We start from the raw sequence: 57,671 nt of genomic DNA, 5'->3' as shown, positions 1-57,671 counted from the left end.
GGTCGGGAAGGCCAGGTGACGGAGTCGGAGTTCCAGGGCTTCCGGGGTCATGGGCTGTCCGGCCCGGCGGCCGGGGAAGAGCCATCGGGAGTCCGGATTAGGCCGTGTATCGAAAGTGGATCTTGGGCTGTGGATGATCACGGTCATGAGTCGGGGAGATCTCACGGACGAGCAGTGGGCGGTGCTGGAGCCGTTGATGCCGAAGGGCGCGAAGGCGGGGCGGCCGCCCGTCTGGCCTCGGCGGCAGCTGATCGACGGCATACGGTTCCGGGTCCGGACCGGTGTTCCGTGGCGGGACGTGCCCGTCGAGTACGGACCATGGAACCGGGTCTACGACCTGTTTCGCCGATGGCAGCGCAACGGCACCTGGCACCGCGTCCTCATCCGTCTCCAGTCTCAGGCCGATGCGAAAGGCACGATCGTCTGGGACCTGAACGTCGACTCCACGGTCTACCGCGCCCACCAGCACGCGGCCGGAGCCCGAAGGGAGGGTGACCTGCAGAAAGAACCACCAGGCGGTGTCCACGAAGAGCCCGGAGATCACGGACTGGGACGGTCGCGCGGCGGATTCACCACCAAGCTGTACCTGGCCGTCGAGCAGGGCCAGAAGCCCATGGCGATTGTGGTGACGGCAGGACAGCGTGGAGACTCACCGCAGTTCGAACCGGTGCTGGAGAAAGTTCGCGTACCCCGCCTCGGGCCGGGCCGGCCACGCGTCCGCCCCGATCGAGTGCGGGCGGACAAGGCGTACGCCTCCCGCAGGAACCGTGCCTACCTGCGCCGCCACGGGATCCGCTGCACCATCCCCGACAAGGCCGACCAGGCGCGCAACCGCCGGAAGCTCGGCTCCCGCGGTGGCAGGCCGCCACGTTTTGACGCAGTCGACTACCGCGAGCGTCATGCTGTCGAGTGCGGGATCAACCGCCTAAAGAGACACCGTGCCGTCGCCACCCGGTACGACAAGCTCGCCGTCCGCTACGAGGCGACCGTGCTGGTCGCAGTCCTTAACGAGTGGCTGTGACGGGGGCCCTGCTGGGACCATGCGCCGGTGGACTCAGAACTCCCCGCCGGATGGACGATTGAGCGCGTGCGCGCTCTTTCCGGAGACCCAAGCGCCGCCCCGCTCTCCTTCGATCGGCTCGTAGTCGTCGAGGTGGCCGGCCAGGACGACTACGAGCCGCTTCGGCCCGATGTGATTCTTGCGTTCCACGAGTTGTGCCTCGTGAGGGACGACGGTGAGTGGTTCATGGGGCAACTCGACGATGACGGCTCGGTGATCTGCTGGGCCTCCTACGGATCCGACCTGGCCGAGGCCATCCGCAGTCTCTGAACGACACCCCGCACCTTCAGCCACTTTCGCAACAGGCCCTAGTCGCGGTCATGGTGTTCGGCCGCTGCCCCAGGTAGTCCAGCAGCAGCCCGGCGAACGGGGCCGGGACGGGCGACGGCGGGTCGCCGAGCCGGACCAGGACCTCGCCGCCCTGGTGCCGGATGTCGTCGGTGCCAAGCCGGGTGATCCGGGTGAGCGGCTAGGCGTAGAGAAGGACGAGCACGGCGGCGACGCAGTCCTGGAGCGGCACGTCGTCGCGGTTCACGAGTTGTCGAAGCAGCGCGAGCCGTTGGTGCTGGGCGAGCGGGGCGGGATTGCTTGTGGAGCGGCGCGAAACGACGACCTTCGGCATGTGCTTGGACCGCATCGCCCACCGCAGGGAGGCATGGGTGAGGCACCAGCGCCGGGCGCGAGTAGCCCCGCCCAAAGGGGCGCCGGGGCCGCGCGAGCGGCCACGGCGCGGCGCGGCGCGGGCGGTATAGCCGGCGGCGTTCCAGGCATCGACATCGGCCTGCGTGCAGTTGGCGAGGGATCGTCCACGATCGGCGAGGCGATCGAGGAAGGCAGTCACGAGGCGGATCTCGTCGCGGGCCTGCTGGACCTGCTTGCCGGTGAGCGGGCCGCGGCCGGCCAGGGTGTGCAGGCTGCCTCTGCCTGCGGCGTGGAGTTGTTCGCGGGTCGGGTGGGGCGGGTGTTTGGATTGGAGGTAGCGGTCGAGGTCGTCGGTGGTGAGGCGATCAGGCGGACCACCAATGACCATCTCCAGCCCACGCCGCGCTGCCTCACCCCCATAGAGCGGGAAGGGCGTCCGTCAGATGTGGGAGTCCTCTGGGACTTCTCTGGGACTTCCGGCCCCATCAAGCGGCACGAGCGTGAAACAGCCGAAAGGTCATTCGCGCAGGTCAGCGCCCCACAGGAGGTCGTCGCGGCAGGTCACGGGGCTGGCTGGTCTCTTCCGCGACATCTGATCACCGCACACCCGTCGCCCCCTTTCCGGCCAGGCAAAGGCATTTCGGCCACTCTTCGGCCCAGCCGTGAACTCCCTCGAATTCATGATCCACTCAGGGCGGGAACGGGGGCGGCGGCAGGGGCTGGTGTGCACGGTGATGTCAAGGCGCTCACCGCACTTCACCGAACACGTGAGCTAATTCCAAATCTCCAGCACGAATTTCACACATACTCTCTTCATACCAACAGACGATGGTCTAGATTGACCGTGCTTCATCCGTCCGGGCCTGAGGCGCACCTCAACGATCTTCAGGACCGGGCCGAGGAAAGCCAGACGTCGTGCCCTCGGCGGCAGCCTTGGGGTGGTCGATTCACGGATCCCGGGAGGGGGCCTTCGGTGCGCTGACACGAGGTTTCGCGTTTCCGCGGCCCTCGGGAGCCAGGCAGGGCAAGGACACAGGAGTCCGCTGCGGCCGGGGTGGGTTGCCCAGATGAACCCGGCGCTGGGTCGCAACGTCGTGCGCGGAGACGGCATGGCCGTCTGCCGTGGAGCAGGACAGTGGGGCGGGACGACAGGGGCCTCCCCTTGTGGAGGAACGGTGTTGGGCGAGCACGTCGAACCTGGGGGGTTCTGTGCGGCAAGCGGGATTAGTCAGCCCGTCTCCGTCGGCGCACGGGCGTCTGGCGAGCGGGACGATCAACCGGCCCACGGTTGACTGGGAGCAGCGCTACCGGCGCTACGTGATCGCCGGGGACACGATGGCCACCGCCTGCGTGGTGGCGGCGATCGGTAACTTCTTCGGGGCCCGGGACGCGGCCGACTGGCACGAGAAATGGGGCATTCTCGCATTCGCCACCGAACTGCTGGTGCTGGGAACCCTGGCGGTGAGCCGAGCGTGGGCTCCGGCCGTACTCGGCCAGGGTGCGGAGGAATTCCGCAGGCTCGGACGCGCGCTGTTCACGGCGACCGTCGTGCTGGCCCTCGCGGGAATCGCCCTGACCTCGCGCAACATCAAACTCTGGATCTTCGTCGCGATCCCCGCGATCGCGCTCGTCACCATGACGGCCCGCTATCTGCTGCGGCTCTGGCTGCACAAACAGCGCAACGAAGGCCGTTGTCTGCGGCCGGTACTCGCCGCCGGGAGCCCGGTCACCCTGCGCGAACTGATCACCCGGACCAGCAAGTTCCCGCACCTCGGCTGGCGGGTCGACGCGGTGTGCACCCCGGAGGGTCTGGGGCCGGACGGCGACCATCTGGACGGCGTGCCGGTCGTGGGCCGGCTGGCGGAGGTGGCCGACCACGTCCGCCGCGACGGCTACCGGGTGGTCGCCGTCACCCCCGACCCGCACTGGTCACCGGACCGGCTACAGCGGCTGGCGTGGAACATCGAGGGCAGCGACGCCGAGATGATCGTGGCTCCCGTCCTGATGGAGGTGGCCGGACCACGGCTGCACATCGACGCGGTGCTCGGAATTCCCCTGCTGCGGGTCAGCATGCCGGCCTTCACCGGGGGGCGCCGGGTGATCAAGGGCATCGTCGACCGGGTGGGCGCGACGGTCCTGCTGCTGCTGTTCGCCCCGCTGATGCTGGGCGTCGCGCTGCTCGTGCTGCTGGACAGCCGGGGCGGGGCGTTGTACCGCCAGCGCAGGGTCGGCAAGGACGGCCGCGAGTTCACCATGCTCAAGTTCCGCACCATGGTCGCCGGGGCCGACCGGGCACGGGCCGAGCTGGCCGACCGCAACGAGGGCGCCGGCCTGCTGTTCAAGCTCCGCCGGGACCCACGGGTGACGCGAGTGGGAGCGGCGTTGCGCCGGTACTCGGTGGACGAGCTGCCGCAGCTCTTCAACGTGCTCACCGGGTCGATGTCACTCGTCGGCCCGCGGCCTCCGCTGCCGGAGGAGTCCGCCGCCTACGGCCCGGACATCCGGCGGCGGCTGCTGGTCAAGCCGGGGCTCACCGGCCTGTGGCAGATCAGCGGACGCAGCGATCTGTCCTGGGAGGAGACGGTCCGGCTGGACCTGAGGTACGTGGAGGACTGGTCGCTCGCCCTGGACACGGTGATCTTGTGGAAGACGCTGCGTGCGGTGCTCCGCGGGCAGGGGGCCTACTGATGCGCGCGGACGCGCGGAACGCGGCCCGGGAGGGCCTGCCTGTGGAAAGGAACCGAGCATGAGGGTCAGCGTTTTCGGGCTCGGCTACGTGGGCTGCGTGTCAGCCGCGTGCCTGGCCAGGATGGGGCACGAGGTCATCGGGGTGGACGTGAACCAGGTCAAGGTCGACCTGGTCAACGACGGCAGGGCTCCCGTCGTCGAGGAGAGTATCGGCGAACTGACGGCCGAGGCTGTGCGGACCGGGGCGTTACGTGCGACCGGCGACGTCCGTGCGGCGGTCCGGGACAGCGAGGTGTCGCTGGTCTGCGTGGGCACTCCGTCCGAGCCCAACGGGAGCCTGTGCACGACCTACCTGGAGCGGGTCACGGAGCAGATCGGCAGCGCGCTCGCCGAGCGGGGTGCGCGGCACACCGTCGTGTTCCGCAGCACGATGCTCCCGGGCACCTGCCTGAACCTGCTGGTGCCGATCCTGGAGAAGGCCGCGGGCGGTACGGCCGGGGTGGACTTCGGAGTCGCGGTCAACCCGGAGTTCCTGCGCGAGGGCACGAGTGTGCGGGACTTCCACGATCCGCCCAAGACGGTCATCGGCGAGCTCGACCCGGCGAGCGGCGAGGTCGTCAGGGCACTGTACGAGGGCCTGCCCGGCGAGGTCTTCCGGGTGCCGATCCCGACGGCGGAGGCCATCAAGTACGCGGACAACGCGTTCCACGGCCTCAAGATCGGCTTCGCCAACGAGCTGGGAGCGGTGTTCCAGGCCCTCGGGGTGGACTCCCAGCAGGTGATGGACGTGTTCCTGGCCGACCGCAAGCTGAACATCAGCCCCGCCTACCTGCGGCCCGGCTTCGCCTTCGGTGGCTCGTGCCTGCCCAAGGACCTGCGCAGCCTGGTCCACACCGCGCGCCGCGCCGACGTCTCGGTGCCCATCCTCTCCCACGTACTGCCCTCCAACGCCGACCATCTGCAGCGTGCGGTGGAGCTGGTCGAGCGCACCGGCAAACGCCGGGCCGGGCTGTTCGGGCTGTCCTTCAAACCGGGCACCGACGACTTGCGCGAGAGCCCGCTCGTCGAGCTGGCCGAGCGGCTCTACGGCAAGGGGTACGACCTGCGGATCTACGACGCCAACGTGAGCTTGTCCCGGCTGCTCGGGGCCAACCGTGAGTACATCGAGACCAGGCTTCCCCACCTCGCGCAACTGCTCGCCGACTCCGTCGAGGAGGTGCTCGAGCACGCCGAGGTGTGCCTGGTCGGGACCCGGGACCCGGCCGTCGTCTCGGCGCTGCCGCACGGCCACGGCCCCGTGATCGTCGACCTCGTCCACCTTCCCGACGCGGACACGCGCAAGACAGAACCGGAGTACCTGGGCCTTGCTTGGTGACACGGCCGGCGGCGACCGGTCCGGCCGGCGCGCGCTGATCCTGGTGGAGAACCTGTCCGTGCCGTTCGACCGGCGGGTGTGGCAGGAGTGCACGACCCTGCGCGACGCCGGCTGGACGGTGCACGTCATCTGCCCCCGGGGGAACAGACGCGACACGGAGGCGGAGGCGGAGATCGACGGGGTGCGGATCCACCGCTACCCCCTGCGGGCGGCCACGGGCGGACCGGCCGGCTACCCGCGGGAGTACGGGTCGGCGTTGTGGCACACCCTCCGGCTGGCCCGGAAGGTCGGCCCGGTCGACGTCGTCCACGCCTGCAACCCGCCGGACCTGCTGTTCCTCCCCGCCCTGTGGCTGAAGCGGCGCGGGGCGCGGTTCGTCTTCGACCAGCACGACCTCGTACCCGAGCTGTACCTCTCCCGGTTCGGCCGCGGGAAGGACCTGCTCTACCGCGCCGTGTGCGGGCTGGAGCGGCTGACCTACCGGACCGCGGACGTCGTGCTCGCCACGAACGAGAGTTACCGGGACGTCGCGGTACGCCGGGGCGGACGGCGCGCGGAGGACGTCTTCGTGGTGCGCAGCGCGCCCGACGTCGCACGCTTCCACCCCGTACCGGCCGAGCCCGGCCTCATGCGCGGCAAGCCTCATCTGCTGTGCTACCTCGGCGTCATGGGCCCGCAGGACGGCGTCGACTACGCCCTGCGTGCCCTCGCGAAGCTGCGTGACGAGCTTGGACGGACCGACTGGCACGCGGTGTTCGTCGGCGCCGGTGACACCTTCGACGCGATGGTGGAGCTGTCCCGGCGGCTCGGGCTCGCCGACCACGTCGAGTTCACCGGGCGCGTCCCGGACGCCGACCTCGTGCGCTACCTGTCCACCGCGGACGTGTGCCTCTCCCCCGACCCGCACAACCCGCTCAACGACGTGTCGACCATGAACAAGGTCCTGGAGTACATGGTGATGGGGCGGCCGATCGTCTCGTTCGACCTCCGGGAGGCGCGGGTCTCCGCCGGTGACGCCGCCGTCTACGCGGCCGGCAACGACGAGGCCGCCTTCGCCGGGCTCGTCGCGGAGCTGCTGGACGATCCGGAGCGGCGGGCGAGGATGGGCGCGATCGGCCGGGAGCGGATCAACGGGCCGCTCGCGTGGCGCAACTCGCAGACGGCGCTGCTCGCCGCCTACGCGGCGGCCTGCCGTGGCCTGACCCCGGTGTCGTCCAGCGCCGCGCTCCGGACCGGGAAGAGGCCGCGTCGTTGAGCGATGAGACGATACGCCTGGCCACGATCGGGCGGATGATCCACCGCCGTTGGCGGCTTCTCGCCCTCCTCACCGTGGTGGGCGCGCTCGTCGGCTACGGCACCTCCGTGCTGTTCCCGCCGCGCTACACGACGTCGGCGTCCGTGGTGCTGCCCGGGGCCTGGGGAGAGCGTGAGCTGCTCACCCAGGCGGCGATCGCCGACAGTTCGGTGGTCGCCGACCGCGCGGCCGCCACGCTCGACTGGCCCGGGGTGAGCGGCGGTGAGCTGCGGGAGGATGTCAGCGCCACGGCCGCCGACGGGAACATCATCGAGATCTCGGGCACGGCCGACACCCCGGAGCGGGCCCAGCAGCTCGCCGACCAGATGGCCCGGCAGTTCGTCGCCTTCGCCGCCGGGCTGACGGGCGAGGGCCCCGCGTCCGAGGCGGCGGAGGGGTCCGAGTCGCTGCGGCAGCTCGTGATGCGGACCAGCCGCCGCATCACCGAGCTGGCCGAGGCGGCCGATCCCGGACGGACCGTGGAGAGCGTGCAGACCCGCACCGAGCTCACGAAACTGCGCACCGCGCTGCAAAAGGCCGGTGACGCGCTCGACGCCGCCGACCCGGCCGCCGGGCAGGCCAGCATGGTCGTCATGGGCCCGGCCGCCCGGCCGGACGGCGAGGCGCCGCCGACGAGGGCGCAGCTCATCATGGGCGGAGCGCTGCTGGCCCTGCTGCTCGCGGTCCTCGGACACCTCGCCGCCGCCCGGATGAACCGTCGGCCGCGCACCGGACCGGAAACCGCCGCGGCGCTGCGCTCGGTCCCGCTGGGCACCGTCGACGTCTGTGCCGAGGACACCGCGCCCCGGGCGGAGGTCTCCGGCCCGCGCGCCCGGGTCCGCGCGCTGCTGGGCGTCGACGTCCGGTGGGACGCACCGGCCCCTCGGACGTCCGGCGACGAGGCGGGGCGGCGCATCCGCTACCGGCGGGTGTGTGCCCGCCTCGGGGAGCTGCTGCCCGGACACCGGAGGCTGCTGGTCATCGTTCCGGAGGGCGACGCGATCGCCCGCGGTGCCGCCGAACGGCTCGCCGCCGAGGCGGTGGACGATCCCTCGCCGGGCCCCTCGGGCGGGGAAGGCCCCCTGCTGCGCGTGGTGGAGGTCCCGGTGTCGCGGCCGGTCGTGCCGGAGGCCGACGACGCGTCGGGGGCCGTGGTCGTGCTCAGCGCGGGCGGCCTGAGCACGGAGGAGCTGGCCAAAGTGGCCGAGGCCTGCGCGGACGCCCGGCAGGAGGTCGTCGGCGTCGTCCTCGCCGAACCCGTCCGGGCCCGGGCGGCACGCTCCGCCGACCGCCCCCGGCGTGCCGCCACACCGGTGGGCGCGAAGGCCCGGGACACGACGGGAGGTGCGGGGTGACGCCGACGACGACACCGGCGACGCCGGCGACGCCCGAACCCTCCCCCGGCGCACCGCTGCTGGACCTGCAGACGCTGGTGGTGTCCGTACGGAGGCGACGCCGCCTGTGGTGTTCCCTGGCCCTGCTGGGCCTGCTCGTCGGCGCGGCGGCGGCGGCCCTGCTGCCACCGCCGCCCACCGCGGTGACCAAGGTGCTCGTCGCACACGAGGCGGACCAGCCGAACGACCCCGGCACGCTGATCCGCACCGACGTCGCTCTGCTGCACACCACCCGGATCGCCGGACAGGCCCTGCGGGACCTGGATTCCGCACAGGATCCGGAGAACTTCATGGAGGACTACGAGGGCCTCGGCGTGACGAACAACCTGTTGCAGATCACCGTGAGCGGTGACAGCGACGCGGAGGCCGTGGCCCGCGCCCAGGCGCTGGCCGACGCGTTCGTCGCGGACCACGTGCGGCGGATCCGGGAGGCCGCGGACGCCGAGGCCACCGCGCTGCTCGCCCAGCGCGACCGGCTGCGGGACGAACTCACCGGGGTCAACCGGGCGATCGAGGAGGCCCCGGCCGAGAGCGACGGCCCCGAATCCCCGGCGGATCTGGAGTCGCTCTTCGCCCGCCGGGCCGAACTCACCTCACAGATCAGTGAGTTCGCTCGACGCGCCACGGAGGCGCGGGTAGGCGTCGCCGACCTCGTCTCCGGCACCCAGATCGTGGACGCCCCGCGCACCGTGCGGCACTCCGTGCCCCGGACGGCCGCGACCAACGGCGCGATCGGGCTCGTCCTCGGACTCGTCCTCGGACTCTCCCTCGCCGCGGTGACCGCGGTGGTGGCGGACCGCCCCGTGCTGCGCCGGGACATCGCGGCGCACCTCGGCGCGTCGGTCATCGCGGAAGCGCCCGGTGGGCCGCGGTGGCGGCGCCGTCGGGCCCGCTCGGCGCGCTCACGACTCACCGCGACCCTGGCCCGCACCGTGCGCGGCGCGGCGGAACCGGTGTCGCTCCTGGAGTTGGGGTGTGCGCGGGGCACGAGCGCGCTCGCGCTCGATCTGGCCCGGACCCTGGCCGCGAAGGAGCCGGTGGTCGTCGTCGACGGCCTGCCCGGCCGGCGGCTCGCGGACCGCCGTCCCAGACCCGGGGACCCGGCCGTCGTCGGCGACGAGGACGCCGGGGACGCGCCGTCCCGGCAGCGGCGGCTCGGCGTCGGCTCGGTGGCCCCCGGAACGGCGTGGAGCGACCTGCGGCACCTCGGCACCCGGACGGTGCTCGTCGTGCGGGCGGGGTACGGCAGCACCGCATGGCTGCACACGGTGGCACGGCAGCTCGCCGACCAGCGCGTCACCGTGCTCGGCGTGGTGCTGACCGACCCCGATCCGCTCGACCGGACCGACGGCACGCTGTGGGACGGGGCACCCACCGCGCCGCACGGACACGAGACCCGGCCGACCCGGCGGAACGGGACGGCGCGGAGCGCGGAGCGGCTCCCGGCGGGCGCGGCACGGGTTCCTGACGGCAACGAGGAGGCGCGGTAGGACATGTGTGGCATCGCAGGCACGTACCGGTGGCCGGACGGAAAGGCCGTCACCGACCGGCTCACCGACATCCTCGCCCACCGCGGCCCGGACGGCACGGGCCGCTACAGCCACCCCCTCGGTGACGGCGAGGTGCACCTCGGGCACCGTCGTCTGTCCGTCATCGACCTGACCGTGACCGGCTCCCAGCCGATGGTCTCGGACGGCCTCGCCCTCACCTACAACGGCGAGCTGTACAACGCTCCCGAGCTGCGCGCCGAACTGGCCGCGTCCGGGGTGCGCTTCCGCGGTACCTCCGACACCGAGGTGCTGCTGGAGGCCTGGCGGCGCTGGGGCACCGACTGCCTTCCCCGCCTGCGCGGCATGTTCGCGTTCGGCATCTTCGACGAGCGCACCGGTGACCTGGTGCTCGCCCGCGACCAGCTCGGCATCAAGCCGCTGTTCCTGCTCCGGCGCGGCACCGGACTGGTGTTCGCCTCCGAGCTCAAGGCGCTCGCCGCCGGGACGGGCGGATCGCTGGACGTGGACCCCGCGGCGCTCGTCGCCTCACTGCTGTACTACTGGGTGCCGGACTCCCGGTGCGCGTTCCGCGAGGCGGAGAAGCTCCCGCCGGGCACCTGGCTGCGGTGCGGGCCCGACGGACAGGTGCGGCGCGGCCGGTTCTGGCATCTGCGGGACGTCGCCGCCGAGGGCCGGGAGCGGGCCCGCGACGGTGAGCAGCCCGACATCGCCGCCGTCGTCGAGGAGTCGACCCGGCGTCACCTGCTCTCCGACGTCCCCGTGGCGACCTTCCTCTCCGGGGGGCTGGACTCCAGTTACCTGACCGCGCTGGCCGCCCGCGACCACCCCGGGATCTCCGCCTACACGATCGGCTTCCGCTCCGAGGACGCGAGGTTCGAGGCGATGCCGGACGACCTTCGGCACGCCCGCCGGGTGGCCGAGCGGTTCGGCGTCGACCTGCACGAGATCGAGATCGCTCCGGACGTGCTCGACGTGCTGCCACGGATGACCTACCACCTGGACGAGCCGATCGGTGACCCGGCCGCGATCAACACCTATCTGATCTGCTCGGCCGCCCGGGAGGCCGGGGTCAAGGTGATGCTCTCGGGCATGGGCGCCGACGAGCTGTTCGCCGGGTACCGCAAGCACCTGGCCAACGTGCTCGCCCTGCGCTACCAGCGTGTCCCGGGGCCCGTCCGGCGCGGCCTGTCGGCGGCCGTGGACCGGCTGCCGGTCGCCTCGGCCCGCCGGGGTTACCGCTCGGTGCGCTTCGCCAAGCGGTTCCTCTCCTTCGCCGGCCTCCCGGAGGAGACCGCGTTCCGGCGCAGCTACACCATGTACGACCAGGCCGGACTGCTCGCCCTGGTCGACCCGGATCTGGCCGGAACGGTCGAGGACGTGCTGACCGAGCACGCGGACGTCTACCACGACAACGATCTGGACGACTTCGTCAACCGCATGTGCCTGACGGACGCCCGGATGTTCCTGCCCGGTCTGAACCTCGCGTACACGGACCGGTCGAGTATGGCCGCGTCCACCGAGGTGCGGGTGCCGTACGTGGACGTCGAGGTGGTCAGGGCGGCGTTCGCCGTCCCCGGGGAACGCAAGATCGTCGGGCGGCAGGGCAAGGCCGTCCTCAAGGAGGCGGCCTGCTCGGTCCTCCCCCGGGAGATCGTGTACCGGCCCAAGGGCCTGTTCAGCGCCCCGCTGCGGGCCTGGATGAGCCGCGATCTGGCGCCGCTGGTGCGCGAGGTGGCCCATGACGGCCTGCTCGTCCGCTCCGGGCTGCTGCGCCGTGAGGCGCTGACGCGGATGGCCGCCGAGGACGCGGCCGGGCACCGCGACTTCTCCAAGCATCTGTGGCACGTGCTGACCCTCGAGTACTGGTACCGCGGCGCGACCTCCGGGTCCGGCCAGCTCCCCTGACGACTGAAGCGACGAGAGGACCTCGGTGAAACAGGTTGTGCAGAACTACAAGAGCGGCGAGCTGGCGCTGCTCGACGTGCCCGCGCCGGGATGCAGGCCGAAGGGGGTGCTGGTCCGGAGCGCCTACTCGCTGATATCCACCGGTACCGAGCTCATGAAGGTGTCCGAGGCCGGGATGTCGATGCTGGGCAAGGCCCGCTCCCGGCCGGACCAGGTGGCCAAGGTCGCACAGAGCGTGGCGACCAGCGGGATGGCCGCCACCTACCGCAAGGTGATGAACCGACTGGACTCCTACACACCGCTGGGGTACTCCCTGTGCGGGGTGGTCGAGGAGGTCGGCGCCGGGATCGACGACGTGGCGGTCGGTGACCTCGTGGCCTGCGCCGGCAACGAGCACGCGCTGCACGCCGAGCTGAACTGGGTGCCGAGGAACCTCTACGTCCCGGTGCCGGACGGCCTCGCGGCGCGGCACGCGGCCTTCGGCACCGTCGGGTCGATCGCGTTGCAGGGCGTCCGCCAGGGCGAGCCGCAACTGGGCGACGTGGCGCTGGTGATCGGCCTCGGCCTGATCGGGCAGCTCGTGGCGCAGTTGCTGACCGCCTCGGGAGCCCGCGTGATCGGGGTCGACCCCGATCCGGTGCGCTGCGAGCTCGCCGAGTCGCTGGGCGCGGCGGCGGCCGGCGAGGCCGGATCGGCGAGGGTGGGGAACGCCGTCGCCGAACTCACCGGCGGGCACGGTGTCGACCAGGTGTACCTGGCCGCCGGTGGGGGCGGCAACGAGCCCGTCGAGCTGGCCGCCAAGCTGAGCCGGGACCGCGGCCGGGTCGTCGACATCGGCAAGTGCCGCCTGGACCTTCCGTGGAACGCGTACTACGAGAAGGAACTCGACGTGCGGTTCTCCCGCAGTTACGGCCCGGGGCGCTACGACCCGGGGTACGAGCTGGAGGGCCGGGACTACCCGATCGGGTACGTGCGCTGGACCGAGCGCCGCAACCTGGCGTGCTTCCTCGACCTGGCGGCCCGTGGCCGCGTCGACGTGGAGCCGCTGATCTCGCACACGGCCGCCTTCGAGGACGCCGTCGAGACGTACCGGAGCATGCACGACGGCGGCCTGAAGGCCGTGGCCGTCCTGTTCCGGTACCCCGGGGAAGCGGGGGTGGCGGAGGAGGCGCGGGCCCCGGAGGTGGCCGTGCCCCCGGTGCGGCGGCGCGGTGCGGCGTCCGGCCCGGCCCGCCGCGCCGGTGGTCCGGTACGGCTGGCGTTCGCGGGCGCGGGGAACTACGCGACGTCGATGCTGCTGCCGCATCTGGCCCAGCACGACGGGGTGGAGCTCTCCACGGTCGTCACCACGACGGCCCTGTCCGCGGCCAACGCGCGGCGGAAGTTCGGCTTCGCCGGGGCGACCACCGATCTCGACTCCATGCTCGGCGACCCGGCCGTCGACGCGGTGTTCGTCGTCACCCGTCACAGCTCGCACGCAGAGCTGACCCGCAGGGCGCTGCTGGCCGGGAAGGCGGTGTTCGTGGAGAAGCCGCTGGCGCTCACCGAGGACGAGCTGGCCACGGTGCTCGCGGCGGTGGAGGAGTCCGGCAACGACCGGCTCCAGGTGGGCTTCAACCGCCGGTTCGCGCCGCTGCTGCGGGAGGCCAGGAAGCGTTTCGGCGCCAGGAACGGGCCGGCGAGCCTGCGCTACCTGGTCAACGCGGGCCGCCTGGAACAGGGGAGCTGGTACCTCCGGCACGACACCGAGGGCTCGCGGTTCGCCGGTGAGGGCGGGCACTTCATCGACACGGCGAGCTGGCTGATGGGGGCCGACCCGGTCTCGGTGTACGCCGTCACCACGTCCGGCAGCGAGGACCTTCAGGTCGTGCTGCGCTATCCGGGCGGGTCCGTCGCCACCATCAGCTACCTCACCTCGGGCCCCTCCGCCTTCCCCAAGGAGACGCTGGACCTCTTGGCCGACGGCCGCGCGCTGCGGCTCGACGACTTCGTCCGTGCCTCGGTGTACGGCCGCAGGCGGTGGGTCAGTTCCCGGCTGCCCAAGGCCCGGGACAAGGGCCAGCGCGCCGAGCTGGACGCCTTCCTGCGGGCCGTGCGGACCGGCGGGCCGATGCCGGTTCCGCTGGAGTCGCTGGTCGCCACCACGACGGCCACCCTCGCCGTGCCGACCGCCCTGGCCACCGGTGCGCCGGTGACGCTCGCGGAGGCCCGATGAGCATGAGCGCGGGCTGGTACCTGCGGCGGCTGTCGCGGATGGGGCCGCGCGAGGTCGGCGGCCGGGTGGGGGACGCGGTGCGCAGACGGCGCTGGCGTTCGGCGCGGCCCTCCTGCCCTGCCGTCACCGGCGCCCGGTTCACCGCCGTCTTGCCCCCGGGTGCGGTCGACGCGGTGCCCCCGGACGCCGCCAAGCGCCTCGTCGCCGAGGCGGACCGGCTCATGGGCGGTCGCGCGACGTACTTCGGGGTGACCCGTGACGACATGACCGACCCGGACTGGTGGTACGACCCGAAGACCGGACTCAGGGCTCCGGGGTGCTACGCCTTCGACGTGCCGTACCGGGACGAGAACGCGGTCGGGGACGTCAAGCAGCTCTGGGAGCCCTCCCGGCACCAGTACCTCACCGTGCTCGCCGCCGCCTACGCGGTCACCGGGGACGAGCGGTACGCCGAGCGCGTGGCCGGGCACCTGAGGTCGTGGTGGTCGGTCAACGAGCCGCTGCGCGGGGTGCACTGGACCAGCGGCATCGAGCTGGGCATCCGGCTGCTGTCCTGGGTCTGGGTGCGCCGGCTGCTGGACGGCTGGCCGGGCGCGGCCGGGCTGTTCGAGCACAACCCGGTGGCACTCGGCCAGATCTGGCACCACCAGCGCTGGCTGGCCGCCTTCCCCAGCCGGGGCTCGTCGGCGAACAACCACGTCGTCGCCGAGGCCGCCGGACAGCTGGCGGCGGCCTGCGCGTTCGGGTGGTTCCCCGCCTCGCCGCGCTGGCGGGCCGACGCGCTGCGGACCCTGGAACGGCAGTTACGCGGCAACACCTTCGGCTCCGGTCTCAACCGCGAGCTGGCCACCGAGTACCACGGCCTGGTGCTGGAGCTCGGCCTCGCGGCGGTGGCCGAGGCGGACGCCGCGGGCGTGCCGGTCCCGGCACCGGTCCGCCGGGTGCTGCTGCGGATGACGGACGCGCTCGCGGCCGTCGTGGACGACCGGTTACGGCCGCCGCGCCAGGGGGACGCCGACGACGGTCACGGCCTGGTCGTGGACGGCGCGGGCACCGACCGCTGGGCCTCGCTGCTGGCCACCGGGGACGCGGTGTTCGGCCGTCTCAGCTGGTGGCCGGTGGTGACCGGAACCGACGTGCGCACCCCGCTGCTGGCCGCGCTGACGCGGCGCACGGCGCCGGCCGTCCCCCGCCCGGCGAGCCGCCCCGCCCACTTCGCGGACGCGGGGATGACCATCCTGCGGGGCCCGGAGGGGATCTGGTGCCGGTGTGACGGTGGTCCGCACGGGTTCCTGTCCATCGCCGCGCACGCCCACGCCGACGCGCTGTCCGTGGAGGTCCGGCACGACGGCGTCGACGTGCTCGCGGACCCGGGGACGTTCTGTTACCACGGGCAGCCCGAGTGGCGGCGGTACTTCCGGTCGACCCTCGGCCACAACACCCTGGAGGTCGACGGCGCCGACCAGTCCGTCTCCGGAGGCCCGTTCCTGTGGACCCGGCACGCCCGCAGCCGCGTCCTCGAACCGGGCCCCTCGGACGCGGAGGTCTCCCGCTGGTGCGCCGAGCACGAGGGCTACCCCGGCTCGGTGCACCGTCGCCGGGTGGAGCTGACGGCCGCGAGCCGGGAGCTGAGGGTGACCGACGCACTGCGCGGACCGCGGCGGGCCGTGCGCCTGGCCTTCCACCTCGGCCCGGCGGTCGCCGTCGACCTGGCGGGGAACCGCGCCCGGCTCAGCTGGACCCGGGACGGTGCGGACCGCTCCGCGACCCTCGACCTCCCCGGGCAACTGACCTGGCGGGCGCACCGCGGCGAGAGCGACCCGCCGCTGGGCTGGTACTCCCCCGGTTTCGGGCGGAAGGAACCCGCCACCACGCTGGTCGGCTCCGGCTCCGTGGACGGCGCGGACGAACTGACCACCGTACTCGGGTTCCACGGCTAGGGGGTGCTGGTGGATCTCCGTCGAGAGGGGGGCGGCGTCCGGGACGTGCTCCCGGTGCCGCCGGGACGTCCGGGTGGCGCACGGCGCTGGGCGCTGCCCGCGGCACCGCTGACGCTGGCCCTGCTGGCGGCGACCGGCTGCGAGAGCACCCGCGAGGCGGGGCCACAGCCGGTGCCCGGGCCCTCCGGCGCCGTCGCCCGGGTGTGCGACGAGCCCGCCGCCGGACCGGTGAAGGCCCCGGCGGGCGCGGTGACGGTATCCCCCGCCGTCGCCGGTGACCTGGCCGCGAAGACGAGGAGCAGCCCGCCGCGTACCACGTTCTGGCTGGCGCCGGGCCGGCACACGCTCACCCGGGACCGCTACGCGCAGGTCGTCCCGAAGGAGGGGAACCGGTACCTCGGCGCACCAGGCGCGGTGCTCGACGGCGGGGAGATCAACCAGTACGCGTTCGGCGGCCCGGCTCGTGACGTCACGATCCGTCATCTGACCGTGGAGCACTTCGTCGCGCCGCACAACGAGGGCGTGGTCAACCACGACTCCGCCGACGGCTGGGTGATCGAGCACTCGACGATCCAGCACAACTCCGGCGCCGGGCTGATGGCCGGTGACCGCCAGCAGGTGCGCGCCACCTGTCTGCGCGGCAACGGCCAGTACGGCATGAACGCCTACAAGGCGGGCGGCGGGATCAGCGGTCTGGTGGTCGAGGGCAACGAGATCGTGGGCAACAACGCCGACGACTGGGAGCGGCGGCGGCCGGGGTGCGGCTGTTCCGGGGGCGTCAAGTTCTGGGCGGTCGACGGCGCCGACGTGCGGGGCAACCGGGTCCACGACAACCGCGGGCCGGGCCTGTGGGCGGACACCAACAACAACGACTTCCGCATCGAGGACAACGTGCTGGAGGCCAACGACGGGGCCGCGCTGATCTACGAGACCAGCTACAACGCCGTCATCCGGAGAAACATGATCCGGCGCAACAACTGGGTCGAGGGCCGTCGGCACGCCGAACGCGGCGACAGCTTCCCGTTCGCGACCGTCTACGTGTCCGAGTCCGGAGGCGAGCCACGGGTCCGGGCCCGCACGGACCACATCGAGATCCACCACAACGTGCTGGAGAACAACTGGTCCGGGATCACCCTGTGGGAGAACGCCGACCGGTTCTGCAACAGCCCGGCCAACACCTCCTCGGGTGCCTGCACGCTGCTGGTGAGGGACGTCGACCGCTGTGTACAGCCGGGGATCGCCACCGCCCCGCTCCGCTCCGACTGCCGGTGGAAGACCCAGCGGGTGGACATCCACCACAACCGCTTCGTGCTGGACACCTCCGTCGTCGACTGCTCGGTGAGTTGCGGCCGCATGGCGCTGCTGGCCAACTACGGCACGTATCCGGACTGGTCGCCCTACCAGGGGGAACGCGTCGCCGAGGCGATCACTCTGGAGCAGGGCAACCGCTGGCGCGACAACGTCTACGTCGGGCCGTGGACGTTCGTGGCCCATGACGCGAGCCGGACGCTCGACGTCGGACAGTGGCGGGGCGGCCCCTACCGGCAGGACGTGGGCAGCGTCTTCCGCCCGCGGGGTGGTGGGCCGGCATGAGCGCGGACCGCACCCCGAGGCTCGTCGGGGTCGCCTGGGGGCTCCTGATCGTCAACACGCTCGGCTCCGCCGGGGCCGAGACCGTCATCCCGCTGCCCCGCTCGCTCATCCAGATGGTCACCATGGGCTCGCTGGCCGTCGCGTTCGCGCTGGCCCTGGCCGTCAACCCCCGGGTGCGCGTCCGGCCCAGCGCCTACCTGTTCCTGCTCACCCTGCTGCTGGTGCCGAGCGTGATCGCCAGCTCGAACCCGGAGTCCGGCTTCGGCGCGCTGTTCCGCTGCGGCCGGCTGGCGTTGTTCGTCGGCACGCTGTGGCTGCTCAGCCGGTGGTGGGACGGCGGCCCGACCTTCGTCCGGCACCACATCCGGATGTACGCGCTGGTCCTCGCCTCGGTGGCCGCCGGTGCCCTCATCTCACCGGGCGCCGCCATGCCGGAGCTCTACGGTGGGCGGCTGGTCGGCGCGCTGTGGCCGCTCACCCCGCCGCAGATCGGACAGTACGCGGCAGTGATCACCGGGCTCGCCGTGCTGCTCGCCCTGGGCCGCCGGACCAGCCGTCGCGGCGCGGCGCTCGTCGTCGTGCCCGCCCTCGTCCTGCTCGCGCTGACCCATACCCGGACGGCCACGCTCGGTCTGCTCGCCGGGCTGGCCCTGGCGATCGGCTCCCTCGCCCTGACCAGTGTCGCCGCCCGCCGCTTCTTCGCCTGGACCGTGCTGTGCGCCACCGTGGCGGCCGTGGCCTTCAACTCCCTGTTGCAGGCGTGGTTCCTGCGCGGGCAGAGCGAGGAGAACTTCACCAGCCTCACCGGCCGGGCCAAGGTGTGGGAGGCGCTGCTCGCGGCACCCCGGACGACCTCGGAGCGGCTGTTCGGCGCGGGGCTGGGCGACAAGTCCTTCGGCGGGCTGCCGATCGACAACAGCTGGCTGGCCGTCTACCACGAGCAGGGCCTGACCGGCATCACCCTGGTGTCGGCCTTCGTCGTCGTGCTGGGCGGCGTCGCGCTGTTGCGGCCTCCCTCGCTGTCGCGGGCCTGCGCGATCTTCCTGATCAGCTACTGCGCCATCGCGTCGTACACCGAGGCGGGGCTGGGCGACGCCTCGCCCTATCTGCTCCATCTGGCCGTGGCCGCCTCGCTGCTGGCCGCACCCGCCGCCTCCCCCGCTGTCCCGTCTTCCCCCTCGACGCCCGGCGACCCACGGCGGCACATCCCGCGCTGGGCCCGCAGACCGGAGGTGGTCTGAGCATGCATGTCCTCGTGGTGCACAACCGCTACGCCTCGGCACAGCCGAGCGGCGAGAACAAGGTCGTCGACCAGGAGGTGGCCCTGCTGCGCGAGGCCGGACACCGGGTCGAGACCTTCGAGCGGCGCAGCGACGACATCGCCGCCCGCTCGCTGGCGGGCAAGGCGGCGCTGCCGCTGTTGGTGCCGTGGAACCCGGCGGTGCGGAGGGAACTGGCCGCCCGTCTGCGTACCGAGCGGGTGGACGTCGTGCACGTCCACAACGTCTTCCCGCTCCTGTCCCCGGCGGTGCTGGCCGCCTGCGCCGACGCCGGCGTACCGGCCGTCGCCACCCTGCACAACTACAACCAGGTGTGCGCGCCCGGCACGCTCCAGCGCGGGGGCAGGCCGTGCACCGAGTGTGTCGGGGCCACGCCCCTGCCCGCCGTCCGGCACGGCTGCTACCGCGGCTCCCGACTGGCGACGGTGCCGCTCGCGGTCAGCCTGTCGGTCAACCGGCGGCGCTGGTGGTCCGGGGTCGAGCGGTTCTTCTGCATCTCCGCGGCGCAGCGCGACGTCCTGGCCGGGGCCGGAATGCCGTCCGAACGGCTGGCGGTGAAGCACAACTTCGTCCCCGACCCGGATGCCCGCCGGACGGGCCGCGGCGAGCACCTGCTCTTCCTCGGACGGCTCGCGGAGGCCAAGGGCCTGCGGCTGCTCATGACCGCCTGGGACGCGATCGCGGCCGAGGGCGGGGTGGGGGTGCCGCTGGTGATCGCGGGCGCGGGGCCGCTGGAACGCGAGGTGGCCGCCTGGGCGGCCAGCCGGGACGACGTGCGCTACGTCGGCCTCTGCGACACGGCGGCGTGCCGGGCGGCGATCGCCCGGTCGGTCGCCGTGGTGGCTCCCTCCACCTGGCTGGAGACGTTCGGGCTGGTCGTCGTGGAGGCCATGGCGGCCGGGGTTCCGGCCGTCGCCGCCGCGCACGGCGCCTTCGTGGAACTCGTCGAGGAGGAGGTGACCGGGCTGCTGCACCGGCCCGGGGAGCCCGGGTCGCTCGCGGCCTGCCTGCGCCGGATCACGGCCGATCCGGCCCGGAACCGGGCGATGGGCCGGGCCGCGCGGCTGAGGTACGAGCGGGACTTCAGCCCGGCCGTCGGGCTGGAGCGCCTGGAGGAGGGATACCGCGCCGCGATCGCGGCGCGGTCCGGCGGCGGGGACGGCCCGCCGCCGGTCACTGACGACAGCACAGGCTCGCGGCGGGGACACCCGCGCGAGCGGGATGGGGGCAGGAGATGACACGATGCCGGCTCTGTGGCTCGGCGGCGCTGGAGAGCGTCGTCGACCTGGGGGCGACTCCGCCGTGCGAGAGCTTTCTCGCCGCGGACCAACTGGACCGGCCGGAGCTGACGTACCCGCTGCACCTGCGGGTCTGTACCGACTGCTGGCTCGCCCAGATCCCTCCGCTGATCACACCGGAGGAGACCTTCACGCAGTACGCGTACTTCTCCTCCTACTCCACCTCCTGGGTGGAGCACGCGCGCACGTTCGTCGACGACGCCGTGCGGCGGCTGGGCCTCGGGCCCGGGGAGTTTGCGGGGAAGGGCTCCTTCGTCGTCGAGGTCGCGAGCAACGACGGGTACCTGCTGAGGCACGTGAGAGACCGGGGGATCCGCTGCCTGGGCATCGAGCCCTCGGTCAACGTCGGCGCCGCGGCACGGGAGGCGGGGGTGCCCACGGTCACGGAGTTCCTGGACGCCGGCACCGGTGCCGGCGTCCGCGCCGAACACGGCCCGGCGGACCTGGTCGTGGCCAACAACGTGTACGCGCACATCCCCGACGTCATCGGGTTCACCCGGGGGTTGCGTGCCCTGGTCGCCGACGACGGCTGGGTCTCCATCGAGGTGCAGCACCTGCTGACCCTGATCGAGGAGAACCAGTACGACACGATCTACCACGAGCACTTCCAGTACTACACGGTCGCGTCCGCGAGCCGGGCGCTGGCGAGCGGTGGACTCACGCTCGTGGACGTCGAGCTGCTGCCCACGCACGGCGGCTCCATCCGGCTGTGGGCCCGCCCGGCCGAGGTGGCCGGAGAACCGTCCCGTCAGGTGGCCGACGTCCTGGACCGGGAGAAGGCCGCCGGGCTGCGGGAGCTGTCCGGGTACACCGAGTTCTCCGCCCGGGTCGCCACGGTGCGCCGCGATCTGCTGCGGTTCCTCGTCGAGGCGGCGGAGCGCGGCGAGACCGTCGTCGGCTACGGCGCCCCGGGCAAGGGCAACACCCTGCTCAACCACTGCGGCATCCGGCCCGACCTGCTCCCGTACACGGTCGACCGGAACCCCTACAAGCACGGCAGGTTCACCCCGGGGACGCGCGTTCCCGTCCTGCCACCCGAGCGGATCGCCACGGACCGGCCGGACTACGTCCTCGTCCTCCCGTGGAACCTGCGCGACGAGCTGACCGAGCAGCTCTCGTTCGTCCATGCCTGGGGCGGCCGCCTGGTCTTCCCCATTCCGGAACTGAGCATTGTCGAGGTGGGGCCATGAAGGTCGTTCTGTTCTGCGGCGGCTACGGGATGCGGATGCGCAGCGGCGCCTCCGACGACGTGCCCAAGCCGATGGCGATGGTCGGCCCCAGACCGTTGATCTGGCACGTCATGCGCTACTACGCGCACTTCGGGCACACGGAGTTCATCCTCTGCCTCGGTTACGGGGCCCACCACGTCAAGGACTTCTTCCTCCGCTACGAGGAGACGACGTCCAACGACTTCGTCCTGCGCGACGGGCGCCCGGAGCTGCTGTCCACCGACATCGCCTCCTGGACGATCACCTTCGTGCAGACCGGAATCGAGTCGGCGATCGGGGAGCGGCTGCGCCGGGTGCGGCCCCACCTGGAGGGGGACGAGATGTTCCTCGCCAACTACGCCGACGTGCTGACCGACGCCCCGTTGCCGCAGATGATCGAGCACTTCGCCCGGCGGGACGCCGGCGCGTCGATGATGGTGGTGCCGCCGCAGTCCTCCTTCCACTGCGTGGACCTGGGCGAGGACGGCCTGGTGGGAGGCATCACTCCGGTGAGCGAACTGCCGCTGTGGGAGAACGGCGGCTACTTCGTGCTCCGCCAGGAGATCTTCGACCACATCCCCGAGGGCGGGGACCTCGTCGCCGACGGCTGTGCCCAACTGGCCAAGCAGGGGCGGCTCGTGGCGTACCAGCACCGCGGTTTCTGGAAGCCGACCGACACGGTGAAGGAGCGGGCCGCGCTCGACGGCGCCTACGCCCGGGGCGACCGCCCGTGGGCCCTGTGGGAACGCGACGGCGTGGCGGCGGGCGCCACCGGAACCGGTCACGGCACGGGAGCGCGGGCGTGATCCGGCTCGGGGCGGGGCGCCTGGAGCGGGTCGTCGCGGTCGGGGCGCACTGCGACGACATCGCCATCGGCGCGGGCGGCACCCTGCTGACGCTGTGCCGCGCACGGCCGGGGCTGCGCGTCGACGCGCTGGTGCTCTCCGGCGGTGGCGGCGAGCGGGAGCAGGAGGAACGGGCCGCGCTTGCCGCCTTCTGTCCGGGTGCCGAACTGCGGCTGACCGTGCTCAAGCTGCCGGACGGCCGGCTCCCGGCGCACTGGGACGAGGCCAAGGCCGCCGTCGAGGAGCTGCGGGCGGGCACCGAGCCGGACCTCGTGCTGGCCCCGCGCGCCGAGGACGCGCACCAGGATCACCGTGGCCTGGCGCGGCTGATGCCCACCGTGTTCCGCGACCACCTGGTGCTCGGCTACGAGATCGTCAAGTGGGACGGCGACCTGGGCCGCCCGGTGGCCTACCAGCCGCTGTCCCCGGAGACCGCCGACCGCAAGGTGCGGCTGCTGGAGGAGCACTACCCCTCGCAGCGCCACCGGTCCTGGTTCGACCGGGAGGCCTTCCTCGGGTTGGCCCGGATCCGCGGCATCGAATGCCACACGCGCTACGCCGAGGCGTTCGCCGTCACCAAACTCGCTCTCGATCTGGGGGAATGAACGTGCGCGTACTGCTGACCGGGCACCAGGGCTACCTGGGCACCGTGATGGCTCCCGTCCTGGCCGATGCCGGGCACGAGGTCGTCGGACTGGACGCCGGGCTGTTCGCCGACTGCGTGCTGGGCCCGCGGCCCGCGGACCCGCCGGGGTCCCGGGTGGACCTCCGCGACGTCACGGCCGAGCACCTGGCCGGGATGGACGCGGTGATCCACCTGGCCGCCCTGTCCAACGACCCGCTGGGCGCGCTGGCGCCCGAGCTCACCTACGACATCAACCACCACGCCTCCGTGCGGCTCGCCCGGCTGGCCCGCGAGGCCGGGGTGCGGCGCTTCCTGTACGCGTCCACGTGCTCGGTCTACGGCGCCACCGGTGGCGGCGACCTGGTGACCGAGGACGCCCCGCTGCGCCCGGTGACGCCGTACGCGGAGTCCAAGGTGCGGGTGGAGGACGACCTCCACGACCTCGCGGACGGCGAGTTCAGCCCGGTGTTCCTGCGCAACGCCACCGCCTTCGGCCACTCCCCCCGGCTGCGCGCCGACATCGTGCTGAACAACCTGGTGGGCCACGCGCTGCTGTCCGGCGAGGTGCGGGTGCTCTCCGACGGCACCCCGTGGCGTCCGCTGGTGCACGCCGAGGACATCGCGCGGGCCTTCGCCGCCGCGCTGGTCGCACCGCGTGCGGCGGTGCACGGCCGGGCGTTCAACATCGGCAGCGAGACCAACAACGTGACGGTCGCCGAGATCGCCGAACAGGTCGCCGAGGCGGTGCCCGGCTCGGAGGTCGTGATCACCGGCGAGACCGGCGCCGATCCGCGCTCCTACCGGGTGGACTTCTCGCGGTTCCGCGCCGCGATACCCGGCTTCGACTGCGCGTGGACGGTCAAGCGGGGCGCGCTCGAGCTCGCCGACGCCTACCGGGAACACGGGCTGACCCGCGAGGACTTCGAGGAGCGCTTCACCCGGCTGGCCGTGCTCCGCGCGGCCAGCGGCACCGGAGCCGTCGACAGCACCCTGCGGTGGCGCCGATGAGCGCGGGCGAGGAGATGTACACCCTGGTGGAGCGGTTGTACCCGCTGTGCCGGAGCATCACCGGTGACGGGGTGCGGGCCACGTTGGACATCGTCGGCGAGTACATCCCGCTGCGGGTGCACGAGGTGCCGACGGGTACGCGGGTGCTCGACTGGACGGTGCCGCAGGAGTGGAACATCCGGGACGCGTACGTCGCCGACGCCTCCGGCCGGCGCGTCGTCGACTTCGCCGCGTCCAGCCTGCACGTGCTCGGGTACAGCGTGCCGGTGTCGGCGACGATGCCGCTGTCCGAGCTGCGCGGACGTCTGCACACCCTGCCGGAGCACCCGTCCTGGGTGCCGTACCGCACCAGCTACTACGCGCCCGACTGGGGCTTCTGCCTGGCCCAGGAGACGCTGGACGCGCTGCCGGAGGGCAGGTACGAGGTGCGGATCGACTCCACGCTCACCGACGGCCACCTCACCTACGCCGAGCACGTCGTCCCCGGGCAGGTCGCCGACGAGGTGCTCGTCTCCGCCCACGTCTGCCACCCCTCGCTGGCCAACGACAACCTGGCCGGTATCGCGGTGGCCACTTTCCTCGCCCGGGCCCTGGCGGAGCGGACGCCGTGGTACACCTACCGGTTCCTGTTCGCACCCGGCACCATCGGGGCGATCACCTGGCTGGCCCGCAACGCGGAACGCGTGAAGGAGGGAAGCGTCCGGCACGGGCTGGTGCTGGCCTGCGCGGGCGACCGCGGCAGGCTGACGTACAAGCGCAGCCGGCGTGGCGACGCGGAGATCGACAGAGTGATGGGGCATGTGCTGCGCGCCTCCGACCGCCCGCACCACGTCAACGAGTTCACCCCGTACGGCTACGACGAGCGGCAGTTCTGCTCGCCCGGGTTCGATCTCGGCGTGGGCTCGCTCAGCCGTACCCCGTACGCCGGGTACCCCGAGTACCACACCTCGGCGGACAACCTGGACCTCGTCGCCCCCGAGGCCATGGCCGACACGCTCGCCGTCTGCCGCGAGGCGTTCTCCGTGCTGGACCGCAACCGGCGCTACGTCAACCTCAGCCCTTACGGCGAACCGCAGTTGGGGCGACGCGGGCTGTACGACGCACTGGGCGGCCGCAGTGACGCGAAGGAAGCTCAGATGGCCATGCTCTGGGTGCTGAGCCTCTCCGACGGCGAACACGGCCTGCTGGACGTCGCCGAGCGGTCCGGTCTGCCGTTCGACACCGTCGCCGCCGCGGCCGACGCCCTGCACCGCGCCCACCTGATCAAGGCGTGACGCCGATGACCGCCGAGGGAGGGGAGGAGACGGCGACGGCCGGCCCGGCCGCCCGGGCCCGGCGCACCGCGCGGCGGGCCGTCGTCGGACGGCTGTCCTGGGGGCTGGCCGACCAGGCGGCCTCCAGCCTGACCAACTTCGCGGTGGGGATCTTCGTGGCCCGCTCGCTCGGGCTGGCCGCCTTCGGGGTGTTCAGCCTGGCCTGGGTGACGTACGGCGTCGTGCTCAGCGTCTCCCGCGGGCTGGCCACCGACCCGCTCGTCGTGCGGTTCAGCGGGGTGCCCGAAGCGGCCTGGCGCGGGGCGTCGGCCCGCGCCTCGGGTACCGCGCTCGGCGTGGGAGCCGCCGTCGGGGCGGCGTGTCTGGTGGCCGGGCTGAGCCTGGGCGGCGAGGTGGGACCCGCGTTCGCCTGCCTCGGCGTCATACTCCCGGGGCTGCTGCTCCAGGACGCCTGGCGGTACGCGTTCTTCGCCGCCGGTACCGGGCGGAAGGCGTTCGTCAACGACGTCGTGTGGGGCGTCGCGCTGATCCCGGCCATGGTCGTGGCCGCCCGCGTGGGCACCGTGGCCGCCTTCGTGCTCGCCTGGGGCGCCGCCGCCGCGGTGGCCGCCGGGTACGGCTGCGTCCAGTCCGGGCTCCGGCCCCACCTCCCCGGGATGCGCGCGTGGGTCGCCGAGCACCGCGACCTCGGCTACCGGTACCTCGTGGAGAACACCAGCGTCAGCGGCGCGAGCCAGGTGCGGGCCTACGGCCTCGGCGCCATCGTCGGCGTGGACGCGGTCGGGGTGATCCGGGGCGCCGAGCTGCTGCTCGGCCCGTTCCTCGCCGTGCTGATGGGGCTGTCCCTGGTCACCGTGGCGGAGGCGGCCCGCGTGCTGCGGCGCGCCCCGCACCGGCTGGGCCCCTTCTGCCTGGTGCTGGGCGCCGCCCAGGCCGCCGCCGCCCTGCTGTGGGGTGCGGCGCTGCTGCTCGTGCCGGACGGGCTCGGCGAGCTCGTGCTCGGCGGCGTCTGGCACCCCGCCTCGGAGCTCATCGTCCCCGCCACGCTCGGCGTCGCGGGCGCCGGGCTCGGCACCGGAGCGGCGGCCGGGCTGCGCGCGCTCGGCGCGGCCCGGCGCAGCCTGCGGTGCCAGCTCTTCGCCTCCGTCTGCTACGTCGGCGGCGGGCTCGGCGGCGCGGCCGTGGCCGGGACGTCCGGCTCGGCCTGGGGCGTCGCCACCGCGACCGTCTGCGGCTCGGCCGTGTGGTGGCTGCACCTGCGGTCCGCCCTGGGCGAGCTCGACCCGAACCACACCAGCGAAGTGAGGACACCGTGACTTCCCAGCCCAGGCTGAGCATCGGCCTGCCCGTCTACAACGGCGAGGAGTACCTCGCCGAGTCGCTCGACGCGCTGCTCGGCCAGACCTACGAGGACTTCGAGCTCGTCATCTCCGACAACGCCTCGACGGACGGGACCGCGGACATCTGCCGCCGGTACGCCGCGCGGGACTCGCGCGTGCGCTACCTGCGGCTGCCCCGGAACATCGGCGCCGCGCCGAACCACAACCACGTCTTCACCCAGTGCCGCGGCGAGCTGTTCAAGTGGGCCTCGCACGACGACCTGTACGCCCGGACGCTGCTGGAGCGGTGCGTCCAGGCCCTGGACGAGCGGCCGGAGGTGATCCTCGCCCACAGCGACCAGGCCGTCATCGACGGCGCCGGGCGCGTGAAGGTCCCCTACGCGTACGGGCTCGCCACCGGCTCGCCGCACGCGCCGGAGCGCTTCCGCAGCCTGCTCTTCGAGCCCGGGGGCGACGACTTCTACGGGGTGATGCGGGCCGACGTGCTGCGCCGGGTGAAGCCGCACGACAGCTACCACCACGCGGACCGCACGTTCGTCGCCGAGATCACCCTCCACGGCCCCTTCCACCAGGTGCCCGAGCTGTTGTACTTCCGCCGCGACCACCCCACCCGCGCCGAGCGGGCGAACCCGGGCAAGCGCGCCCGGTGCGTCAACCTGGACCCGCGCCGGGCGGGCGCGCTGCACCCGACGCCCCGGCTGCTCGCCGAGTACGTGTGGGGCTTCGTCGCGGCCGTGCGGCGGGCGCCGCTGTCCCCGGCGGACCGGCGCGCCTGCTACCGCCATATCGCCGCGTGGCTGACCAGCCGGGTCCGGCCGGGCGCCGGCGAGCGCGTCGAGGACCGCGCCCCGGTCGACCCGGACGGGCCCGGCGTCTGTGTCGACGCCCTGGTGGCGGGCCGTGAGGGGCGGCGGCCGTGACGCCCGCCGGGGAACACGCGGCGCGCAGGACGACCACCCGGGAACGGCCGGTGCGGGTGGGGGTGTTCGGCCTGCTCGGTTCCGGCAACCTCGGCAACGACGGATCGCTGGAGGCCGTGCTCGGCTATCTCCGGGACCGGCACCCGGAGGCGGTCGTGGACGCCCTGTGCGGCGGCCCCGAGGCCGTCACGGCCCGGTACGGCATCCCCGCGACGCGGCTGCACTGGTACCGCGGCGAGTACCGGACGGCGTCGCGGGCGGGCGCCGTCGCGGCGAAGGGTCTGGGCAAACTCGTCGACGCCGTCCGCACCGCCGCCTGGGTGCGCCGGCACGACGTGGTGATCGTGCCGGGCATGGGCGTCCTGGAGGCCACCCTGCCGCTGCGGCCGTGGGGCTTCCCGTACGCGCTGTTCCTGCTCTGCGGAAGCGGGCGGCTGTTCCGTACCAGGGTCGCCCTGGTCAGCGTCGGCGCCGCGGCGATCGGCAATCCGGCCACCCGCGCCCTCGTGCGCTGGTCGGCGCGGCTGGCCGCCTACCGGTCGTACCGGGACGCCCAGTCCCGCGACGCGCTGCGGGCGATGGGCGTGGACACCGCGCGCGACGCGGTCTACCCCGACCTCGCCTTCGCCCTGCCGGCCCCGTCCGCGAGCGAACCGGCCGATCCGCCGACGGGCCGCGTCTGCCTGGGCGTCATGGACTTCCACGGCGGAGACGCGGACCGCGCTCAGGCCGAGGAGATTCACCGGCGCTATCTGGAGGGGGTCATCCACTTCACCCGCGCCCTGGTCGAGGAGGGCAGGCCCGTCCGGTTGCTCACCGGAGACCGTGCGGACGCGGCCGTGGTCGACGCGATCCGCGCCGCGGTGGACTCACCCCTGGTCACGGCGGCGGGCGCGGACTCGCTGGCCGATCTGATGAGGGAGACGGCCACCGCCGAGACGGTGGTGGCGACCCGTTACCACAACCTGGTGTGCGCGCTGAAGGCCGGAACGCCGACCCTCGCGCTCAGCTACGCGGCCAAGAGCGACGCCCTCATGGCCCGGATGGGCCTGGGCGCCTACTGCCACCCGGCCCGCGAGGTCGACGCCGACCTGCTGCTCACTCAGTTCCGCACGCTGGAACGGAGGGCGCCGGAGTTGCGGCGGACCCTCACCGGGCACAACCTGACCGCCACCCGGCACCTGGAGCAGCAGTTCACCGCCCTCACGGCGGCCCTGTTCCCGAAGACCGACCACCCCCGAGCCCTGCGGGAGACGCGATGACAGCGCCCGGAATGACAGCGACCGAGGTCCCGGCCATCGCCGGGGCGTACCTGTTCGAGCCGACGCCGCACACGGACGAACGCGGCTTCTTCTGCCGCACGTTCGACGCCGACGTCGTCCGCTCGGTGGGCCTCGATCCCAACGCCTTCGTCCAGGACAGCCTGTCCCGCTCCGCCCGGGGCGTGCTGCGCGGCCTGCACCTGCGCTCCGGCGCCGGGGAGGCCAAGCTGGTGCGGTGCTCGTACGGGAGGGTCTTCGACGTCGTCGTGGACCTGCGGACGGACTCGCCGACCTATCGCGGCACGGCCTTCTTCGAGCTGTCCGACGCGACCCAGGCGACCCTGTACGTCCCGGCGGGGTGTGCGCACGGCTTCCAGGCCCTGACCGACACCGCCGACGTCTCCTACCGCATCGACCGCCCGCACGACCCGGCCGAGGACGTGACGATCGCCTTCGACGACCCGGAGCTCGCCATCCCCTGGCCGCTGCCGGTCACCTCGACGTCCCGCCGGGACCGGGAGGCACCGCCCCTCGCCCAGGTCCTGCGGTTGCAGGGGAGTTGAGGCAGACGTGAACGGCGAAGCCACCGAAGCCGCCGAAGCCACCCGGTCCGCCCAAGCCGGCAGAGCCGGTGAAGGCGCCCAGGATCCTCACCTCCCCCGGTCCCGGGCCGCGAACGAACGGCTCCACGCCCTGATTCCCGGCGGCGCGCACACCTACGCCAAGGGCGAGGACCAATACCCCGAGCACCTGGCTCCGGTCATCAGCCACGGCCGCGGGGCCCACGTGTGGGACGTCGACGGCAACCGCTACGTCGAGTACGGCTCCGGGCTGCGGTCGGTCAGCCTCGGCCACGCACACCCCCGGGTCACCCAGGCGGTACGCCGGGAACTCGACCGCGGGAGCAACTTTGTCCGGCCCTCCGTCGTGGAACTCGACGCCGCCGAACGCTTCCTGGCCACGGTACCGACCGCCGAGATGGTGAAGTTCGCGAAGAACGGCTCCGACGCCACCACCGCCGCCGTGCGGCTCGCCCGCGCCGCTACCGGGCGCCCCCGGGTGGCCGTCTGCGCCGACCATCCGTTCTTCTCCGTGGACGACTGGTTCATCGGCACCACGCCGATGTCCGCCGGTGTTCCGGCGGCGACCGACGAACTGACCGTGACGTTCCCCTACGGCGACCTGGCCGCCACGGAGGAGCTGCTCACCCGGTACCGGGGCGAGGTCGCCTGCCTGATCCTCGAACCCGCCACCCACACCGAGCCCCCGCCCGGGTACCTCGCCGGTCTGCGTGCCCTGGCCGACCGGCACGGCTGTGTCCTCGTCTTCGACGAGATGATCACCGGCCTCCGGTGGTCCGCGGCGGGCGCCCAGGGTCTGTACGGCGTCGTCCCGGATCTGTCCACGTTCGGCAAGGCGCTGGGCAACGGGTTCGCCGTCTCCGCGCTGGCCGGGCGCCGCGAACTGATGGAAGCCGGCGGTCTGCGGCACTCCGGCGACCGGGTGTTCCTGCTGTCGACCACACACGGTGCGGAGACGCACTCCCTGGCGGCCGCGATGGCCGTGCTGACCACCTACGTCGAGGAGGGCGTCACCGCCCGGCTGCACGCCCTGGGCGAGCAGTTGGCGGCCGGGGTGCGGGACGCCGCGGCCGCCATGGGCGTCGGCGACCACCTGCTCGTCCGGGGCCGGGCCAGCAACCTCGTCTTCGCCACGCTCGACGAACACGGGAAGCCGTCCCAGGAGTACCGCACGCTCTTCCTGCGCCGGCTCCTCGCGGGCGGCGTCCTGGCCCCGTCCTTCGTGGTGAGCAGCGCCCTCACCGACGCCGACATCGAGCACACCGTCGACGTCGTGGCCCAGGCGTGTGCGGTCTACCGGAAGGCCCTGGACGCCGCCGACCCCGCCCCCTGGCTGGGCGGACGCCCGGTGAAACCCGTGTTCCGGCGCCGCGTCTGAGGTGACATCCCGTCAATGTGCCGCCGGGCGCGTGGCGTCGGAGGCACGCCCCGCCCCGCGCCCGGCGGCCCGCTGGTCAGCTGCCCGGTCGACCAGCCACGCGCCCGCCGGGGCCACCGCCAGCGCGACGCACCAGCCGCCGAGGGCGTCGCTCGGGTAGTGCGCGCCCAGCGCCACCTGCGCCCAGCCCATGGCGGCCCCGGCGGCCAGCGCCGCGCCGAGGACGAGCGCCGTCCCGGCAGCCGGGCCACGTCGCCGCCGCCCCGCCACGAGCAGCGCCACCACCAGGGCCAGCGCGGTCAGGAAGGCGGTGTGCCCGCTCGGGTAGGCCAGGTGCCCGTCGTGGATGGTGCGTCCCACCACGGGTTTGAGCAGTTTCGTCGCCCCCACGGCCAGCCCGGGGCCGAGGACCGCGAGCACCGCCGCGCGTGCGGACCGCAGCAGCAGACAGCCCGCCACGGCGGCCACGACGAGCAACCCCGCGCCCACGGGCTCCCCCAGGAAGTCCGTGGCCAGCGCGACGTGCCGCCAGGGCGCCTCCACTCCGTACGCCGCCCGCCCGATCCGCCCGTCCACCCCGCCGGGTTCGCCGGAGCCCGCGTACAGCACCCCGAGCACGCCGGTCACCAGCGCGGCGACGGCCGCGATCATCCCCCACACCCCGCGCACCGCAGGCGGCATCACCGGGCGGCTCACGTCATCCTCGGTCATCAGGCCCCACCATCCCGCAGGCCACCACCCAAACGCCAGCCACCCGCTATCCGGCTCCGGCCGGCACCGGTGCGGGGGTTCCCGTCACCCTCGCGGACCATGCGGCCGGGACATGCTCCGTCCACCGGTGAACTCGGGGTGAACTGCACCACGTCGGGCTGTTTGCGGTCCGGGGCTGGGGGAAATCCCGAAATGGACGAGAGCCGCGCCCCGCCCGGGAGGGCCACGGTTCCGGCTGCCGCCCGCCGAAGGCACGTTGTCGGCGACCTGGCGTGGACGGCACACCGAAGCGGCCGAACTGAGGGGGATGAGGGCATTGGATCCGATCACGTTGGCAGCGGCGGCCGGGTCGGCACTGGTGGGGGCGATGGCGACCGACGCCTGGTCGCAGGCGCGGGATGCGGTCGTCGGGCTCTGGCGTCGTTTCAGGCCCGAACGCGTCCCGATGGTCGAGGAGGACCTCGACGAGCTGCGCCGGGACGTCCTGGCGGCACGGGAGCAGGGAGACACGCCGACGCAGGACGCGCTGGCCGCCGAGTGGCAGCAGCGGTTGTCGGAGGTGCTGCGGCGTCGGCCCGAGCTGGCCGAGGAGCTGAGGACGGCGCTGGACGACGTACTGGCCCCGGCGCTGGAGGAGGACGAACGGGCGGCCGTGTACCGGCAGACGAACATCGCCCGCGACCACGGACGGGCCTTCGGCGTCCAGCGAGGCAACCTGATCTACCACGAGGCGGGGCCCTCGGCGGAGAGTCGGCAGGAGTCCGATGACTGACCCCGGCCGGGACGCGCCGCGGCCCGCGTCGCAGGAGATACGGGTGGAGAGCGGCTTCGGCTACGGGGTGATCAACGCCGACCTCCATGTCTACGGCAACGGCCTTCCGCTGTACCTGCTGGCGAACTGGCGTACGGAGCCCGACGCGGACCCGCGCTGGCTGCGCGAACTGCCGAGCCGGCTGCTCAACGCTCGGCGTGCCGTGGTCCCCTTCACCGGCCGCGTGGCGGAGCTGAGCGAGCTGCGGGAATGGCGGGAGAGCGACTCGCACAGAGCGGTGCGCTGGTTGCACGGGCCCGGCGGGCAGGGGAAGAGCCGGCTGGCGGCACAGTTCGCGGCCGAGTCGGCGGCCGCCGGGTGGAAGGTCGTGACCGCCTTCCACGGCCCCGAAGCCGACCGCCCGGAGCCGGGCAGCGAGGACATGTCCCTCGACGGGGCGGCCGGCCTGCTGCTGATCGTGGACTACGCGGACCGCTGGCGGCTGACGCACCTCACCTGGCTCTTCAAGAACCGCCTGCTGCACCGGGGGCGGACCCGCGTCCTCATGTTGGCGCGGAGCGCCGACACCTGGCCCGGAGTCCGGGGGGTGCTGGAGAACGCCTACGAGGCGTCCACGGCCAGCACCGCGTTGGCGCCGTTGGACGCGGGTGCCTCCGGGCGGTCCGACGGGCGGGCGGAGATGTTCGAGGCCGCCCGTGACTCCTTCGCCGCCGTCTACGAGATGCCCGACGCGTCGTCGATCGCGCCCCCGGCGCCGCTCCACGACGAGGCGTTCGGGCTCATCCTGGCCGTCCACGTCGCCGCGCTGGTCGCCGTCGACGCGGCCGTACACGGAGTGCGCCCGCCGGTCGGCCCGGACGCCCTGACCATGTACCTGTTGGACCGCGAACAGTTGCACTGGGCACGGCTCTACGCCGACGGCGACGCCGAGGACGACCACGGATACCGCACCCCGCCCGCGGAAATGAACCGAGCGGTCTTCACCGCGGTCCTGGTGGGGCAGCAGGCGGGCGAGAAGGGCCAGGAGCTACTCGCGACGGCGGGTCTGGCGGACCCGGAGCGCACCGTCCGGGACCACGCCGTGTGCTACCCGTCGCCGGTGCCCGGAATCACGCTGGAGCCGCTGTACCCCGACCGTCTCGCTGAGGACTTCCTGGCCCTCACCCAGCCCGGACACGATGCCGACTACCCCGCGCAATCGTGGGCTTCGGAGACGACGACACGCCTGCTCACCCGGGCGCCGACGTCGGACGAGAACGGCGAGGCCGTCGCGTCGCGCGGCCTCGCCTTCCTGACGAACACGGCCGAGCGCTGGCCGCACGTACGCAGGGAGACGCTCTTCCCCCTGCTCCGGGACGATCCCCGGCGCGCCCTGGTCGGCGGGAACGGGGTGCTGACCCTGCTGGCCGGGATGGAGGACATCGAGACGGAGCTGCTGCGGGACATCGCGTCCCGCTTCCCGCTCACCCAGGACCCCGACCACGACCTGGGCATCGCGGCCGTCACCGTCCAGCTGACCCGGCGTCTGCTGCCGGCGACATCGGACCCGATCGAGCAGATATCCTTGTACAACACGCTCGCCATACGGCTGATGACCGCCGGTCGCTTCGCCGAGGCCACGGAGGCGGCGGAAGCGATGCGGCGGCTGAGCGCGGCGTTCGGCGACGGCGAGCCCAACCCGCCCCCGGACCTTGTCGCCCTGCTCGAAGAGAACGCCCAGCCCCTCCCCCACCGCCGCGAGGGCGGTATCAAGCAGTACCTGGTGGACGGGGCCGTCCCCGGCTCGGCGAAGATCTTCTCCGCACTCGCCTCGAACGACCGACACCTCTACGCGAGGACCTCGCTCGCCGAGGCAGCGCGCGCTGCAGCACACATCTCCCATTCACTGGGCCGCCACCCGGAGGCGCTGCGGTTCGCGGAGCACGGCGTCTCGCTCCTGCGGGAGGTCGAGGCCCCGATCAGCCGATCGCGCCTGCCCTACGCCCTGGAGACGCTCGCCCTGGTCCTCAGGGAGTTCGGACGCCACCAGGAGGCCCTGGACAGCGTGGAGGAGGCCATCCGCATCCTCCGGGCGGACGCGGGGAGTGCCGCGTCGGACGAATTCCGCTTCACCCTGGCCAACTTCTCCCAGGGCCGGGGGCTTCACCTCGGTGCCCTCGGCCGCTACGAGGAAGCCGTCGAGGCCAACCGGGAGTCGGTCGAACTGTGCCACGGGATGTCCACCGCGGAGAACTTCCCCGTGAGCAACACCCTGGCCTACGCGTACAACAACATGAGCGCCGACCAGACCGCGCTGGGGCTGCACGAGGAATCCCTCCAGAACATCGAGAAAGCCGTGGAAATACGTCGCCGGTACGCCGCCGCCAACGAGGCCCTCCACGGACGCGAGTACGCGATGTCGCTGTACAACCTGGGCATATCGCTGGCCAGGGTCGGACGGTTCCAGGAAGGGCTGGAAGCCACCGAGGAGTCCGTGGGAATCCTCTCGCGCCTCGCCGAGGAGGCCCCGGAGGTCCATCACGCCACCCTCGCCCAAGCGCTCGTGAACCTCCACTTCCGCAAGGCCGAAGCGGGAAGCCCGACAGGAGACCTCGACGCGCTGGGTCGCGCGTCCGGCATCTACTGGGAGCTGGAACAGCGGTACCCGCTGGCCTACCGACGGGACCTCGCCGACGTCCTCTTCACCGAGGGAACGGCCGAGCTGGTGCGCCGCTCGAGTGTCGTCCGGGCCAGAAGGCTCCTGCAGCGCGCGGTCAAGCTGTACATGGAGCTGGCCGCGGACGACCCGCCGAAGCACCTGACCAACTTCTCGAAGGCGCTCGTCCACCTGGCGCACGCCTGCTCGGGACCGGCGGCCAGGCAGCGCCCGACGAGGAATGCGGAGACCCTGGGGCAGGCCACCCGGCTGCTCGTCGAACTCCTTCCCCAGGTCCCCGAGGCCGACCGGGCGGACCTCTACGGGCGCCTGGGCGACCTGACCGGCGCGCTGCTCTCGGGACACTGGTACGAGGAGGCCCTGTCCGTCGCCGGGGAGGCCGCGCGGATGGTCCGCGAGCGCCCGGGCGACCCGGGCGAGATCTGCAACGCACATGTCCGGTACGCCATCACGCAGAACGGGGCAGGCCGTCCCGACGCCGAGGTGCTTTCCACTCTGGACGTGGCGTTGCGTCACGCGCGAGCCGGGCTCACGGAAGGCAGCGCTCCCGCGCTCCTCCGTATGGCCGGTACGCTCAGCTTCCGCAGCATCCTCCTGACCCGGCTGCGCCGGTACGCGGAGGCGGTCGCCGCCGCGGACGAGGCGATCGCCCTCTACCGTCCCGTCGCTGAGACCGACTTCGACGCCTGCGGAGCGCAGTTCGCGTTCGCCCTCGTGCACGCCGCGGCCGTGCTCCACGTGGCAGGCGAGCGGGAGGCGGCGCTCGCGCGCATCGAGGAGGCCTGCGGGGCGTACGAGCGCCTGGCGCGGATGAACGAGTCCGAGTTCCGCCCTTTCCTCCACCATGCCGTCTCCGTCAAGGACGAAATCCTCGGCTCCGCTCCCCCACCCCGACCTGACGCGTAACAGGGCTGCCGTCAGGCGTCGCTCACGGGACGGGTTCCGCGTCGTCTGCGGTACCGCCCAGCCCGAGTTCGCGCGCACCGGGCGGGGCGAAGAAGCGCTGGACGTCGGTCTCGGTGACCTCGGCGAGGGTGGCCGGGGACCAGCGGGGATTGCGGTCCTTGTCGATGATCTGCGCGCGGACGCCTTCCACGAGGTCCGACGTGGTCAGGGCCGCGCACGAGACGCGGAACTCCTGGTCGAGTACGGCCTCCAGCGCTCCGAGCCGACGGGCGCGGCGCAGGGCGGCGAGCGTGACCTTGAGAGCTGTGGGCGATCTGGTCAGCAGGGTCTCGGCGGCCTGCTTGGCCGCCGGTTCCCCGGACGACCGCAGCCGGTCGACGATCTCCTCGACGGACCCGGCCGCGTAGCAGGCGTCGATCCAGCCGCGCTGGGCCGCCAGCTCGCCGGGGCCGGGCTCGCCCGCATGGCGGGACAGGGACTCGCCCACGGACCGTTCGGCGAGGTCCGCCACGAGGGCGTCCAGCGAGTCGGCGGGGACGTAGTGGTCGGCCAGTCCGCACAGCAGGGCGTCGGCGGCACCGATCCCGGCGCCCGTCAGCCCGAGATGGGTGCCGAGTTCACCGGGGGCGCGGGCCAGCAGGTACGTTCCACCGACATCGGACACGAAGCCGATCGCCGTCTCGGGCATGGCGATCCGGGACGCGTCGGACACCACTCGGACACTCCCGTGGGCGGAGACGCCGACGCCGCCGCCCATGACGATGCCGTTCATGATCGCCACGTACGGCTTGGGGTAGCGCGCGATGCGGGCGTTGAGGCGGTACTCGTCGCGCCAGAACGCCGCCGCCGCGCTGCCGTCCCCGTAGCGGGCGTCGTCGTGGATGGCGCGGATGTCACCGCCGGCGCACAGACCCCGCTCTCCCGCGCCGGTGATGACGACGGTCTCCACCGTCGGATCGGTGGCCCAGGCGGCCAGAGCGTCGTCCATGGCGCGCACCATGGCGTGGGTGAGGGAGTTGAGTGTGCGGGGACGGTTCAGCGTGATGTGGGCGGCCCGCCCGGACCGGTGGAAGAGGACGGCGTCCCCGGCGCCGCCGCTGCCCGCGACGGTCATCGGGCGGCCTCCGTCAGGCCACTGTCCACGGCTGCGCTCATCATCGCGTCGGTTCCTTCCGGGGTCGGGTGCTCGCAGGTCACGGACGATCCTCTCGTCCCGCCGCTCACCCGGGTAACCGGGCCCCGCGTGCCGTCGGGCGGCACCGCGGGTGGCCCGGCCCGCGGAGGTCCGCTCCGGACGTCGGTGCCGGACCGACCGGGGACGTGGCCGTCGACGGATCGACGCGTTGGCCGGTGGTGGCGGCGGGCGCCGAACGTCGTCGGGCCGCCGCCACCGCGCGGCTCAGCCGGGGAGGTCCGCTCCCGTGGGGAGCGGGGGTTCGGCCTCGGCCCGGGCCAGCTCCTGGTCCGTCAGCAGCCGGGAACGGAGCAGGAACCGGACCCCTTCGGGTGCCTCCAGGGAGAATCCGCTCCCCCGTCCGGGGACGATGTCCACGGTCAGATGGGTGTGCCGCCAGCGCTCGTACTGCTCCGCACTCATCCAGAAGGGCGTGTCGCCCTGAACGCGTCCGAGCAGGACGTCCGCACCGCCCACACGGAACTCGCCGCGCGGATAGCACATGGGCGAACTGCCGTCGCAGCAGCCACCGGACTGGTGGAACATCAGCGGGCCGTGCAGTGACTCCAGCCGGCGCAGGAGGTCGGCCGCGGCGTGGCTCAGCTCCACGCGGCGGATCCTCTCGGGGCCGGGGACGGCAGGCATCAGAAGAAGCCGAGCTTCTGCGGGGCGTAGCTGACCAGCAGATTCTTCGTCTGCTGGTAGTGGTCGAGCATCATCTTGTGGTTCTCGCGGCCGATGCCCGAGCTCTTGTAGCCGCCGAACGCCGCGTGCGCCGGATAGGCGTGGTAGCAGTTGGTCCACACCCGGCCCGCCCTGATCGCCCGGCCGAGCCGGTAGGCGTCGTTCGCATCGCGGCTCCACACCCCGGCGCCGAGTCCGTAGAGGGTGTCGTTGGCGATCTTCACGGCCTCGTCCACCGAGTCGAAGGTGGTCACGGAGACCACCGGGCCGAAGATCTCCTCCTGGAAGACGCGCATGTCGTTGGTCCCGCGGAAGATGGTCGGCTCGACGTAGAAGCCGCCCTCCAGGCCCGGCACGGTACGCGCGCCGCCGCCGGTGAGGATCTCGGCCCCCTCCTGGGTGCCGATGTCGATGTAGGACAGGATCTTCTCGTACTGGTCGTTGCTGGCCTGGGCACCGATCATGGTCGCCGGGTCCAGGGGATCGCCCGCCGTGATGGCCCGCGTGCGTTCGATACAGCGCTCCATGAACGCGTCGTAGATCGAGGAGTGGATCAGGGCGCGTGAGGGGCACGTGCACACCTCGCCCTGGTTGAGCGCGAACATCACGAAACCCTCGACGGCCTTGTCCAGGAAGTCGTCGTCGGCGGCCAGGACGTCCGGCAGGAAGATGTTCGGGCTCTTGCCGCCCAGCTCCAGCGTGACGGGGATGATGTTCTCGCTGGCGTACTGCATGATCAGCCGACCGGTCGTGGTCTCGCCGGTGAAGGCGATCTTGGCGATGCGGGGGCTGGACGCCAGCGGCTTGCCCGCCTCGACCCCGAAGCCGTTGACGACGTTGACGACGCCCGGGGGCAGGAGGTCGGCGATCAGCTCGACGACGAGCAGCAGGCTGACCGGCGTCTGCTCGGCCGGTTTGATCACCACGCAGTTCCCGGCGGCCAGGGCGGGCGCGAGCTTCCACGCGGCCATGAGGATGGGGAAGTTCCACGGAATGATCTGGCCGACGACGCCCAGCGGTTCGTGGAAGTGGTAGGCGACGGTGTCGGCGTCGATCTCGCCGATGCTGCCCTCCTGGGCGCGCACGGCCCCGGCGAAGTAGCGGAAGTGGTCGACGGCCAGCGGCAGGTCCGCGGCGAGCGTCTCCCGGACGGGCTTGCCGTTCTCCCAGGTCTCGGCGACCGCGAGCTTCTCCAGGTTCTCCTCGATCCGGTCCGCGATCCGGTTCAGCACACGGGCGCGCTCGGCGGGGGACGTGGTGCCCCAGGCGTCGGCGGCCGCGTGGGCGGCGTCCAGCGCGGCCTCGATGTCGGCGGCGGAGGAGCGGGCCACCTCGCAGAAGTCCTGTCCGGTGACCGGGGAGGGGTTCGCGAAGTAGCGGCCCTCGGCCGGAGCGGCCCAGTCGCCGCCGATGAAGTTGTCATAGCGCGGGGCGAAACTGACGACGCTGCCCTCACGGCCCGGCTGCGCGTACACCATGGCGGCTCTCCTCGGTGAGCGGGGTGGTGGATGGTGTGGTGCCTCGGCGGGCGGACGGCACCGTCACCGTCCGCCCGGGCCCACCCTCCCGGTTCGAGGTTGGCGGGAGGTTGGCGCGCTCTCCGCCCTCGGGCCTGTTCGGGTCAGTGCCGCAGGGCGCGGTGGAGGCGGCCGAGGACGAGGCCCCGGCGGACGTCGTCGCGGGCGAGCAGGGCGAGCGCGTGCTCGTGCACGGCCACGTCGTCCGGGGCCCGTTCCCCGTGCCGCAGCGCGTGCTCGGCACGGACACTGGCCAGCACCGCCTCGCGCACGGCGACGTCGAGGTGGCTGCGCCACTCCAGGACGCCCGGCGCCTCCGAGCCGGGAAGCAGCGGACCCCGGTAACGCCGCAGGGCGGTATCGGTGTCGCCGCGCTCCAGGGCACGCAGCACCTCCACGGCGTCGCAGCGCACCGGAACCGTCAGCGCGTAGTGCCGGGTGGCGACGGCACCGCCGAGTGTGCGGCGCAGGTGGGACATCTCGGCCTTGAAGGTGGAGGCCGTCACCGGACGGTCGCCGTAGAGTGCCGTGCGCAGCCGTTGGGGCGAGAAACCGTCGGGTTCCAGCGCGAGCAGGGTGAGGATCTCCACCTGGCGGGGCGGCAGCGCCAGCCGGCTCCCTCCCCGGTCGGCGTACCCGGCCCCCAGGCAGGTCAGCCGCACCGGGTCCGGTTTCCGGCGAACGTCGGCCTCGTGCAGCCCCACGTCACGCAGTCCGGCCTCGATGCGGGAGGTCAGACCGCGAACGGTGGACATGGCCAGCGGATGCGAACGGTCCCAGGTGGTGGAGAGGTCCAGCACGCCCAGGACGCGGCCGTCGGGCCCGTGGATGGGCGCGCAGTAGCAGACCCAGCCGTGCAGGGCGGTCACCAGGTGCTCGGCGGAGAAGACGCTGCTCGGACGGCCGGTACGCAGAGCCAGGGAGAGCGCGTTGGTGCCCATGGCCGCCTCGTCCCAGCGACCGCCGGGCGCGAAGTTGACGCGCTCGGCACGGCGGCGCATGGTCGTGCCGCCGCAGGTCCACAGGATGGTGCCGCTCTCATCGGTGACGGCGCTGACGAAACCGGCATCGTCGGCGACCCCGCGCAGTTCGGCGGCGAGGGCGCGCACCGGGCCGCGCAGCGGCGAGCGCGCCCAGCGGTGGTGCACGGCGCCGTCCTCCGCCACGGGAGCGCTGGTCTGCCGCGGGTCAACGCTGCCGAGCGAGCGGGCCCAGGACTCGGTCACCTCCCGGCGCAGCGCCGTGGGGACGTCGGACGGCGACCCGGCCTCGCCCAGTGCGGGCACGAGCCGCGACCACGCGTGCTCCAAGGTGGCTCTGCGCCGCCTGAGTTCGCCCGGGACCGCCATGTGCTTCCCCCCTGTCCTCGTACGGGGACTGCCGAAGGCCGGTCCCCGTACGCTCGGGACGCGCGGCGGGAGTGCGGCTCCGACCCGAAGTCTTCGGCGAGGGAGGGCGGAACGCAAGGTGGCGTCGTCGGTCGAGGGCGCGGGCACCACCGCGCGCCTGGTGGACGACGCTCCCGGGGCCGACGCCGGCCTGGGCGGGCCTCGGGCCACGCAGGCCGGGTGACGGCTGGCGCCCCGGGTCAGTCGCCCTCGTTGGGGACGACGCGGGTGACCCGGCCGTCGGGGTCCGCCTCCAGGAAGCCCACCTGGTCGTAGTCGTTCGTCAGGTAGACGGCCATGCCCAACGGGGTGTCGAAGGTCGGGTCGGGGGCCAGTACGACGAGGTAGCGGGAGGTGACGTCCTCGACGTTGAGCTCCTTGTCGGCGCGTCTCAGCAGGGCGGGAACGGCGTCCCAGTCGAGGTCGTCGATGCTGAACGGGCTCTCCAGCGCGCTGACCGAGCCCTGGATGATCCCCTTCTCCGCCCCGCGCTCCGGGCGATAGCTCCAGCCGTCGTACCGGCTGTCGCTGCCGTCGACCATGACGTCGGCGGAGACGTGGGTCCGGTGGACGGTGAAGGAGCTCATGCGGTCCGTCCCCGCCGCCTTCTTGAGCGCCTCCACGGCGGTACGGATGCCGTCCGGGGTGAGCAGGTCCTCCGGCGGCTCCTCGGCGGGACCGGCGGGCCCGGGCTGTTCCTCGGCCTCCGGGTCCCGGGCCGGCGTCGCGGTGGGCTCGGGGGCGCGCGGACCGGCGGACGCGCCGGACGGCTTCGCGCCCGGGTCGTCGGCGTCGTCGCCGCCCCACGGCAGGAGGGCCACCAGGAGGACGCCCGCCAGCACGGCCGCGGCGGCCGAGGCGGCCAACGCGACGCGGCGGACCCGGCGTACGGGGCGCTCCGGGACGGCGTCCCGGGGCGGCTCCGCCGGTCCGGCCGGCGCGGAGGGCGGGCTGACGCGGTAGGAGGTGACGGTCTCGCCGCCGGTGGGCGGGGCGTCGGCGGGCTCGGGCTGCGGTGCGGGGTGGCCGGCCTCCACCGCCGCGAGCAGGCCGTCCAGGGCCGCGGCGGAGGGCCGGGCGGCCGGGTCCTTGCGGAGTGCCGCCGTCAGCACCGGCGTGAGCGGTCCGGCCTGGACCGGCGGCGGCAGCTCCTCGTTCAGGACGGCGGCCAGCGTGGCGAGGGTGCTGTCCTTCCGGAGCGGGTGGCGGCCCTCCACGGCGACGTACAGCATCATCGCCAGCGACCACAGGTCCGCCGCCGGACCGCCGGTCTGGCCCGAGATGCGCTCCGGCGCCATGTAGTCGGGGGTCCCGATGACGGAGCCGGTGGCGGTGAGCGCCGTCGCCTCCCGGACGGCCGCGATGCCGAAATCGGTGAGGACCGGCCGACCGTCGGGGCGCAGCAGGACGTTCGCGGGCTTGACGTCGCGGTGCTCGATGCCCGCGTCGTGGGCCGCCCGCAGCGCGGCGAGCAGCTCCCGGCCCAGCCGGGCGGCCTCACGGGGCGCCATCGGGCCACGTGCGAGCCGGTCGGCCAGCGAACCACCCGTCACCAGCTCCATGACGAGCCACGGGTAGGGGTACTCGCCGCCGTCCACGACGTGGTGGATGGTCACCACACCGGGATGGTCGACGCGGGCCAGCGCCCGTGCCTCCCGCAGCACCCGGGACCGCAGCGTGGCGGCGGCTCCGGGGTCGAACTCGGCCAGCTCCGGGTCGGGAGGCCGGACCTCCTTCAGTGCCACGGCCCGGTCCAGCACGAGGTCCCGCGCCCGCCACACCATGCCCATGCCGCCACCGCCGAGGCGCGCCTCCAGCGCGAAGCGGCCGTCGATCACCCGTCTGCCGGGCTCCCCCTCCGTCATGCGAAGGATGCTACGAGACCCCACCGACGGGCCCACACCGGCCCGGACGGGGAGCCTGCCCGTCCGCGACAGTCGGGGCCGCGTCGGCACGACGTGGGCCTCCCCGGCCGGTCCTTCCGGCTGGGGAGGCCCACGGGAGCAGACCGCTGTCGGGCGGGCCCTACGCGAGCTCGGAGGGGGCGCCGAGGGGGTCGGGGCCGCCCGACGCGCTGGCCGGCACGGCCTCGGCGTACCGTCCGGCGTGCTCCGGGGCGGCGTGCTCCGGGGTGGCGTCGAACAGTACGGGCACGGGCCGTACCGGCTCCGGGCTGAGGGGTTCCGCCGGGAGGCCCGGCTCCGCCGGGTGGCGCGCCTCCGCGTCGCCCAGGGCGCCCTGCCCGCTCTCCCACGGGTCGGAGAACAGCTCCCGGTAGGCCACCGCTCCGCCGTACTCCGCGATCATCCGCCGGGAGTTCTCCCTCGCGGAGACCACCGCCTCGTGCCGCACCGACGTCCCCATGGCATCGGCCCGGTTCACGAGGCTCTGGACGAGCGGGCGGATCTGCGCCGACAGACGGCCGCAGGCGCCGGAGGGGCTGACCACCTCGCCGAGGATGACCCACCAGGCTCCCGCGGCGGCACCCGTGTTGGCGACGAAGTCCGGGATCACCGTCACCCCGCGCTCCAGCAGGCGCCGCTCGGCCTCGGGGGTCGTCGGCACGTTCGCCGCCTCCACCACGAGCCGGGCACGGATCTCCTCGCAGTTGTCCGTGGTGATCGTGTAGGAGACGGCCGCCGGGACGAGCACGTCGACGTCCTGGCTCAGCCACGCCTCACCGGGACGCTCCTGATCGTCGTCGCGCAGGACCGAGCGGTCGATGACGCCGCCCGGGCTGCGCGCGGACAGCAGGAGCTCCACGTCGAGACCCCGCGAGGTGTTGAGGACGAGACCGCGCGCGTCGGTGATCCCGACGACCCGCACCCCGGCCCGTGCGAGGTAGAGCGCCGTGGAACCGCCCATGGCGCCGAAACCCTGCACGACCGCGCTGGCCGTCGCGGCGGGAACGCCCCGCTGTTCCAGGGCCGCCAGGGCCGCCTCCGCCACCCCGAAGCCGCCGACCAGCTCGGAGAGCTTCAGCCCGTCCGTCCGGGCGGCGAACGCCCGCCGGACGCGCGCGCGCACCTCGCCCTCGTCCGGGGCGCGGACGACGGCGGCGTGGAAGGAGGTCTCGCCGAGCCCGACCCGCGCGAAGCTCCGGTCGAGCTCTTCCTGCTGGGTGCCGAGATCGCCCGCGGTGACCCAGAAGCGTTCGAGCAGCGGCCGGGCCGCCTGGAGAAACCGCTCCCGCACCTCCGCGGCGCGCGGGTCGGCGGGGTCGAAGTCGATGCCTCCCTTGGCACCGCCGACGTGGATGCCGAAGGCGCCCATTTTCAGGGTCATCTCCCGGGCGAGCGCTCCCACCTCGTCGGCCGTGCAGCCCGGACGCATCCGGAGCCCTCCGGTGGCGATACCCGTGACCAATTGGTCGATGACGACATAACCGCGCGCCGAGGTCTCGGAGTCACGCCAGGTGACCTGAAGATAGGGTTCATGCTCTTCATGCTCGAATACGTGAAGCGGCGTCTCGATGGCAGTTCGCAGCACTTGGCACTCACCCTTTCCAGGATCTGTCGGTTCGACCTCTGCCGTGTGCCCCTTCCAGGCACGCAGTCCTTGCGCGGGTACGGAGAATCACGTGTTCACGGGCAGCACAAAACGCTTCGGAAGCCGCGAAGGAATCGCGGCACGACAGATGAGCCCGCAAAGACGCGGAAAATGGGTCTGACGAAAAGTGCAGAGAACAGATGAGCAGTCTTGCCCATGTCCGTAGCGCCCACTGTGAGGTCGCGGTTCTGCGGTTGTCAAGAGCCCACTTGGCGCCACTCCCCCACTCGAGTTCCGCCCTCTGCCCGGCCTATTCGACCGGGAAATCGAACAATTCCCGTGCGGGTCTCGACCACGCCTCGACCTCACCGGAGAAGGCGCAGCTCAGAGCGCCCGTGCGCAGGCCGCGCCCGGACCTGTGCAGAGGGGGGACGACGCCCGCTCCCCGACGTCGGCGCCGGGTCGGACACCTGCGGCGCGGGCCCGGGAACCGGGGGCTCAGGCGGGCAGACCGCGGGGGCGGGCTCCTCACCCGCCGGAGGCCGTGTCCACCTGTGATCGTTTGTGTTCGGCGAACGGGCGGGCCGGAGCACCGCTGCGCGGCTCGGCGCCATGAACGCCGGCGAGCAGTGCTCCGATCGTTGCGCGAGGCCGGCACCGGGCAACGGCAGCTCCGGGCACGGCCGCGCACAGCGGCATCGGCCAGGCCCCCGGCTCCCCGCTTCACCACCGCTGAGCCCGGGGCCGGAGCGCAGGCGTGCGGAGCCTCAGGGTGATCTCCACGCGATACGCTCATCCGCAGACGGCACCGGGAGGATCTCATGGCGGCGCACGAGCGCTGGACGCGCCTGCTCGACGCGCTCAGTGAGCGGGGGCGGCTGGAGGTCGGCGAGGCCGCCGAACTCCTCGGCGTCTCCCCGGCCACGATCCGCCGGGACATGGAGGAGCTGGCCCGTCAGCAGCTGCTCACCCGCACGCGCGGCGGCGCGGTGCTCAGCGGCGTCGCCTACGACCTGCCGCTGCGCTACAAGACGGCCCGCAAGGCCGACGAGAAGCACCGGATCGCCCGGGCGGCGGCCGGGCTCGTACTGCCCGGCGCGGTGGTCGGGCTCAACGGCGGGACGACGACCTCGGAGGTGGCCCGCGAGTTCGCCACCCGGGCCGACCTGGCCGACCACGCCCCGGGCACGGCCCTGACGATCGTCACCAACGCCATCAACATCGCGGGCGAGCTGGCCGTGCGCCCCTATGTGAAGACGGTGGTGACCGGAGGCGTGGCCCGGCCCAACTCCTACGAGCTCACCGGCCCGCTGGCCACCGAGGTGCTGAACGGGCTCTCCCTGGACTACGCCGTCCTCGGCGTCGACGCCGTGGACCCGGAGTTCGGTGCGGCCACGCATGACGAGGGCGAGGCCAGCGCGAACCGCGCGATGGCCGAGCGGGCCGGCAAGGTGGTCGTCGTCGCCGATTCGACCAAGCTGGGGAGGCGGGCGTTCGCCCGGGTCTGCTCGGTTCCGGAGATCACGGTGCTGGTCACGGACCGCGCCGCGCCGGGCGAGCTGGTCGAGAAGCTCACCGCGCAGGGCGTCGAGGTCCTGACGGTCTGACGGGCCTGACGCGTTGAGGGCCTGAGCGTTCACCCGTCGCAACACCCCCGCACGTCACCTCCAGCCTTGCACTTCTTGCGCATGCGTGCGCAGAGTTGAGCGAACCACCGCCTCCGCGCGCACTTGACGTCATCCGTGCGGGCTGCTCTGATGACGCACCGATACGGGACGTCGGCGGGGCCGGCAGACGGTACTCGCCCTTGCCGGAGAGGCGGTTGCGATGAGACGACGCGCGCGAGGGGCCCGGAGAAGGCGGCGGCACGGCAGGCGTCCCGGCATCCTCACACTCGTCGGGGCCATGGTGGCGGCGCTCTTCACCGTCGCCGGCCCGACGGGCCCGGCCGCGGCGGCGACCCCGGGCGACGTCACCGGCGTCACCCGGTCGGGGAACACCTACACGATCAGTACGACGCACGCGGCCACGGTGCGGGTCCAGCTGGCGCGGGAGGACGTCTTCCGGATCTGGCTCTCCCCCGACGGCACCTTCGCCGACGACCCCGCGGGGAGCAAACTGGCCGTCACGACCGACTTCGGACCGGTGTCGTCCAGCCTCAGCGACGAGAACGGGCAGTACCGCATCACCACCCCGGCGCTGTCGATCACGGTCGACAAGTCTCCGCTCACCTTCTCCGTCCACCGGGCCGACGGAACCCTCGTCTGGCGGGAGTCCGAGCCGCTGTCCTGGACCGGCACGCAGACCAGCCAGCGCCTCGCCCGGGGCGCCGACGAGCAGTTCTACGGGACGGGGCTGCGGCTGGGCGAGTGGGCGCTGCGCGGCAAGACGGTTCCCATCGCCGTGGACAACGCCTGGCGGGAGAACTCCAACGCCAGCCCGGCGCCGTTCTACATGTCCACCAACGGCTACGGCGTCATGCGCAACACCTGGGCGCCCGGAAGCTATTCCTTCACCGCGCCAAGCGTCTTCGCCCACGACGAGAGCCGCTTCGACGCCTGGTACTTCGTCGGCGACTCCCTCAAAGGCGTGCTGGACGCGTACACCGACGTCAGCGGCAAGCCGTTCCTCGCGCCGCTGTGGGGCTTCGAGCTGGGCAACGCCGACTGCTGGAACGCCTCCAACCCGGACTACACCGGCGACCACGACCGGGCACGCCACCAGACCACGCCGGACGTGCTCGGCTACGCCGCCGACGCCCGGGCCGCCGACATGCCCTCGGGATGGTTCCTGCCCAACGACGGCTACGGCTGCGGCCACACCGAGCTGCCGGAGACCGTCGCGGGCCTGGCGGAGCTGGGCTTCAGGACCGGGCTGTGGACATCCACCGGTCTGGACTCCATCGACGAGGAGGTCGGCGTCGCCGGGAGCCGTGGCGTCAAGACGGACGTGGCCTGGATCGGCAGCGGCTACGAGTACGCCTTCGACGGCGTCCAGCAGGCCGTCGACGGCATCGAGGACAACTCCGACGCCCGCCGCTTCGTGTGGACGGTCGACGGCTGGGCCGGCACCCAGCGCAACGCGGTCGTGTGGACCGGCGACACACACGGCACCTGGGACGACATGCGCTGGCACGTCCCGGCCATCGCCGGCGCCGGGCTCTCCGGCCACAACTACGCGGCCGGTGATGTCGACGGCATCTTCGGCGGCAGCCCCGAGACGTACGTGCGCGACCTGCAGTGGAAGGCGTTCACCCCGGCGTTCATGACCATGTCCGGCTGGGGCGCCACCCATCCCGAGGCCGGCTACCAGGACAAGCAGCCCTGGCGCTTCAGCGACCCCTACCGCTCCATCAACCGCACGTACCTGAAGCTCAAGATGCGGCTGATGCCGTACCACTACACGATGAGCCACCACGCCAGCCAGACGGGTGTGCCCGCCACCCGGGCCATGGTCCTGGAGTACCCGGACGACCCGGTGGCCCGCGGCAACCTCACCAGCGGGCAGTTCATGGCCGGCGACTCCTTCCTCGTCGCCCCCGTGGTCTCCGACACCGCCACCCGCGACGGCATCTACCTGCCCGCCGGGACGTGGACCGACTACTGGACCGGCACCACCTACTCCGGCCCGGGCTGGCTCAGCGGCTACTCCGCGCCGCTGGACACCCTGCCGCTGTTCGTCAGGGGCGGGAGCATCGTGCCGATGTGGCCGCAGATGAACCACACCGGCGAGAAGCCCGTCGACCAGCTCACCTACGACGTCTATCCGCGCGGAAGCTCCGACTTCACCCTCTACGAGGACGACGGTGTCACCCGCGCCCACCGCGAGGGCGCCTTCGCCACCCAGCGGGTCGACGTCGCCGCACCGGCCGCCGGTACCGGGGACGTGAGCATCGACGTCGGTGCGGCCACCGGCTCCTACGACGGCAAGCCCGCGTCCCGGGACTACGAGTTCACCGTTCACGTGGCCACCGCGCCCTCGGCCGTCACGGTGGACGGGGCGGAGATCGGAGAGCTCGCCTCCAAGAGCGCCTACGACGCGGCCGAGAGCGGCTGGTTCTTCGACCCGGAGGACCGCTCGGGCCTCCTGTGGGTCAAGGCGGGCGGCCACTCCGGCGCGTTCACCGTCACCGCCTCCGGCGTCACGCTGCTCCCGTCCACCGAGATCCCCGACGACGCCGGGACGCCGATCCCCCGCGGCGACTGGAGCGTCGTCCACGCCGACAGCGAGGAGACGAAGGGCGAGGACGGGGCGGCCGCGAACGCGATCGACGGCGACCGGGCCACGCACTGGCACACCGCCTGGAGCAACAGCCCCGACCCGCTGCCCCACGAGATCCAGCTCGACCTCGGCGCCCGCTACGCCGTGGACGGCCTGAGCTATCTGCCCCGGCAGGACGGCGGCGACAACGGTCGGATCGGCTCGTACGAGGTCTACGTCTCCGACACCACCGGCGACTGGGGCAGCCCGGTGGCGACGGGCGCGTTCGCCGACACCGCGGCGGAGAAGTCCATCGCCCTCAAGCCGAAGACCGGGCGCTACCTGCGGCTCAGGGCTCTCACCGAGGCCGGGGACAGCGGCCCCTGGACCAGCGCGGCCGAGATCTCCGCGACCGGCGCCGCCGTCCCGCCGCCGACGGACGTCACCCTGGTGAACGGCGCCTCGTCCACGTGCGTCGACATCCCCCACAGTGACACCAGCCCGGGCGTCGAGCCCACCCTGTACCCGTGCCACGGAGGCCCCAACCAGCGCTGGACGTTCGCCGACGACGGCGCCCTCACCGGCAAGGACGGTGTCTGCCTGGACGCCGCCACCAACCCCGTCACCGTCCAGCCCTGCGACGGCTCCGCCACCCAGCAGTGGCGGCTCGGGCCCGAGTCGGCCGTCACCAGCGGCGGCCGCTGCCTCGCGCCCGTCGGATCGGCCACCGCCAACGGCACCGAACTGAAGACGGCCCGCTGTTCCGGCACGGCAGACCAGCGCTGGACGCCCACGGGCTGACCCGGGGTCGACGGGGAGTGGAGCCGTGGTGGCGCGCAAGCGCGGAGCCACGGCTCCACGCCGTTCCCACCGCCGCGCCGGCCCCTGCTCGTGTGCCGCACCGTCCCGGGGCGGCACACCGCCGCGAGGCAGCCGCTCCGGACGTCCCGGCGCGCGCCTCACAGCGGGCGAGTGGACCATGTGAGCCGCGGAAAAGTGGACCATTCAGGCCCGGTCGGGTGACCTAGCTTCATCGGCAGCCCTGCTTCCCTCTCCCGTGAGGAGCACGTTTTGGCAGCCACCCGAGCCTTGTCGATAGCCGTCGTCGGAGTCGGCCCGCGCGGCCTCGCCGTGCTGGAACGTTTGTGCGCCAACGCCCGCCACACCCCGTCGGTTCAGGGCGTCCGCCTCCACCTCGTCGACCCGTGGCCGGCGGGCGCCGGCGCCGTCTGGCGCACCGACCAGTCCCGCGAACTGCTCATGAACACCGTGGCCTCCCAGATCACCGTGTTCACGGATCTCACCGTGACGATGGACGGTCCGGTCGAGCCCGGCCCCAGCCTGTACGCCTGGGCGGAGGAACTGCGCGCCTCCGGCGCGACGGGCCTCGGCCCGCAGGACGCGCCGACCCTGGCCGAAGCCGGGTCGCTCGGCCCGGACGACTACCCCACGCGCGCGTTCTTCGGCGCCTACCTGCGTGAGATGTTCAGACGCGTGTGCCGCGACGCACCGCCTCACGTGGAGATCACCACTCACCGGAGCCGGGCCGTGGCCCTCACCGGCGGTACCGAGGAGGTGCCCGAGCAGAGCATCCGGCTGGAGAACGGACGGCTGCTCCGAAGGCTCGACGCCGTGGTCCTCTCCCAGGGCCACGTCGCAGCCGAACTCGGCGCCGAGGAGCGGGCGCTGAACGCCAGGGCCCACGAGCTCGGGCTCCACTACGTCGCCCCGGCCAACCCGGCCGACGTCGAGCTCGGCGCCGTCACGCCACGGGACACCGTCCTGTTGCGCGGCCTGGGGCTGAACTTCTTCGACTATCTGGCGCTCTTCACCAGCGGCCGCGGCGGGACGTTCACACGGCGGGGCGGAAGCCTCGTCTACGAACCCTCCGGTCTGGAACCGCTGCTGTGCGCCACCTCGCGGCGCGGCATTCCCTACCACGCCAGGGGCGAGAACGAGAAGGGGGCGCACGGGCGCTACTTCCCGAGGCTGCTCACCGCCGAGCGCATCGCCGGGCTCCGGCAGCGGGCGAAGGACGGCGACCGGATCTACTTCGGCACCGACCTGTGGCCCCTGATCTCCCGCGAGGTCGAAAGCGTCTACTACGAGACACTGCTGGCCCGGCGGGGTCGCGAGGCCGACCGGGCGGCGTTCACCGAGCTGTATCTGGCGGCCGAACGGCCGGAGCACCGGGGCGAGGTGCTGGACGCCTTCGGCATACCGCAGGACAGCCGCTGGAACTGGGAACGGCTCGCCCACCCCTGCGCCGGGACGGCGTTCACCGACCGGGAGGCGTTCCACACCTGGCTCATCGCCTACCTGGAGCGGGACGTCCGGCAGGCACGCGGCGGAAACGTCAGCGATCCGGTCAAGGCGGCCCTCGACGTCCTGCGCGACCTGCGCAACGAGGTACGGCTCGCCGTCGACCACGGTGGGCTGGACGGGAACTCCCACCGCGACGAACTGGACGGCTGGTACACGCCGCTCAACGCGTTCACGTCGATCGGCCCTCCGGCCTTCCGCATCGAGCAGATGATCGCCCTGATCCGGGCGGGAGTCCTCCAGGTGACCGGTCCCGGAGCGACGATCCGGGTGGACACGCGCGATCCGGCCTTCGTCTGCGTCTCGGAGCGGATACCGGCACCGCCGGTCAGGGCCCGCGTGCTGATCGAGGCCCGGCTGCCCGAACCCGACCTGCGCCGTACGGCCGACCCGCTGATGCGCCGGCTGCGGGACGGGGGACAGGCCACGCCGTTCCGGATCGACGGCGGCTGCGGAGTCCGCTACGAGACGGGCGGGATGACGGTGACGCCTCGCCCCAGCCGCCTCGTCGACGCCCACGGCCGCCCTCACCCGCGGCGCTTCGCGCACGGCGTGCCGACCGAGTCCGTGCACTGGGTGACGGCGGCCGCGGCACGCCCCGGCGTCGACTCCGTCAGCCTGGGTGACGCCGACGCCATCGCCCGTACCGTCCTGGCGCTGGGCCCGGCGGCCCGGCAGCCCGAGTCCACGCGTGTGGAGGTGGCCTCATGACCGCGCCCGACGACCGGCAGCCCGACTCCGGTCTCCTCTCCCCGGTACGCGCCGGCACGCCGGTCGAGTCGGCCGTCGCCGACGTCGCCTGGCTGCAGGCGATGCTCGACGCCGAGGCCGCACTGGTCCGGGCGCAGGCCACGCTCGGCACCGTGCCCGCAGCCCGCGCCAAGGCGATCACCGCGGCGGCCCGTGCCGAACGCTTCGACGTCCGGGCGCTGGCCGTGGAGTCGCGGGAGACGGCCAATCCGGTCGTCGCTCTGGTACGGGCGCTGACGGCCGCCGTGGCGGCGGACGACCCGGCGGCGGCCGAGTACGTCCACCGCGGCTCGACCAGCCAGGACATCCTCGACACCGGCGCGATGCTGGTCGCCCGGAGGGCTCTGGAGCTGATCCGGGCCGATCTGTGCCGTGCGGCCGAGGCGCTGGGGCGGATGGCACACGAGCACCGCGACACGGCCATGGCGGGCCGGACCCTGGCCCTGCAGGCGGTTCCGACCACCTTCGGCCTCAAGGCGGCCGGCTGGCGGCAGCTCCTCCTCGACGCGCACGACCGCGTCGACCGCGTACTCGACGGCGGGCTCCCCCTCTCGCTCGGCGGAGCCGCGGGCACGCTGGCGGGGTATCTGGAGTACGCCCGGGTGGACGCGGAAGGGGTGGACGGCACGGACCCGGTGGAGCCCGAGAGTTACCCCGACAAGCTGCTGGACGCCTTCGCCGCGGAGACGGGGCTCGCCCGGCCGCCGCTCCCCTGGCACGCGCTGCGCACGCCCGTCGCCGACCTCGCCGCCGCCCTCGCCTTCACCGCCGGGGCCCTCGGCAAGCTGGCCCTGGATGTGCAGACGCTCTCCCGCACCGAGATCGGGGAGGTGGCCGAGCAGGCCCGTGAGGGCCGGGGCGCATCCTCCGCCATGCCGCACAAGCGGAACCCGGTCCTGGCCACGCTGATCCGCAGTGCGGCGCTCCAGGTTCCCGCCCTCTGCACGGGGCTGACGCAGTGCCTGATGGCCGAGGACGAGAGGTCCGGCGGGGCGTGGCACGCCGAGTGGCAGCTGCTGCGCGAGGCTCTGCGGCTGACCGGGGGCGCCGCCCACACGGCCGTCGAGCTCACCGAGGGGCTGGCCGTGCACCCGGAACGCATGGCGGCCAACCTGGAGCTGACCGGCAGTCAGCTCGTCTCCGAGCGCGTGACCGCCCATCTGGCGCCCCGGCTCGGGAAGGCCGAGGCGAGGCGACTGCTCACCGAGGCCTCGGCGCGCTCCGCCCGTACCGGGGCGCCGCTGGCCCGGATTCTCGCGGAGATCCCCGCGGTGGCGCGGGCGCTGGGCCGGGAGCGGATCGAGGCCCTGTGCGACCCCGAGGGCTATGTGGGCGCGGCGGGGACGTTGGTCGACCGCGCCCTCCACTAGCCGGACCTCTCCTGGCCGCCCTCCTGGTGTCCGCCCCGCGAGGGCGGCCAGGTCAGCCGAAGCAGCGGGCGAGGACCCGGCTCAGCGCGTCCAGGGCTCCGGCGAACGCGTGCCGCGGCGGCGTGGCGTACCCGATGACGAGCCCGGGCGCGTGCGGGCCGGGAGTGCCCCAGTAACCGCCGAGCCCGACGACGGTGAGGGACTCGCTGCGCGCCGCCCGCACCACCTCGCGCTCCGCCGGCCCCTCCGGAGACCAGCGGACGAGGGCGTGCAGCCCGGCGCTCTCCCCCGCCAGCCAGGCCGTCGGCGCGTGCTCGGCCAGCGCCCCGCTGAGCTGGTCCCGCCGCCTGCGGTAGTGGTCGCGGCACTGCCGGATGTGCCGGTCGTAGGCGCCCGACAGCAGCAGGTCCGCCATGACCATCTGGGTGAGGGCCGCGGTGTGCCGGTCGGCGATCCGCTTGGCGCTGGTGATCCGTTCGACCCAGTCCGCAGGAACCGCGAGCCAGGACAGCCGGATGCCGGGGGCCAGCGTCTTGCTGGTGGTCCCCGCGTAGATGACGCGGTCGGGCGCCATGGGCTGCAGCGTACCCACCCGCTGCTTCCCGTACTGGAACTCGCTGTCGTAGTCGTCCTCCACGATCACCGCGTCGACGTCCTTGGCCCAGTCGACCAGCGCCCTGCGGCGCTCGGTGGCCAGGTTGACGCCCAGCGGGTACTGGTGGATCGGGGTGACGACCGCGGCGCCGCCGGCGAGTCCGGCCGGCAGCAGCCCGTCCCCGTCGACGTCGACGGTGTGGACGCCTAGCCCGGCGAGCTGGATGACGTCCCTAAACAGCGGGTAGCACGGGTTCTCCACGGAGACCGTGTCCACCCCGTGCTCGGCCAGCACGGTGGTGATGAGGCCGAGCGCCTGGGTGAAGCCGTGACAGATGACGATCCGCTCGGGCTGCGTGATCACGCCGCGGCTCCGGGCCAGATAGTCGGCCAGGGCCTGGCGCAGCTCGATGCGGCCCCGGGGATCTCCGTAGTCCAGGGCCTCGGCCGGAACCGTCGTGAGCACGTGCTGGGTCGACTTGATCCAGGCGTTGCGCGGGAACAGCGTGACGTCGGGCATGCCCGGCTGGAAGCTGTACCGCCGCGCGTTGCGGGCCACGGGTGAGGGAGTGAGAGCAGACCGAGCGGCGGCCCGGGGAGTCGGGGGCACGGTGCCGACCACCCGGGTGCCCGAGCCCTGCACGGTCTCCAGGTAGCCCTCGGCGAGGAGGAGTTGGTAGGCGGCGACGACGGTGCCGCGGGCGATACCGAACTCGGCCGCGACGCTGCGGGAGGAGGGCAGGCGGGCTCCCGGCGGCAGACGGCCGGACTCGACCGCCCGCCGCAGGGCCGCCACGAGCTGCTCCCGCCGGCCGCGCCGCTGCCGCAGGTCGAGCTCCAGATGCAGGTCCAGGGTGTGAGCCCGCGGTATCGCGCTCACCGGGCGGCTCGCCGACGTCGGCGAGCCGTCGTGCCGGTGAACGGCGCTGGGGGCATCGTCAACTCCTGGGCTGGCGCCCCAGCCGGTCACCGGATGCGGCACGCGTGGCGCGACGGCCCGGGCCGGACGCGTCGTCGGAAACACCTCACGTAAGCCTAGCCGGACCGGCACCCGAGGGTGTTCCCGTCGGCCTCACCCGGCGACGAGGCCGTCGAGCGTGCCGTAGTCCAGGCCGCCCGCCAGCGCGGAGTACGTGCCGGTGTCCAGCAGCTCACGGGTGGCCGCGCGGGCCACGGCGTAGGCGGCCTGGGCCACGCCCGTGCCGAGACTGATCCGGCGGACGCCCACCGCGACCAGCTCCTTGACGCCCGGCCCACCCGGGACCGCCAGGGCGTTGACGGGCAGGGGCGAGCGCTCGGTGAGGGTGGCCAGCACCTCGAGGTCGAGCAGTTCGGGGACGAACAACCCGTCGGCCCCGGCCTCGGCGTAGACCTCGGCCCGGGCGAGGACGTCGGCCAACCGCTCCTCGGGGACGCCCACTCCGAAAAGGTAGACGTCGGTACGGATATTGACGAGGAGTTCCGGCAGCCCGTCCCGCTCGGCCCGCGCCCGGGCCGCCCGGATGCGCTCACCCTGCTCCCGCGCGGTGAACAGTTCCCCGGGCCCGCGCGAGTCCTCCAGGTTGACGCCGACGGCCCCGGCGGCGACCACGGCGGAGACGGTCGCGGCGACGTCCTCGGGCGCCGGACCGTAGCCGCCCTCGACGTCAGCCGTGACCGGCACGTCAACGGCGGCCACGACGCGCCGCACCGCCTCGGCCATCTGTTCCCGGGTCAGCCCGTGCCCGTCGCCGCGGCCCAACGACCACGCCACGCCCCCGCTCGTCGTGGCGACGGCCGCCGCCCCGGCGTCCGCGATCACGGCCGCGCTCGCGGCGTCCCAGGCGTTGGGCAGGAGCAGCGGACCGTCGTCGACCAACCCGCGGAGCGTGCGGGCTCGGTCTCGCTGGGAGGGGTGCAGGGGCATGGGTGCGCCTTTCTCTCGGACGGCTTCACGCGTCCGTCTCGCCGCGGCCCGTTCCGGCCGCCGACGACGAGTCTCGGCCACCACGCCCCCAAACGGCTGGCGGAATCACGACACCAACGGGTGCGTGTCGCGGGGCAGTCCGCTGCGTCTCTCCCCCTGCTCGGCGGCGGCTCAGCCGCGCGCGGCGAACTCCACGAACCGAGACCAGCCGTCACGTCCGATGGCGAAGGAGGCGCGGATCACGTCCTTCGAGTCCCTGACGTGCACCATCTGTTCCGCGAAGGCGACCTCCACGCAGTCATCACCCTGGGTGCCGCTGTAGCTGGACTTGAACCACTTCAGTTCGCTCTTGCTCACAGCTCTCCTCGCAGACGCTCCAGCAGGTCCCGCGACTCCCTGGGTGGCAGGGCCTGCGAGCGCAGTGTGTCATACCGGCGTTGAAGGAGAGCCACCCCTTTCGCGTCATGGATCAGCCTTCCGTTCTGCTGCCCTTCGGAGTACGCGTAGCGGCGGGCGTCCGTGTTCTCCAGCAGCCGCACCGGGCCGTCCAGACAGGCGTGGTACTCGGCATCCAGGGGGACGAGTTGCAGCGTCACATTGCGCGAAGTCGTGAGTTCCAAGACGTGGTCGATGACTCCACGCCGTACCTCCGCACCGCCAAGCCGCCGGTGGAAGACGGACTGCTCCACGATGAAGCTGAACGGGACGTGCGGGCGCTCCCACAGCATCGCTTGCCGTTCGAGGCGGGCAGTCACCTGCGCCTCAAGCTGTTCGTCCGTCAGCCGGGGGATGCTGTTGTCGAACACCGCCCGCGCATAGGGCTCCGACTGCAACAGGCCCGGTACCAGACGGCACTCGTAGGTACACAGACTGACCGCCTCGCGCTCCAGCTTGGCCCATCGGCGGAACCAGGCGGCGAGTCCGGGCTCTCCGCGCGTCAGGTGGCGGGAGGCGAACCGGAGGGCGCCGGTGTTGCCCAGGACCGATTCGGCGAGCTCGACGAACTGCTCGTCGGGCATGCGGCGCCCCTGCTCGACGGAGGCGACCGTGTGCTTGGAGAACCGGACGTGGGCACCGAGCTCCTCACGGCTGAGACCCGCGTGCTCGCGCAGGGCCTGGACGACGGCGCCGAACGTCCGCAGACTGTCGGACGGGTCCGGTTCACGCTCGTTCTCCGTCACCGGCCCGACGACGTCCCCAGTCCACATACGCGGCTCCCTTGCCACCGTGCGTGAGCCCGACGCTCTCGCCCTCCATACTCAGCGTGACGTCGGCGGCGGCGTACTGTCCACTACGAGTGCGCGTACGCTGACTCAGCGTACGAACCTGGTCGCTGGTCAATGACTCAGCGCAGCCGCCAAGGTGACGGATATGAACTCCAGCACCTCCGTCCCCGAAGCCGCTCACACGGTGTGGCAACTCCTGTCGTCCACGCGGCGCGGGGCCCGGCTCGCCCGGCTGCTGGCGGCCGCCCAGTTGCGCACCTGGGACGTCACACCGTGCGTGACCGAACGCGTGGAGGTCGTTGTCGCGGAGCTGGCGGCGAACGCCGTGCTGCACGGCAGGGTGCCCGGCCGCGACTTCCGGCTCGGGCTTCAACTGACCCCGGAATCCGAGACGGTACGTATCGAGGTCACCGACGCGAGCGGGAGCCGTCCGCCCACACCCGGCCCCGCGCCGACCGCCGAGGGTGGAACCGGGCGCGGCTTGCTCCTCGTCTCGGCCCTGGCCGATCGCTGGGGCACCGTGCCCTACCCGCCCAGCGGCAAGACCGTCTGGGCCGAGTGCGCACCGAGACTCCCCTGAGGGCACTACCGCCCGGTGACGCAATCAACAAGGCATCGTGCACGGAGTGCCGTTGGAACCACGGAGAAATCCGCCGGGGTGTTCAGGCCAGCCACCCATCTGAATCCGGCCTTCCCAGAACGAAGGTGCAACACTCATTGACATGCACACCACCCGCGCATAAGTTGACGCGCGGCGTTCTCGAATAATTGCAAGGGGGGCAATGGAGTCTCACGTCATGAAAAGGTGCGCACTCCTGCTTTCACTATCAGCTCTTGCCCTGTCAAGTGCCCAAATCGCGGTCGCCGACGAATGGGGAACGAACACCAAGAATACCGGCGCGCATCCCGACGGAGGAATACACGGCTACTGCTATTCCGCCAGTGTTTCCGAAGACCTCAAGTCCGGCATACGCGAAGCGGAGTGGAGTGCTCTTCACAACGGGACTGACACAGAGGTCAATTATGACAGCACATGCAAGTACTCCGGATCAGGCGAGACGGATGTCGTGTGGTTCCAGACCAACCTCCCGTATGGCAAGCGCGGCACTACGTTCTGTGAAGATTTCGACGGCAGTCATTGCGACCAGTTCTACATCGATATCGACTTGGCCGAGATCAACGTCGGGAGCTACGACGAATACGACGAGGCCAAAACCACCTGCCACGAACTGGGCCACAGCGTCGGCTTGACGCACGGCTCCACGTATGGGGGTTGCATGGTCAGCGGTGAAGTGCCAGGAACGAGCGTCCAGTACCGCCGCTACAGCCCCCACCATGTCTGGCACATAAACAACTGGTTTTGAGGTGGA

The 57,671-nt window shown here is 72.8% G+C and carries 43 protein-coding genes; 31 read left to right on the top strand and 12 right to left on the bottom strand.

From position 1 onward, the window contains the following. Positions 1–145 precede the first annotated feature (145 nt). Positions 146–1,021 (top strand): IS5 family transposase, encoded by an 876-nt coding sequence (locus tag HPT28_RS01180; protein ID WP_219088323.1) that lies wholly within the window; start codon positions 146–148, stop codon positions 1,019–1,021. Positions 1,022–1,087: 66 nt separating this feature from the next. Further along, positions 1,088–1,330, top strand: coding sequence for a hypothetical protein (locus tag HPT28_RS01175; protein WP_257577844.1), 243 nt, complete (start codon positions 1,088–1,090; stop codon positions 1,328–1,330). 199 nt (positions 1,331–1,529) lie between these two features. Here the strand turns inward: HPT28_RS01175 and HPT28_RS01170 are convergent, their stop codons facing one another. After that, entirely contained in the window at positions 1,530–2,090 is a 561-nt protein-coding gene (locus HPT28_RS01170; protein ID WP_219088295.1) for a hypothetical protein, read from the bottom strand. Between the two features lie 821 nt (positions 2,091–2,911). Between HPT28_RS01170 and HPT28_RS01165 the strand changes: the two genes are divergently transcribed. The 21 genes from HPT28_RS01165 to HPT28_RS01065 all read left to right on the top strand — a co-directional run bounded on the left by HPT28_RS01165 (position 2,912) and on the right by HPT28_RS01065 (position 30,636). Beyond that, a complete protein-coding gene (locus tag HPT28_RS01165; protein ID WP_219088294.1) occupies positions 2,912–4,390 on the top strand; it encodes a sugar transferase in 1,479 nt (492 codons plus the stop codon). Between the two features lie 58 nt (positions 4,391–4,448). Next, on the top strand, positions 4,449–5,765 hold the full coding sequence (locus HPT28_RS01160) for a nucleotide sugar dehydrogenase (protein ID WP_219088293.1): 1,317 nt from the start codon (positions 4,449–4,451) through the stop codon (positions 5,763–5,765). After that, positions 5,755–7,020, top strand: a complete 1,266-nt coding sequence (locus HPT28_RS01155) for a glycosyltransferase family 4 protein (protein ID WP_219088292.1) — start codon at positions 5,755–5,757, stop codon at positions 7,018–7,020. The genes HPT28_RS01160 and HPT28_RS01155 overlap by 11 nt, the downstream gene beginning before the upstream one ends. Next, positions 7,017–8,414 carry a Wzz/FepE/Etk N-terminal domain-containing protein gene (locus HPT28_RS01150; protein ID WP_219088291.1) on the top strand — a complete coding sequence of 466 codons (1,398 nt, stop codon included), beginning with the start codon at positions 7,017–7,019 and terminating at the stop codon, positions 8,412–8,414. Before HPT28_RS01155 ends, HPT28_RS01150 begins: the two co-directional genes overlap by 4 nt. Next, complete coding sequence (locus HPT28_RS01145; protein WP_219088290.1) at positions 8,411–9,943, top strand: Wzz/FepE/Etk N-terminal domain-containing protein; 1,533 nt, start codon at positions 8,411–8,413, stop codon at positions 9,941–9,943. The genes HPT28_RS01150 and HPT28_RS01145 overlap by 4 nt, the downstream gene beginning before the upstream one ends. A 3-nt stretch (positions 9,944–9,946) precedes the next feature. Continuing rightward, positions 9,947–11,869 carry an asparagine synthase (glutamine-hydrolyzing) gene (gene asnB / locus HPT28_RS01140; RefSeq protein ID WP_219088289.1) on the top strand — a complete coding sequence of 641 codons (1,923 nt, stop codon included), beginning with the start codon at positions 9,947–9,949 and terminating at the stop codon, positions 11,867–11,869. A 25-nt stretch (positions 11,870–11,894) separates the two neighbouring features. Continuing rightward, on the top strand, positions 11,895–14,084 hold the full coding sequence (locus HPT28_RS01135; RefSeq protein WP_219088288.1) for a bi-domain-containing oxidoreductase: 2,190 nt from the start codon (positions 11,895–11,897) through the stop codon (positions 14,082–14,084). Then, positions 14,081–16,024 (top strand): alginate lyase family protein, encoded by a 1,944-nt coding sequence (locus HPT28_RS01130; RefSeq protein WP_219088287.1) that lies wholly within the window; start codon positions 14,081–14,083, stop codon positions 16,022–16,024. The genes HPT28_RS01135 and HPT28_RS01130 overlap by 4 nt, the downstream gene beginning before the upstream one ends. 93 nt (positions 16,025–16,117) lie before the next feature. Further along, the gene (locus tag HPT28_RS01125; protein WP_219088322.1) at positions 16,118–17,617 is read left to right on the top strand and encodes a right-handed parallel beta-helix repeat-containing protein; all 1,500 of its coding nucleotides are present in this window, start codon (positions 16,118–16,120) and stop codon (positions 17,615–17,617) included. After that, a complete protein-coding gene (locus HPT28_RS01120; protein WP_219088286.1) occupies positions 17,614–18,858 on the top strand; it encodes an O-antigen ligase domain-containing protein in 1,245 nt (414 codons plus the stop codon). The genes HPT28_RS01125 and HPT28_RS01120 overlap by 4 nt, the downstream gene beginning before the upstream one ends. A 2-nt stretch (positions 18,859–18,860) precedes the next feature. Further along, entirely contained in the window at positions 18,861–20,135 is a 1,275-nt protein-coding gene (locus HPT28_RS01115) for a glycosyltransferase (protein ID WP_219088285.1), read from the top strand. Continuing rightward, complete coding sequence (locus HPT28_RS01110) at positions 20,132–21,385, top strand: class I SAM-dependent methyltransferase (protein ID WP_219088284.1); 1,254 nt, start codon at positions 20,132–20,134, stop codon at positions 21,383–21,385. Before HPT28_RS01115 ends, HPT28_RS01110 begins: the two co-directional genes overlap by 4 nt. Beyond that, positions 21,382–22,209: a glucose-1-phosphate cytidylyltransferase gene (locus HPT28_RS01105; protein ID WP_219088283.1), complete on the top strand. Its 828-nt coding sequence runs from the start codon at positions 21,382–21,384 to the stop codon at positions 22,207–22,209. Before HPT28_RS01110 ends, HPT28_RS01105 begins: the two co-directional genes overlap by 4 nt. Then, a complete protein-coding gene (locus HPT28_RS01100; RefSeq protein WP_219088282.1) occupies positions 22,206–22,853 on the top strand; it encodes a PIG-L deacetylase family protein in 648 nt (215 codons plus the stop codon). Before HPT28_RS01105 ends, HPT28_RS01100 begins: the two co-directional genes overlap by 4 nt. A 2-nt stretch (positions 22,854–22,855) precedes the next feature. Then, the gene (locus tag HPT28_RS01095) at positions 22,856–23,881 is read left to right on the top strand and encodes an NAD(P)-dependent oxidoreductase (protein ID WP_219088281.1); all 1,026 of its coding nucleotides are present in this window, start codon (positions 22,856–22,858) and stop codon (positions 23,879–23,881) included. After that, positions 23,878–25,155 carry a DUF4910 domain-containing protein gene (locus HPT28_RS01090; protein ID WP_219088280.1) on the top strand — a complete coding sequence of 426 codons (1,278 nt, stop codon included), beginning with the start codon at positions 23,878–23,880 and terminating at the stop codon, positions 25,153–25,155. The genes HPT28_RS01095 and HPT28_RS01090 overlap by 4 nt, the downstream gene beginning before the upstream one ends. Positions 25,156–25,160: 5 nt before the next feature. Beyond that, a complete protein-coding gene (locus HPT28_RS01085; protein ID WP_219088279.1) occupies positions 25,161–26,471 on the top strand; it encodes a hypothetical protein in 1,311 nt (436 codons plus the stop codon). Next, positions 26,468–27,415, top strand: a complete 948-nt coding sequence (locus HPT28_RS01080) for a glycosyltransferase family 2 protein (protein ID WP_219088278.1) — start codon at positions 26,468–26,470, stop codon at positions 27,413–27,415. The genes HPT28_RS01085 and HPT28_RS01080 overlap by 4 nt, the downstream gene beginning before the upstream one ends. Before the next feature lie 56 nt (positions 27,416–27,471). Further along, positions 27,472–28,677 (top strand): polysaccharide pyruvyl transferase family protein, encoded by a 1,206-nt coding sequence (locus HPT28_RS01075; RefSeq protein ID WP_219088321.1) that lies wholly within the window; start codon positions 27,472–27,474, stop codon positions 28,675–28,677. A gap of 11 nt (positions 28,678–28,688) precedes the next feature. Then, positions 28,689–29,240, top strand: coding sequence for a dTDP-4-dehydrorhamnose 3,5-epimerase family protein (locus tag HPT28_RS01070; RefSeq protein WP_219088277.1), 552 nt, complete (start codon positions 28,689–28,691; stop codon positions 29,238–29,240). A gap of 7 nt (positions 29,241–29,247) precedes the next feature. Continuing rightward, positions 29,248–30,636, top strand: coding sequence for a glutamate-1-semialdehyde 2,1-aminomutase (locus HPT28_RS01065; protein ID WP_308119033.1), 1,389 nt, complete (start codon positions 29,248–29,250; stop codon positions 30,634–30,636). Between the two features lie 12 nt (positions 30,637–30,648). On the opposite strand, the gene HPT28_RS01060 is transcribed toward HPT28_RS01065, so the two are convergent. Continuing rightward, positions 30,649–31,347 carry a phosphatase PAP2 family protein gene (locus HPT28_RS01060; RefSeq protein WP_219088276.1) on the bottom strand — a complete coding sequence of 233 codons (699 nt, stop codon included), beginning with the start codon at positions 31,345–31,347 and terminating at the stop codon, positions 30,649–30,651. 367 nt (positions 31,348–31,714) lie between these two features. On the opposite strand from HPT28_RS01060, the gene HPT28_RS01055 reads away from it, so the two are divergent. After that, a complete protein-coding gene (locus HPT28_RS01055) occupies positions 31,715–32,119 on the top strand; it encodes a hypothetical protein (protein WP_219088275.1) in 405 nt (134 codons plus the stop codon). After that, complete coding sequence (locus HPT28_RS01050; protein WP_219088274.1) at positions 32,112–35,681, top strand: tetratricopeptide repeat protein; 3,570 nt, start codon at positions 32,112–32,114, stop codon at positions 35,679–35,681. The genes HPT28_RS01055 and HPT28_RS01050 overlap by 8 nt, the downstream gene beginning before the upstream one ends. Before the next feature lie 22 nt (positions 35,682–35,703). Here HPT28_RS01050 and HPT28_RS01045 read toward each other — a convergent pair whose 3' ends face one another. The 6 genes from HPT28_RS01045 to HPT28_RS01020 form a co-directional block, all read right to left on the bottom strand. Next, the gene (locus tag HPT28_RS01045; protein WP_219088273.1) at positions 35,704–36,795 is read right to left on the bottom strand and encodes an enoyl-CoA hydratase/isomerase family protein; all 1,092 of its coding nucleotides are present in this window, start codon (positions 36,793–36,795) and stop codon (positions 35,704–35,706) included. 285 nt (positions 36,796–37,080) lie between these two features. Next, a complete protein-coding gene (locus tag HPT28_RS01040) occupies positions 37,081–37,500 on the bottom strand; it encodes a DUF779 domain-containing protein (protein WP_219088272.1) in 420 nt (139 codons plus the stop codon). After that, complete coding sequence (adh, locus tag HPT28_RS01035) at positions 37,500–39,017, bottom strand: aldehyde dehydrogenase (RefSeq protein WP_219088271.1); 1,518 nt, start codon at positions 39,015–39,017, stop codon at positions 37,500–37,502. Before adh ends, HPT28_RS01040 begins: the two co-directional genes overlap by 1 nt. 143 nt (positions 39,018–39,160) lie before the next feature. After that, positions 39,161–40,366, bottom strand: a complete 1,206-nt coding sequence (locus HPT28_RS01030) for a transcriptional regulator (RefSeq protein WP_257577843.1) — start codon at positions 40,364–40,366, stop codon at positions 39,161–39,163. 278 nt (positions 40,367–40,644) lie between these two features. Next, positions 40,645–42,309 (bottom strand): serine/threonine-protein kinase, encoded by a 1,665-nt coding sequence (locus tag HPT28_RS01025; RefSeq protein WP_219088269.1) that lies wholly within the window; start codon positions 42,307–42,309, stop codon positions 40,645–40,647. 160 nt (positions 42,310–42,469) lie between these two features. Continuing rightward, a complete protein-coding gene (locus tag HPT28_RS01020; protein WP_219088268.1) occupies positions 42,470–43,933 on the bottom strand; it encodes a Glu/Leu/Phe/Val dehydrogenase dimerization domain-containing protein in 1,464 nt (487 codons plus the stop codon). An 821-nt stretch (positions 43,934–44,754) separates the two neighbouring features. On the opposite strand from HPT28_RS01020, the gene HPT28_RS01015 reads away from it, so the two are divergent. The 4 genes from HPT28_RS01015 (at position 44,755) to pcaB (ending at position 52,575) form a co-directional block, all read left to right on the top strand. Next, a complete protein-coding gene (locus tag HPT28_RS01015; protein WP_219088267.1) occupies positions 44,755–45,540 on the top strand; it encodes a DeoR/GlpR family DNA-binding transcription regulator in 786 nt (261 codons plus the stop codon). A 298-nt stretch (positions 45,541–45,838) separates the two neighbouring features. After that, the gene (locus HPT28_RS01010; protein WP_219088266.1) at positions 45,839–48,934 is read left to right on the top strand and encodes a TIM-barrel domain-containing protein; all 3,096 of its coding nucleotides are present in this window, start codon (positions 45,839–45,841) and stop codon (positions 48,932–48,934) included. Between the two features lie 270 nt (positions 48,935–49,204). Continuing rightward, on the top strand, positions 49,205–51,166 hold the full coding sequence (locus tag HPT28_RS01005) for an FAD/NAD(P)-binding domain-containing protein (protein ID WP_257577842.1): 1,962 nt from the start codon (positions 49,205–49,207) through the stop codon (positions 51,164–51,166). Beyond that, a complete protein-coding gene (gene pcaB / locus HPT28_RS01000) occupies positions 51,163–52,575 on the top strand; it encodes a 3-carboxy-cis,cis-muconate cycloisomerase (protein ID WP_219088265.1) in 1,413 nt (470 codons plus the stop codon). The genes HPT28_RS01005 and pcaB overlap by 4 nt, the downstream gene beginning before the upstream one ends. A 52-nt stretch (positions 52,576–52,627) precedes the next feature. On the opposite strand, the gene HPT28_RS00995 is transcribed toward pcaB, so the two are convergent. The 4 genes from HPT28_RS00995 to HPT28_RS00980 form a co-directional block, all read right to left on the bottom strand. Then, positions 52,628–54,049, bottom strand: coding sequence for a PLP-dependent aminotransferase family protein (locus HPT28_RS00995; RefSeq protein WP_308119032.1), 1,422 nt, complete (start codon positions 54,047–54,049; stop codon positions 52,628–52,630). 192 nt (positions 54,050–54,241) lie between these two features. Next, positions 54,242–55,075 (bottom strand): isocitrate lyase/phosphoenolpyruvate mutase family protein, encoded by an 834-nt coding sequence (locus HPT28_RS00990; protein WP_219088264.1) that lies wholly within the window; start codon positions 55,073–55,075, stop codon positions 54,242–54,244. A 171-nt stretch (positions 55,076–55,246) separates the two neighbouring features. Next, positions 55,247–55,432, bottom strand: a complete 186-nt coding sequence (locus HPT28_RS00985; protein WP_219088263.1) for a DUF397 domain-containing protein — start codon at positions 55,430–55,432, stop codon at positions 55,247–55,249. Further along, positions 55,429–56,283, bottom strand: coding sequence for a helix-turn-helix transcriptional regulator (locus tag HPT28_RS00980; protein WP_219088262.1), 855 nt, complete (start codon positions 56,281–56,283; stop codon positions 55,429–55,431). The genes HPT28_RS00985 and HPT28_RS00980 overlap by 4 nt, the downstream gene beginning before the upstream one ends. A gap of 163 nt (positions 56,284–56,446) precedes the next feature. Between HPT28_RS00980 and HPT28_RS00975 the strand changes: the two genes are divergently transcribed. Then, positions 56,447–56,881 (top strand): ATP-binding protein, encoded by a 435-nt coding sequence (locus tag HPT28_RS00975; protein ID WP_219088261.1) that lies wholly within the window; start codon positions 56,447–56,449, stop codon positions 56,879–56,881. Between the two features lie 202 nt (positions 56,882–57,083). After that, entirely contained in the window at positions 57,084–57,665 is a 582-nt protein-coding gene (locus tag HPT28_RS00970) for a hypothetical protein (protein ID WP_219088260.1), read from the top strand. Positions 57,666–57,671: the final 6 nt, after the last annotated feature.

The organism is Streptomyces sp. JJ38 (genome assembly GCF_019303475.1).
GTDB lineage: Bacteria > Actinomycetota > Actinomycetes > Streptomycetales > Streptomycetaceae > Streptomyces.
Note: the sequence above shows the minus strand (reverse complement) of the source record. Positions and strands in the feature narration are given on the sequence as shown.

What these genes read in the sequence shown, in the direction of transcription:
- HPT28_RS00990 (WP_219088264.1), bottom strand. Translation starts at nt 55,075, where the DNA reads ATGCCCCTGCACCCCTCCCAGCGAGACCGAGCCCGCACGCTCCGCGGG.
- HPT28_RS01060 (WP_219088276.1), bottom strand. Translation starts at nt 31,347, where the DNA reads ATGACCGAGGATGACGTGAGCCGCCCGGTGATGCCGCCTGCGGTGCGC.
- HPT28_RS01010 (WP_219088266.1), top strand. Translation starts at nt 45,839, where the DNA reads ATGGTGGCGGCGCTCTTCACCGTCGCCGGCCCGACGGGCCCGGCCGCG.
- HPT28_RS01170 (WP_219088295.1), bottom strand. Translation starts at nt 2,090, where the DNA reads ATGGTCATTGGTGGTCCGCCTGATCGCCTCACCACCGACGACCTCGAC.
- HPT28_RS01040 (WP_219088272.1), bottom strand. Translation starts at nt 37,500, where the DNA reads ATGCCTGCCGTCCCCGGCCCCGAGAGGATCCGCCGCGTGGAGCTGAGC.
- HPT28_RS01045 (WP_219088273.1), bottom strand. Translation starts at nt 36,795, where the DNA reads ATGACCGTCGCGGGCAGCGGCGGCGCCGGGGACGCCGTCCTCTTCCAC.
- asnB (WP_219088289.1), top strand. Translation starts at nt 9,947, where the DNA reads ATGTGTGGCATCGCAGGCACGTACCGGTGGCCGGACGGAAAGGCCGTC.
- HPT28_RS01160 (WP_219088293.1), top strand. Translation starts at nt 4,449, where the DNA reads ATGAGGGTCAGCGTTTTCGGGCTCGGCTACGTGGGCTGCGTGTCAGCC.
- HPT28_RS00970 (WP_219088260.1), top strand. Translation starts at nt 57,084, where the DNA reads ATGGAGTCTCACGTCATGAAAAGGTGCGCACTCCTGCTTTCACTATCA.
- HPT28_RS01115 (WP_219088285.1), top strand. Translation starts at nt 18,861, where the DNA reads ATGCATGTCCTCGTGGTGCACAACCGCTACGCCTCGGCACAGCCGAGC.
- pcaB (WP_219088265.1), top strand. Translation starts at nt 51,163, where the DNA reads ATGACCGCGCCCGACGACCGGCAGCCCGACTCCGGTCTCCTCTCCCCG.
- HPT28_RS01085 (WP_219088279.1), top strand. Translation starts at nt 25,161, where the DNA reads ATGACCGCCGAGGGAGGGGAGGAGACGGCGACGGCCGGCCCGGCCGCC.
- HPT28_RS01070 (WP_219088277.1), top strand. Translation starts at nt 28,689, where the DNA reads ATGACAGCGACCGAGGTCCCGGCCATCGCCGGGGCGTACCTGTTCGAG.
- HPT28_RS00975 (WP_219088261.1), top strand. Translation starts at nt 56,447, where the DNA reads ATGAACTCCAGCACCTCCGTCCCCGAAGCCGCTCACACGGTGTGGCAA.
- HPT28_RS01180 (WP_219088323.1), top strand. Translation starts at nt 146, where the DNA reads ATGAGTCGGGGAGATCTCACGGACGAGCAGTGGGCGGTGCTGGAGCCG.
- adh (WP_219088271.1), bottom strand. Translation starts at nt 39,017, where the DNA reads ATGGTGTACGCGCAGCCGGGCCGTGAGGGCAGCGTCGTCAGTTTCGCC.
- HPT28_RS01090 (WP_219088280.1), top strand. Translation starts at nt 23,878, where the DNA reads ATGAGCGCGGGCGAGGAGATGTACACCCTGGTGGAGCGGTTGTACCCG.
- HPT28_RS01130 (WP_219088287.1), top strand. Translation starts at nt 14,081, where the DNA reads ATGAGCATGAGCGCGGGCTGGTACCTGCGGCGGCTGTCGCGGATGGGG.
- HPT28_RS01015 (WP_219088267.1), top strand. Translation starts at nt 44,755, where the DNA reads ATGGCGGCGCACGAGCGCTGGACGCGCCTGCTCGACGCGCTCAGTGAG.
- HPT28_RS01120 (WP_219088286.1), top strand. Translation starts at nt 17,614, where the DNA reads ATGAGCGCGGACCGCACCCCGAGGCTCGTCGGGGTCGCCTGGGGGCTC.
- HPT28_RS01050 (WP_219088274.1), top strand. Translation starts at nt 32,112, where the DNA reads ATGACTGACCCCGGCCGGGACGCGCCGCGGCCCGCGTCGCAGGAGATA.
- HPT28_RS01025 (WP_219088269.1), bottom strand. Translation starts at nt 42,309, where the DNA reads ATGACGGAGGGGGAGCCCGGCAGACGGGTGATCGACGGCCGCTTCGCG.
- HPT28_RS01055 (WP_219088275.1), top strand. Translation starts at nt 31,715, where the DNA reads ATGGCGACCGACGCCTGGTCGCAGGCGCGGGATGCGGTCGTCGGGCTC.
- HPT28_RS00980 (WP_219088262.1), bottom strand. Translation starts at nt 56,283, where the DNA reads ATGTGGACTGGGGACGTCGTCGGGCCGGTGACGGAGAACGAGCGTGAA.
- HPT28_RS01110 (WP_219088284.1), top strand. Translation starts at nt 20,132, where the DNA reads ATGACACGATGCCGGCTCTGTGGCTCGGCGGCGCTGGAGAGCGTCGTC.
- HPT28_RS01105 (WP_219088283.1), top strand. Translation starts at nt 21,382, where the DNA reads ATGAAGGTCGTTCTGTTCTGCGGCGGCTACGGGATGCGGATGCGCAGC.